General features: G+C 66.7%; 58 protein-coding genes and 3 pseudogenes (1 of these 61 cut by a window edge). 41 read left to right on the top strand and 20 right to left on the bottom strand.

Annotated features, from left to right (window positions below; all coding sequences use genetic code 11):
- Positions 1–1384, bottom strand: the 5' portion of a protein-coding gene (locus KO481_RS40115; RefSeq protein ID WP_215923796.1) for an MFS transporter. Its footprint begins 77 nt before the window's first position; 1384 of the gene's 1461 nt are visible here — the first part of the coding sequence; the start codon lies at positions 1382–1384; its stop codon lies beyond the left edge, outside the window.
- A 409-nt stretch (positions 1385–1793) separates the two neighbouring features.
- On the bottom strand, positions 1794–2204 hold the full coding sequence (locus KO481_RS40110) for a nuclear transport factor 2 family protein (protein WP_215923795.1): 411 nt from the start codon (positions 2202–2204) through the stop codon (positions 1794–1796).
- Positions 2205–2341: 137 nt separating this feature from the next.
- On the opposite strand from KO481_RS40110, the gene KO481_RS40105 reads away from it, so the two are divergent.
- A complete protein-coding gene (locus KO481_RS40105; protein WP_215923794.1) occupies positions 2342–2479 on the top strand; it encodes a hypothetical protein in 138 nt (45 codons plus the stop codon).
- A 108-nt stretch (positions 2480–2587) separates the two neighbouring features.
- On the top strand, positions 2588–3430 hold the full coding sequence (locus KO481_RS40100; protein WP_308166964.1) for a DUF5995 family protein: 843 nt from the start codon (positions 2588–2590) through the stop codon (positions 3428–3430).
- Positions 3431–3701: 271 nt separating this feature from the next.
- Here KO481_RS40100 and KO481_RS40095 read toward each other — a convergent pair whose 3' ends face one another.
- A complete protein-coding gene (locus KO481_RS40095; RefSeq protein ID WP_215923793.1) occupies positions 3702–3938 on the bottom strand; it encodes a hypothetical protein in 237 nt (78 codons plus the stop codon).
- 1200 nt (positions 3939–5138) lie between these two features.
- The gene (locus KO481_RS40090) at positions 5139–5603 is read right to left on the bottom strand and encodes a DUF2269 family protein (protein WP_215923792.1); all 465 of its coding nucleotides are present in this window, start codon (positions 5601–5603) and stop codon (positions 5139–5141) included.
- A gap of 535 nt (positions 5604–6138) precedes the next feature.
- Here KO481_RS40090 and KO481_RS40085 point away from each other — a divergent pair.
- Positions 6139–6819 (top strand): helix-turn-helix domain-containing protein, encoded by a 681-nt coding sequence (locus KO481_RS40085; RefSeq protein ID WP_215923791.1) that lies wholly within the window; start codon positions 6139–6141, stop codon positions 6817–6819.
- 223 nt (positions 6820–7042) lie between these two features.
- Here KO481_RS40085 and KO481_RS40080 read toward each other — a convergent pair whose 3' ends face one another.
- Positions 7043–7399 carry a DoxX-related protein gene (locus KO481_RS40080; RefSeq protein WP_215923790.1) on the bottom strand — a complete coding sequence of 119 codons (357 nt, stop codon included), beginning with the start codon at positions 7397–7399 and terminating at the stop codon, positions 7043–7045.
- Between the two features lie 15 nt (positions 7400–7414).
- Here KO481_RS40080 and KO481_RS40075 point away from each other — a divergent pair, with 15 nt between their 5' ends.
- Together KO481_RS40075 and KO481_RS40070 are read left to right on the top strand one after the other, a co-directional pair.
- Complete coding sequence (locus tag KO481_RS40075; RefSeq protein ID WP_215923789.1) at positions 7415–8167, top strand: helix-turn-helix domain-containing protein; 753 nt, start codon at positions 7415–7417, stop codon at positions 8165–8167.
- Between the two features lie 218 nt (positions 8168–8385).
- Positions 8386–8889 (top strand): MarR family winged helix-turn-helix transcriptional regulator, encoded by a 504-nt coding sequence (locus tag KO481_RS40070; RefSeq protein ID WP_215923788.1) that lies wholly within the window; start codon positions 8386–8388, stop codon positions 8887–8889.
- Between the two features lie 69 nt (positions 8890–8958).
- Here the strand turns inward: KO481_RS40070 and KO481_RS40065 are convergent.
- The 3 genes and pseudogenes from KO481_RS40065 to KO481_RS40055 all read right to left on the bottom strand — a co-directional run.
- A pseudogene (locus KO481_RS40065) lies at positions 8959–9255 on the bottom strand (ISL3 family transposase); the annotation flags it as partial.
- 76 nt (positions 9256–9331) lie between these two features.
- Positions 9332–10384 (bottom strand): alcohol dehydrogenase catalytic domain-containing protein, encoded by a 1053-nt coding sequence (locus tag KO481_RS40060; protein WP_215923787.1) that lies wholly within the window; start codon positions 10382–10384, stop codon positions 9332–9334.
- Positions 10385–10565: 181 nt separating this feature from the next.
- The gene (locus KO481_RS40055) at positions 10566–11360 is read right to left on the bottom strand and encodes an SDR family NAD(P)-dependent oxidoreductase (protein ID WP_215923786.1); all 795 of its coding nucleotides are present in this window, start codon (positions 11358–11360) and stop codon (positions 10566–10568) included.
- 117 nt (positions 11361–11477) lie between these two features.
- Here KO481_RS40055 and KO481_RS40050 point away from each other — a divergent pair, with 117 nt between their 5' ends.
- The 8 genes from KO481_RS40050 (at position 11478) to KO481_RS40015 (ending at position 19829) form a co-directional block, all read left to right on the top strand.
- A complete protein-coding gene (locus KO481_RS40050) occupies positions 11478–12275 on the top strand; it encodes a FadR/GntR family transcriptional regulator (RefSeq protein ID WP_215923785.1) in 798 nt (265 codons plus the stop codon).
- Positions 12276–12314: 39 nt separating this feature from the next.
- A complete protein-coding gene (locus tag KO481_RS40045; protein ID WP_215923784.1) occupies positions 12315–13130 on the top strand; it encodes an ATP-binding cassette domain-containing protein in 816 nt (271 codons plus the stop codon).
- On the top strand, positions 13127–14137 hold the full coding sequence (locus KO481_RS40040) for an ABC transporter permease (RefSeq protein ID WP_215923783.1): 1011 nt from the start codon (positions 13127–13129) through the stop codon (positions 14135–14137). The genes KO481_RS40045 and KO481_RS40040 overlap by 4 nt, the downstream gene beginning before the upstream one ends.
- A gap of 94 nt (positions 14138–14231) precedes the next feature.
- Positions 14232–15278 carry a substrate-binding domain-containing protein gene (locus KO481_RS40035; protein WP_215923782.1) on the top strand — a complete coding sequence of 349 codons (1047 nt, stop codon included), beginning with the start codon at positions 14232–14234 and terminating at the stop codon, positions 15276–15278.
- 87 nt (positions 15279–15365) lie between these two features.
- Complete coding sequence (locus KO481_RS40030) at positions 15366–16565, top strand: mandelate racemase/muconate lactonizing enzyme family protein (protein WP_215923781.1); 1200 nt, start codon at positions 15366–15368, stop codon at positions 16563–16565.
- Between the two features lie 14 nt (positions 16566–16579).
- Positions 16580–17455: a fumarylacetoacetate hydrolase family protein gene (locus KO481_RS40025; protein WP_215923780.1), complete on the top strand. Its 876-nt coding sequence runs from the start codon at positions 16580–16582 to the stop codon at positions 17453–17455.
- Positions 17452–18981 (top strand): aldehyde dehydrogenase (NADP(+)), encoded by a 1530-nt coding sequence (locus KO481_RS40020; protein ID WP_215923779.1) that lies wholly within the window; start codon positions 17452–17454, stop codon positions 18979–18981. The genes KO481_RS40025 and KO481_RS40020 overlap by 4 nt, the downstream gene beginning before the upstream one ends.
- Entirely contained in the window at positions 18978–19829 is an 852-nt protein-coding gene (locus tag KO481_RS40015; protein ID WP_215923778.1) for an SMP-30/gluconolactonase/LRE family protein, read from the top strand. Before KO481_RS40020 ends, KO481_RS40015 begins: the two co-directional genes overlap by 4 nt.
- Before the next feature lie 281 nt (positions 19830–20110).
- On the opposite strand, the gene KO481_RS40010 is transcribed toward KO481_RS40015, so the two are convergent.
- Together KO481_RS40010 and KO481_RS40005 are read right to left on the bottom strand one after the other, a co-directional pair.
- Positions 20111–20332 (bottom strand): hypothetical protein, encoded by a 222-nt coding sequence (locus KO481_RS40010; protein WP_215923777.1) that lies wholly within the window; start codon positions 20330–20332, stop codon positions 20111–20113.
- Between the two features lie 386 nt (positions 20333–20718).
- Positions 20719–21759 carry an epoxide hydrolase family protein gene (locus KO481_RS40005; RefSeq protein WP_215923776.1) on the bottom strand — a complete coding sequence of 347 codons (1041 nt, stop codon included), beginning with the start codon at positions 21757–21759 and terminating at the stop codon, positions 20719–20721.
- A 38-nt stretch (positions 21760–21797) separates the two neighbouring features.
- On the opposite strand from KO481_RS40005, the gene KO481_RS40000 reads away from it, so the two are divergent.
- The gene (locus KO481_RS40000) at positions 21798–22358 is read left to right on the top strand and encodes a TetR/AcrR family transcriptional regulator (protein WP_215923775.1); all 561 of its coding nucleotides are present in this window, start codon (positions 21798–21800) and stop codon (positions 22356–22358) included.
- A 369-nt stretch (positions 22359–22727) separates the two neighbouring features.
- Here KO481_RS40000 and KO481_RS39995 read toward each other — a convergent pair whose 3' ends face one another.
- The 4 genes from KO481_RS39995 to KO481_RS39980 all read right to left on the bottom strand — a co-directional run bounded on the left by KO481_RS39995 (position 22728) and on the right by KO481_RS39980 (position 26240).
- The gene (locus KO481_RS39995) at positions 22728–24383 is read right to left on the bottom strand and encodes an alpha-L-fucosidase (RefSeq protein ID WP_215923774.1); all 1656 of its coding nucleotides are present in this window, start codon (positions 24381–24383) and stop codon (positions 22728–22730) included.
- A 585-nt stretch (positions 24384–24968) separates the two neighbouring features.
- On the bottom strand, positions 24969–25184 hold the full coding sequence (locus KO481_RS39990) for a hypothetical protein (protein WP_215923773.1): 216 nt from the start codon (positions 25182–25184) through the stop codon (positions 24969–24971).
- Positions 25147–25890 carry a DUF2071 domain-containing protein gene (locus KO481_RS39985; RefSeq protein WP_245402201.1) on the bottom strand — a complete coding sequence of 248 codons (744 nt, stop codon included), beginning with the start codon at positions 25888–25890 and terminating at the stop codon, positions 25147–25149. Before KO481_RS39985 ends, KO481_RS39990 begins: the two co-directional genes overlap by 38 nt.
- Before the next feature lie 11 nt (positions 25891–25901).
- Positions 25902–26240, bottom strand: coding sequence for a metalloregulator ArsR/SmtB family transcription factor (locus tag KO481_RS39980; protein ID WP_215923772.1), 339 nt, complete (start codon positions 26238–26240; stop codon positions 25902–25904).
- 426 nt (positions 26241–26666) lie between these two features.
- Here KO481_RS39980 and KO481_RS39975 point away from each other — a divergent pair, with 426 nt between their 5' ends.
- From KO481_RS39975 to KO481_RS39910, 14 genes are all read left to right on the top strand, one after another.
- Positions 26667–27806 (top strand): acyl-CoA dehydrogenase family protein, encoded by a 1140-nt coding sequence (locus KO481_RS39975; RefSeq protein ID WP_215923771.1) that lies wholly within the window; start codon positions 26667–26669, stop codon positions 27804–27806.
- A 116-nt stretch (positions 27807–27922) separates the two neighbouring features.
- Positions 27923–28711, top strand: coding sequence for an enoyl-CoA hydratase/isomerase family protein (locus KO481_RS39970; protein ID WP_215923770.1), 789 nt, complete (start codon positions 27923–27925; stop codon positions 28709–28711).
- A 47-nt stretch (positions 28712–28758) separates the two neighbouring features.
- Positions 28759–29136 carry a Zn-ribbon domain-containing OB-fold protein gene (locus KO481_RS39965; protein ID WP_215923769.1) on the top strand — a complete coding sequence of 126 codons (378 nt, stop codon included), beginning with the start codon at positions 28759–28761 and terminating at the stop codon, positions 29134–29136.
- Positions 29133–30284 carry a thiolase family protein gene (locus KO481_RS39960; RefSeq protein ID WP_215923768.1) on the top strand — a complete coding sequence of 384 codons (1152 nt, stop codon included), beginning with the start codon at positions 29133–29135 and terminating at the stop codon, positions 30282–30284. Before KO481_RS39965 ends, KO481_RS39960 begins: the two co-directional genes overlap by 4 nt.
- A 43-nt stretch (positions 30285–30327) precedes the next feature.
- Entirely contained in the window at positions 30328–31521 is a 1194-nt protein-coding gene (locus tag KO481_RS39955) for an acyl-CoA dehydrogenase family protein (RefSeq protein WP_215923813.1), read from the top strand.
- A complete protein-coding gene (locus KO481_RS39950) occupies positions 31518–32468 on the top strand; it encodes a phosphotransferase family protein (RefSeq protein WP_215923767.1) in 951 nt (316 codons plus the stop codon). The genes KO481_RS39955 and KO481_RS39950 overlap by 4 nt, the downstream gene beginning before the upstream one ends.
- 29 nt (positions 32469–32497) lie before the next feature.
- Complete coding sequence (locus KO481_RS39945; RefSeq protein WP_215923766.1) at positions 32498–33700, top strand: acyl-CoA dehydrogenase family protein; 1203 nt, start codon at positions 32498–32500, stop codon at positions 33698–33700.
- Positions 33697–34455 carry an SDR family NAD(P)-dependent oxidoreductase gene (locus KO481_RS39940; protein ID WP_215923765.1) on the top strand — a complete coding sequence of 253 codons (759 nt, stop codon included), beginning with the start codon at positions 33697–33699 and terminating at the stop codon, positions 34453–34455. Before KO481_RS39945 ends, KO481_RS39940 begins: the two co-directional genes overlap by 4 nt.
- A 13-nt stretch (positions 34456–34468) precedes the next feature.
- A complete protein-coding gene (locus tag KO481_RS39935; protein WP_215923764.1) occupies positions 34469–35260 on the top strand; it encodes an SDR family NAD(P)-dependent oxidoreductase in 792 nt (263 codons plus the stop codon).
- Positions 35260–36312 carry an NAD(P)-dependent alcohol dehydrogenase gene (locus tag KO481_RS39930; RefSeq protein ID WP_215923763.1) on the top strand — a complete coding sequence of 351 codons (1053 nt, stop codon included), beginning with the start codon at positions 35260–35262 and terminating at the stop codon, positions 36310–36312. The genes KO481_RS39935 and KO481_RS39930 overlap by 1 nt, the downstream gene beginning before the upstream one ends.
- 50 nt (positions 36313–36362) lie before the next feature.
- Positions 36363–37874 carry a class I adenylate-forming enzyme family protein gene (locus KO481_RS39925; RefSeq protein WP_215923762.1) on the top strand — a complete coding sequence of 504 codons (1512 nt, stop codon included), beginning with the start codon at positions 36363–36365 and terminating at the stop codon, positions 37872–37874.
- Positions 37875–37919: 45 nt separating this feature from the next.
- The gene (locus KO481_RS39920) at positions 37920–38543 is read left to right on the top strand and encodes a TetR/AcrR family transcriptional regulator (protein ID WP_215923761.1); all 624 of its coding nucleotides are present in this window, start codon (positions 37920–37922) and stop codon (positions 38541–38543) included.
- Between the two features lie 68 nt (positions 38544–38611).
- A complete protein-coding gene (locus KO481_RS39915) occupies positions 38612–38947 on the top strand; it encodes an EthD domain-containing protein (protein WP_215923760.1) in 336 nt (111 codons plus the stop codon).
- Positions 38948–39012: 65 nt separating this feature from the next.
- On the top strand, positions 39013–39963 hold the full coding sequence (locus KO481_RS39910) for an MBL fold metallo-hydrolase (RefSeq protein WP_215923759.1): 951 nt from the start codon (positions 39013–39015) through the stop codon (positions 39961–39963).
- Between the two features lie 31 nt (positions 39964–39994).
- Here the strand turns inward: KO481_RS39910 and KO481_RS39905 are convergent, their stop codons facing one another.
- The 5 genes from KO481_RS39905 to KO481_RS39885 are packed head-to-tail and all read right to left on the bottom strand — an operon-like array spanning position 39995 to position 45531.
- Positions 39995–40759, bottom strand: a complete 765-nt coding sequence (locus KO481_RS39905; protein WP_215923758.1) for an SDR family NAD(P)-dependent oxidoreductase — start codon at positions 40757–40759, stop codon at positions 39995–39997.
- A gap of 40 nt (positions 40760–40799) precedes the next feature.
- Positions 40800–42497, bottom strand: coding sequence for an ABC transporter permease (locus KO481_RS39900; RefSeq protein WP_215923757.1), 1698 nt, complete (start codon positions 42495–42497; stop codon positions 40800–40802).
- Complete coding sequence (locus tag KO481_RS39895) at positions 42497–43657, bottom strand: ABC transporter ATP-binding protein (RefSeq protein WP_215923756.1); 1161 nt, start codon at positions 43655–43657, stop codon at positions 42497–42499. The genes KO481_RS39900 and KO481_RS39895 overlap by 1 nt, the downstream gene beginning before the upstream one ends.
- A 4-nt stretch (positions 43658–43661) precedes the next feature.
- The gene (locus tag KO481_RS39890) at positions 43662–44444 is read right to left on the bottom strand and encodes an SDR family NAD(P)-dependent oxidoreductase (protein WP_215923755.1); all 783 of its coding nucleotides are present in this window, start codon (positions 44442–44444) and stop codon (positions 43662–43664) included.
- Positions 44445–44490: 46 nt separating this feature from the next.
- On the bottom strand, positions 44491–45531 hold the full coding sequence (locus KO481_RS39885; RefSeq protein ID WP_215923812.1) for an ABC transporter substrate-binding protein: 1041 nt from the start codon (positions 45529–45531) through the stop codon (positions 44491–44493).
- 136 nt (positions 45532–45667) lie between these two features.
- On the opposite strand from KO481_RS39885, the gene KO481_RS39880 reads away from it, so the two are divergent.
- The 13 genes and pseudogenes from KO481_RS39880 (at position 45668) to KO481_RS39830 (ending at position 56090) form a co-directional block, all read left to right on the top strand.
- Positions 45668–47611 (top strand): oxidoreductase, encoded by a 1944-nt coding sequence (locus KO481_RS39880; RefSeq protein WP_215923754.1) that lies wholly within the window; start codon positions 45668–45670, stop codon positions 47609–47611.
- Positions 47612–47901: 290 nt separating this feature from the next.
- Positions 47902–48600 (top strand): DUF8020 domain-containing protein, encoded by a 699-nt coding sequence (locus KO481_RS39875; protein ID WP_215923753.1) that lies wholly within the window; start codon positions 47902–47904, stop codon positions 48598–48600.
- Positions 48601–48883: 283 nt separating this feature from the next.
- Positions 48884–49138, top strand: coding sequence for a hypothetical protein (locus KO481_RS39870; protein WP_215923752.1), 255 nt, complete (start codon positions 48884–48886; stop codon positions 49136–49138).
- Between the two features lie 182 nt (positions 49139–49320).
- Positions 49321–49491, top strand: coding sequence for a hypothetical protein (locus KO481_RS39865; protein ID WP_215923751.1), 171 nt, complete (start codon positions 49321–49323; stop codon positions 49489–49491).
- Between the two features lie 38 nt (positions 49492–49529).
- A complete protein-coding gene (locus KO481_RS39860) occupies positions 49530–50318 on the top strand; it encodes an SDR family NAD(P)-dependent oxidoreductase (RefSeq protein WP_215923750.1) in 789 nt (262 codons plus the stop codon).
- 93 nt (positions 50319–50411) lie between these two features.
- Positions 50412–51758: an FAD-dependent oxidoreductase gene (locus tag KO481_RS39855; protein WP_215923749.1), complete on the top strand. Its 1347-nt coding sequence runs from the start codon at positions 50412–50414 to the stop codon at positions 51756–51758.
- A gap of 213 nt (positions 51759–51971) precedes the next feature.
- The gene (locus KO481_RS39850; RefSeq protein ID WP_215923748.1) at positions 51972–52355 is read left to right on the top strand and encodes a nuclear transport factor 2 family protein; all 384 of its coding nucleotides are present in this window, start codon (positions 51972–51974) and stop codon (positions 52353–52355) included.
- Entirely contained in the window at positions 52352–52723 is a 372-nt protein-coding gene (locus KO481_RS39845; RefSeq protein ID WP_215923747.1) for a hypothetical protein, read from the top strand. The genes KO481_RS39850 and KO481_RS39845 overlap by 4 nt, the downstream gene beginning before the upstream one ends.
- A pseudogene (locus KO481_RS44570) lies at positions 52671–52859 on the top strand (hypothetical protein); the annotation flags it as partial. The gene KO481_RS39845 and the pseudogene KO481_RS44570, both read left to right, overlap by 53 nt.
- Positions 52860–53103: 244 nt before the next feature.
- Positions 53104–53388 (top strand): hypothetical protein, encoded by a 285-nt coding sequence (locus KO481_RS44565; RefSeq protein WP_308166962.1) that lies wholly within the window; start codon positions 53104–53106, stop codon positions 53386–53388.
- A gap of 333 nt (positions 53389–53721) precedes the next feature.
- Positions 53722–53853, top strand: a complete 132-nt coding sequence (locus KO481_RS44180; protein ID WP_281066291.1) for a hypothetical protein — start codon at positions 53722–53724, stop codon at positions 53851–53853.
- Positions 53854–54241: 388 nt separating this feature from the next.
- A complete protein-coding gene (locus tag KO481_RS39835; protein WP_215923746.1) occupies positions 54242–54679 on the top strand; it encodes a DUF4267 domain-containing protein in 438 nt (145 codons plus the stop codon).
- A 334-nt stretch (positions 54680–55013) separates the two neighbouring features.
- Complete coding sequence (locus KO481_RS39830; protein WP_215923745.1) at positions 55014–56090, top strand: lytic polysaccharide monooxygenase auxiliary activity family 9 protein; 1077 nt, start codon at positions 55014–55016, stop codon at positions 56088–56090.
- A gap of 103 nt (positions 56091–56193) precedes the next feature.
- Here the strand turns inward: KO481_RS39830 and KO481_RS39825 are convergent.
- Positions 56194–56401 (bottom strand): annotated as a pseudogene (locus tag KO481_RS39825) (hypothetical protein); the annotation flags it as partial.

Below are 56401 nucleotides of genomic sequence, written 5' to 3'. Positions count from 1 at the left end.
CGTCCTGCTCTTCGTCAGGGTTGAGTGCGGCTCGGGTCGGATCCCACGTGATCACGCAGCACACGATGCACGAGAGCAGCGGAACCACGGACAGGATCAGGAACGTCGGGCCGAGCCCCAAACGCGATTGCAGGATCGGGAAGATCAGCAGTCCGAGTGCGGCGCTGGCGCTTCCGATCGCACCGATCACTCCGTTGGCTCCGGCGCGCAGCTCACTGCGGAACGAGAGCGAGGACAGCGTCTTGCCGTTGGCGCCGGGGCCTGCTGAGTGGAACAGGATGAACAACGACGGGATGAGGAAGCCGAGCGCCAGCGGCAGATGCGCATGCCAGATACCCAAGATCACCAGCATGACGAATACCGCGCCGAACCCGAGCGCGGATGCTCGGCGCAACCCGAGCCGCGCACCGATCTTCGGGGACAGGAAACCGCCGACAATTCCGAACACATTGAAGACGAGCGCACCGAGGGTCGCCACGGTAAAGCTGTGCCCGAAAAGTGCAAGGCCGATGATCGGCAGGTACCACCCGACGGCGAAGTACTGAATGGACTGACCCATCTGCACGGTGCTCGCCAAGAGCGTGCGGCGCAGATAGATCCCCCGGAATATCAGGGCCACGTTCGCCAAGCCCCCATCGGCCCGGTTGCGAATCGGGGTCCGATCACCCGCCGGCGCCGCCGTGAATTCCTCGCCGTAGATCTTGGTCATCGACTCGGCCGCCTGCTCCAGGCGTCCCTTGCGGGCAGCCCACATGGGGCTCTCGACCATGTATCGCGCCTGCGCGACCAGCAGCGCCAGCGCCACCACACCCGTCGAGCCGACCGCGTACCGCCAGATCGCCTGACCGACACCGAGATCGTAGAACCCGATCGCCAGAATCAGGTTGCTGGAGACCGCGGTGTACCAGACGCCCTGCCACGTGTTCAGCCGGCTCTTGAAGCGTGCCGGGGTGAATTCGGCCAGCAGCGCCATCGCAATAGCGAAGTCGATCCCGTAGGCGGCGCCGACGAAGAACCGCCCTAAGAGCACAACCTCGAAGCCCGGCGCAAAGGCGCAGCAGGCAGCGCCGATGACCGACAGGAACTTCGCCAGGATCAGCGGCCGCACTCGGCCTGACCGATCGGCCATCCAGCCACCGAGAGGATTGAAGACGACGGCGACCCACGATGCGAGTGAGGTCAGAATCGCTACCTGGGTGGCGTCGAGGTGCATGTCTTTCGTCATGGGGCCGAGTCCCGCGCTCAGCGCCGAGTTGCCGAACGCGTCGAGGAACAGCCCGCCTAGGGCCAGCCACCAGATGACGCTTGCGCGGCCCGCAATCCGAGGTTGTTCGTCGATATAGGACACGACGTCGTGAACGCCACGAAGTACTTTGCTGGACACGATGCCCGGCCTCTCTGCCGGGAGACCGTCCTGTCGCAGGCTATACCGCAAAAAGGGCAGAATGAAGCCTCCAACAGGAGATCTCCATTCTTACCCTGGTTGCTGAGATGCTAATCACACGAGGGTAGAGATTGCAAGGGCTTGCCCAGACTCGCCGGGCGGGCTTCCGGGGCGTGCCACACACCAGCGCCGCACGCACAGTGCCGACGGGTCGCGATCGCCGACGGCTACCACGAATCGACCGAATCCTGGGCCGATCTGCTGCGGCCGTCACGCTGGGTTCACTTCCGGCGTCACGTCGTGGCTCTAGCCGCAGACACCGGTCCTGTCGGTCATGGTGTCGATCTCCCTGCCGGAGTGCCGTCGGTTCGGTGTTGGGTCTCCCGGACAAGATTCGACTAGGATTCGATCACTCGGTCAGTGCGGCCAGCACCGCAGAGGTGTCGTGGTAGTACGGGCGAAACTCGGTGATCAAGCCGTCTCGGAAGCTGATCCATTGCAGTAGTGACGTTTTCACTGTTCGGCCGGTACATCGTGCGCGCAGCCGGCCGCGGCTGTAGACCACGACCCGATTCTGGTCGCTGAGGAACTGCTGTTCGTCGAACCATAGGCCGTCCCAGCTTTCGCCCATGGTGGCAATGAACTTCCGGAAGCCCTCGTGCCCACGCCATTCGCCGCCGTAGGGCAGGCTGGACGCCTGATACATGACGACGTCCGAGGCCAAGTGCGCGGCCATCTGCTCGAACTCGGCGCCCTCGGTGAGGTACGCGGCCTCGGCCGCATAGAAGGCCCGCAGAGTGGTCATCACATCGACTGTCATTCTCCCGATCCTCACAGCGACTGGTTCTCCACACTGGCGGGATTCCGACTTCGCGATTCGAGACCGGGTGTCGGTATCCGGATTCACGCTCATCGGCATGTGCCGGAGGCCATGTAGGCGGCAAGGATGTAGTTGGGGTGGCGGTCGAGGTTGGTGCGGGCGCGGTCGTAGCGCATGGTGGTGCGGGCGTCGGTGAAATGGAAGGCGCTGCCGCCCCATTCGCGGAAGATCTGGCACGTGTCGGCGCAGTCGTCGATCAGGACGATGAGATCTAATTACTGCAACTGCGGTGAGGCCTGCAATCGCAACGACTGCAAGGAGGAATCCGGATGCGCCGGGTCGGGGTTGTGAGGCGGGTACTGGTTGGGTCGGCTTGTGCCGCTGTGGCGCTCGGAGTCGCACCGGCGGCAGCCGGGGCGTCGTCCGCCGCGACGGCGGGTTGTGGCAGCACGTTGTCCGAGCGCGAGGTGAATTCGATTGCCGCACTGTCCGATACCAGCACCTTGACCGGTTCGCCGATGCGGCGGTTGGAGGATGCTATCGAGCGGCATCACCGGATCACCGACATTCTGATGCGGCATCGGGATCGGCGGGGATTGTTCCTGATCGGGCTCGATCTGTCCGAACAGCGGGCCGTGATGCCGCTGCAGCGTGACCCTGCGGCGTTCGCCCATCCGGACTATGCGCACGCGGTGAGTCTAGAACTCGCGCGGCGGATTCTGGTCAACTTCCATGGTGAGTTCGCGAGCGGTGCGGTGGAACCGCATTGGGCGCAGTATTTTTCGCTGGCGGCGGACTGTGGCGTCTCCGGTGCGCGGGTGGCAATGGCCGGGTACAACGCGCATCTCACGGTCGATCTGACGTATTCGGTCGCGGCAGTGGGCGCACGGCCGGAGGATGCGGGCGATCACTTCAAGATCGTGGACGGGATCGCCCGGGTCGGATTGCCGATCATCGATCGGACCAAGGCGGCATACGGCGTCGACATCGGGCCGCTGTGGCGGTTCTACTTCCTCGGCGAAGGATTGGATCGCCTTGTCGGACAGGGCGTTGCGACCGGCCCCATGCTGGAGGCCGCCGATGACGGCTACAACGTGACCGTCTTCGGAAACGGACTCGCGCTACAGAACCCCACGGTCCACGACGCCACAGTGGCCGAGATACGGACTCTGTACCAATCCAACGAAACTGCATTCGATGTGCTCGCGCGGCTCGGCGGTTTGTGAGTTATCCTCCGCCCCGGAGGGAATCCCAGGAATAAGCGGTCACGCCCGTGCTGCCAGGGCCTGGTGTGCTACCCGCTCGGCATCGTAGGTCCGCAGTTTCAATCGGTCGTAGATGGCGACGATCCGGTCGGCCTGCTGCGCCGCGTTGCGCTGGCTGAGAAATTTCGGTTATGTGGATTCCGGAACCTCGCGCCTCGATGGCTTGCCGGTACCGGTCTACTGGCTCACCGATGTCGGCAAGCAACTAAACCAGCGAATCTACGGGGTCAATTCATAAGGTACTGAAGAAGTGCCGTGCGATGATGGCGTGCAACGTTGTGGCGAACGTTTTGATCGCTCCAAGCCTAGTTCCGTTCGTGCCGAGCACGATACGTTCGGCATTCGACCTAGCGGTTTCTCGATCGGCGCTCCTCGGGTGTTTTTTGCGTTGCAGTACTACTTCCAGCATCCCGAGGCGCGCCACGAGCTCGGCGACGCCGCAAGCCTGCAGAGGATCATCGAAGGTCACGCCGACGACCATACGGCGAGCTGAGCAACCTGCCGGAGGCTGACGCGAATCCCGCGCCGCGATGGATCCTCTGTCTGCGCTGGCGGTTTCACGCGGGCACAGGTTGTTCTCGACTTCCGACCGGCGGCAGGTTTCTAGGCGGCGATGTCCCATTCCCGAAGGCCGTTGTCCTCGGTGGTGTCGTGCCAGGCCGGGTATCGGGTGGTGGGTCGAGTCTGGTTGGGGTAGAGGCGGTTCTGGATCTGGGGGTCGTGATGGTCGAAGGCTGCCTCGTTGTAGGGCAGTTCGGTGCTGGTGTGATGGGCGATTCGTGGGCCGCGTTCGGGGAGATCGGCCAGTCGTACTCAGTGGGTGACCGCGTCGCCGTGCTCGGCTGTCCACGGGGCCCAGACCGGTCCTGCCGGGCCGTCGCGGTGGGGGCCAGGTCGCGGCTGGTGGTCGCGATCATCAGGCCGGGGGTGTAGCTGCCGAACGTGCTTTCGCTCGCATCGCCGCCGGTCACGGGTCGGTGGAGGTCTTGCTGTCGAGCTGTCCGGCTGGCCTGTTTCGGGTCGGTGATGGCGAGGGTAGGGCTGGGATGCTGTTTTTCGGGGTCGGTGATGTGCCGGGCTGATTGGGGTCCGCGTCCGGAGGTGGGTGCTCGAGTCCCGGCGTGGTCGCAGGCGCCCGGTAATGCGAACCGCGAAATCCTGGTCGCCGGGCCATCCCAGTCGCTGCATGTCAATCGTGCGTTCCATCTCGGCCTGATGCGTGTCGCGGGTCTCCGAGCGCCTTCCCGCGCATCACCGAGTGATAGTGGCGACGCCAAGTTGGTGTGTGCAAGAGGGGACTTGTATCCCTCGATGCGGCAGATTTACCTAACCCGTGTGTTCGATGACATCTAACGTATGCGGACTCCCCGCTGATTTCAACACTGCCGCCGTAGAATCTGAAGGTAATGTGTTGTAACTGAGGGCCTTTGAAAAGGAGCGAGAGTAGCCCCTACGCCAGGAATTAAAGCCAGAACGACGATTGCACCTCGCTTCAGCGGATCGCGCACGACGCTGCCGATTGCAGCCAAATACCCGCATCCGTGGATTGGGCCGGTCAAGGATGCAACGGACGCATTATGCACCGTGGTGAGATTTATCAGGAGAATTGCCAGGGAGGTGAGTTCGACCAGGGCCGCAATCTTTAGAGGGGTGCGGTTGCTGTCCATGTTCACACTCCCGTGGTGGAGCCGGGACGGACGACCATCAATACGGTGACTGCTGCCCACAGCAAGTTGAAAAAGCCGGTATACATGGCTAGTTGAGCAGTGTGTGATCGCTCGATGGTGCCGTTGGTGGTGATGTGCGCAAGGAGCTTGTCCTGGCTGGGCAGTACGAGGACGAGGAGGATGCCAGCCGCCGCTGCGGTCAAGATGATCGATGCGATCAGCCATGCACTCCCGAGAATGCCCATGTACGAGGCAGTGGCGAACCCCAGTACCGGGACTGCCAGACCGATGCCGGCGTAGACCCGGCAGATTCGGTGGAGGAGTTGGATCGTAGCCGCCGTGGAAGTGTCCGACTCGCTTGCCTCGGCACGGCGGGCAGCCGGCGGGAACATGCTGGCCGCAACGGAAACGGGGCCGATCGCGATGATGGCAGCCAGGACATGGAGAGAAAGAAGGATCTTGGTCATGATTCAGTGCGCTTCGCCGATCGTGAATTACGCATGAAGAACATTGCCGTTCCTATTGCTCAGGCACCCGAAATCGAGCGCGATGTGAAAGACGTTTCGGCTGGCAGACTTGTGACTGCCGCTGCGATTACTTCCTCGCCTACATCGGCATGACTCCGTTCCTTGGCTGGTCCGGCGAGCGACGACATGGTGGCCACCACGAGCATGCCGAGTCCGAGCAGCGCGAAAGCCAGGGTCCCGGTCACCGACCAGCGCTGCCCGGACCTCACCCGTCGGACCACTCCTGCGGCGTACAGTCCGCCGAGTACGACCATGGCGGCCCGAGCCATCGGGTCGAGCGTCCGGGACGAGAACCCCCGGGCAGCGTCGAGTTCCGGCAGCACGCCGCACCTTCCTTCCCGTCATCCCGCAATGCATCCGCGTCCACCTGCAGGCAGACTGCAGGTTACGCCAATCTGCCGGAAAGGGGAACTCGGCACCAGGGGCACCGCGCTGGCGCGGGCGGCGTGCGAGAGCGCATTGGGACGCAGCGGAGATGCTGGCGCTGCGCCATCCGGACATCCTGGTGGAGCCCAATGTTCTGTTCGTCGATGAGGGTTCGGTCCTCACATCAGCCGGTGCCGCGGCGGGCATCGACCTGTGCCTTCACATCGTCCGGCGCGACCTCGGCGTGAGCGTCGCGAACGACATCGCCCGCCGTTTGGTGACGGCGTCCTATCGGAGCGGCAGCCAGGCTCAGTACCTTCCCCGAAGCAGCCCGGCATCGCATTGCGATACGCTCGCGGCGACCCGAGAATGGGCGCTGACGCGCCTTCACGAACCACTCGGAGTCACCGATCTCGCGACGCACGCGCGGATGTCGCTGCGCACCTTCATGCGCCGCTTCGAGGAGACCGGCGACACGCCGCTGCAGTGGGTCCTCCGCGCTCGAGTCGACGCTGCCCGAGCGCTCCTGGAAACCATGAAGCTCCCGGTCGACCAGATCGCCGAGCGCGTCGGACTGGGAACCAGATCCAACCTCCGCCTGCATTTTCGGAGAATCCTCGACGTGTCGCCCTCCAAGTATCGGGCCGCGTTCTCCGGCCGGACGATTCCGACTCCTCGAGCGGGAACTACTGGCGCTCCGTGGCTCCCTGCTGAACCGCCTGTAAGTGTTGGTGGTGGCCGGCCTGGGGCTGGCTGGCAGGGTGGTGCTGGTTCTTCAGACCGGGTGTGACTCGTGAATCGCCTGGCCCCGTATGGGTGTTTGACGCTTCCCGCGCCGGTGCCGCGGATCCGCCAGTGTGGCCAGTCGCTGCGGCAGTCCCGGCAGTGCGCGGTGCTGACGCAAGGGCGCCTTGATCAGGCAGACACTGGCAGACTGACGGCACATCGAAGCTCCGGTTCGGCCGGGCGACTCGAGTGGCTGTTCTGCGAGTGTTCGGCCAGGCCTTGGTGGCTCACACCGTCGTCGCAACAGCGACGGCCCAACCGATGTAGGCAAAGTTGAGAAGCACCTTGACGGTCGTGCTCGCCAACCCGCGAGCACGGCGCGGCCGCTCAGCCACTACCCGGGCCAGCTCATCGAGATGCGCGACGATGAAGACCGAGATCATCGCCGCGGCAATCCACCCGCCCGCCGCTCGGCTCCGCGGCGCGAGGAGGAGAACACTGTCGGTGATCAGCGCAACCCCGCCCGCAGCGACGAGCAGTCGTGCGCGACCCAGCCAGGAAGGGACCAACCGGCGGACGTAGTCCGGGCGCACGAAGTGCGCGACGCCGTTGACCATCAGGAAGGCCGCCAAGGCGACGGCCACAATACAATTCATGCCATGACAGTGCCGCCGACCCGGGCGTGGACGCTTGAACGAAACGATCGCCGCCTCCACTTCGCGTCCGGCCCGGCGGTGACGATGTTCGCCGAGTCCGGCGCCTTTCGGGTACGTCCCCACCGGCACCCAGCGTGGAAGATCGTGCTCGCGCTCGGCGGCGGTGTCGAGGTCGGCTACGGCGGTAACCGCACCGTCACCGCGGTCGGCGTGATCGTGCCGCCGCAGCTGGCACACACCTGCGCCGTCTCGGCGGCCTACGTCGCCCTCTTTCTGGACCCATGGGAGCTGGCGCTCGGCACCGGCCCAACCCGCCTGAACGAGACCGCGACCCAACGTGTACTCGCGGCCCTCGACCATCCCGGCCCCGGCGCCGACCTGGACGCGGCCCGTGCCGAGCTCGCGACCCTCGCCGGAGCGGGCGCCCCGCTCGATTCCAGGGTCGCCCACGCGGTGCGGGAGATCACCCGCCCCGGGTCCACCGCCACGATCGGCGCGGTCGCCGCCCAGGTCGGGCTCTCCCAGCCGCGGTTGCGCACCCTCGTCCGCGACTGGGTGGGTATCCCGCTCCCGCGGCTACGCCTATGGGCCATGCTGCGCACCGCCATGACCGAACTACCGGCCGAGTCCGCGGCCGCCGCGGCTGCTTTCGCGGGCTTCGCCGACCAGGCACACCTCACTCGCACGGCGCGAACCCTCGCCGGCCGCACCCCGTCGGAGATCCTCCGCCCGGGAGCGTCCGGCGCCCCGGCGTAGACCCGTCAACCCTGGCATTCATGGCCCCGGCGGGTCCCCTCTCGGTGGCTGGGGGTGCGCCTCGGGGCGAGGGCGAGCATAACCGCCTCCCAGTCGATGGCATCCTCGCCCAGCGCGTGCAACAGGAGGAGTGGCGGAGCATTCGCAGGCCATACGGTCGACCTGTTTATTCCGATACGGTGGGAGTGCTCCGACATGGCCACGGAAGGAAGGCGTGAATGGCAGACGCAGGGGACGCCGGCTCGGCACTGGGGCCAACAATGATCATGATCCTCCAGGGGCGTTTTCTGGAAGGACGATTAGAGGACTCACTGAAGGGCATCGGCCTGTCCCTGCGACGCCTGGGCCTCTTGGGGCACCTGCGACATGATCCAGGCATATCGTTCAGCGCACTGGCGCGGCGAGCGGGGATCAAAGTGCAGAGCCTGCATCCGATCATCGACGCGCTGATCTCTGAGGGATACATCGCTACCGTCGGGAGCGGGGGGCAGGGCCGCGCAGCGGTGATCGAGCTGACGGACCGTGGCGTGAAGGTGCTCGAGCGGGCAACCCAGTTGATCGCGGACTACGACCATGAGGTGTTCGCTGAGGACGAGTGGAAGGATCTAGGTACAGCGCTTACTCGTTTGGGGGAGGCGTTGTGGCGCGAGCGTATGGCCTCATCCGGTGGAGTGACCGCTCCGGCGGCGCCCCCCGTTGCCGGGCGTCGTTCCGGAGGCTGACGTCTTCTCTGGGGCCGTGGGAGCTTCCTTTGCTTGGGAGTGGTTGTTCAGCCCAGCGCAGGCCACGTCGCGTCGAGAGAGCTTGGTCCTTGGTTCGGCCGCGCGGCTGGTGTCTTGGCGCCACACGTAGCCGCAGCCGTTGCACCGGTATCGGCGGACCGTCACGTGCAGCGTGGTGGGCCGCCACCCGAATGGTTCGTGCGCCGACCAGCGCAGGATGGTGTCGCAAGGCACGCCCTCGCAGCCGCAGCGTCGACACCACTGGTCCGGTTCGACGAGACGGCATGCGAGGACCGCGCGGTCGGGATCGAGCCGCTGGCCGGTGACTTCGAGCCCGAGCTCGTCCAGTCGACAGAAGGTGGTCAGGTCGGCGCTGGAGAGACCGGGAACTGCTGTCGTGGCGCCGGGCGCCGGTCGCGGTGTGGGTGCCTCGGTTGTGCGGTCAGCGGCAGTCGATGGCGATCTTGAGGACCTCGGGATCTGGTTGTGAGAGCAGGGGGAGTGCGACGGTCACCAGGTCGGGTAGCGGGATCTGGTGTGTGACAAGGTCGGCGGCGTTGAGGCGCCCGTCGGCCAGCATCCGCACTGCGTGGGCGACGTCGGTGTCCCATAGGTGGGCTGCGGAGCCGATGAGCTGGCGCTCGCCGAGGACGAGGGCTGGGAGTGGGATGGGCTGTGTCTGGGAGCCCAGTCCTACGGCCACGACGGTGCCGCCCGGCCGTGCCAGGTCGATCGACCGCGTCAGTTGTCCAGCGGCGCCGCTGCATTCGAACACGACGTCGACGCCTGGCGCGCCCAGGTCTGCCACGACGTCGGGGAGGCCGTCGGGTGGGCAGGCGCGGACCGGGGAGTGGGCTTCGGCGAACCGGCGCCGGTAGTCGGACGGGTCGACCAGACAGCAGGCCGCGGCGCCTGCGGCCAGCACGGCCTGTGCGGTGAGTTGGCCGATCGTTCCGCCGCCGATGACCATGGCGGTGGCGCCGAAGATCTCGGATACCTTGCGGACGGCGCGGACCGCCACGGCGGCGGGTTCGGCGAGGACGGCGGTTTGCATCGACAGTCCGGCCGGGACCGGAACGCAGGTCCGGGCCTTGGCGACCATGTATTCGGCCATTCCTCCGTCGTCTTGTTGGCCCGGCACGCAGACGCTCGGGCACAGGCCCTCTTGGTGGCGCAGGCACCACCAGCACTGTCCGCAGCCGTTGACCACGTCCGGGACGACGTAGGTCCCCACGGCGGGGCCGGTTCCGTCCGGGGCAGCCCGGACGATTTCGCCGACGATCTCGTGTCCGAGGGTGAGCGGGGCCATCCGTCCGCTCAGCGGGTGTGGCTGGCCGGTGGGGATGATGAGGGGTCCGGCGCGGTACTCCTCCAGGTCGGTGCCGCAGATGCCGCACCAGTGGACCTTGACCAGCACTTCGTCGTTGCGGGGTTCTCGCGGTGTGACATCCTCGATGCGGATGTCCTCACGGTCGTGCCATCGGGCGGCGAGCATCGCTTGAAGCCTTTCGATAGGGAGTCGGCCATCACGGGGCCAGCGGTGAGGCAGGCCGACGGTGTCGCATGTGCGGGTGTGGGGCGACCGGGCTCGGTCTCGGCACCGGAGTTCGGGGGTGCCGAGGGCGAATTCTCGGAAGTCGAGACACCGCACCGGCTGAACGGGTAGATCAGATGCCTCATTCGTCCATCGGGTACAGGCTCGCCCCGCCGTCGACCAGTAGGGTGGCGCCGGTCATGTACGCGGACATCGGCGAGGCCAGGAAGAGCACCGCATCGGCCACCGACTCCGGCGTCTGGAGTCGGCCGAGGGGGATGGCGCGCTGCGCGCGGGACCGATACGCGGGATCGGAGTCCCATTGGCGTTTGGCCATGCCGACGCCGACGATTCCGGGCGCCACGGCGTTGCTGCGGATGCCTTGCGGGGCGAGTTCGCGGGCGAAGGTGCGCATCAGCGATCGGACGGCGGCCTTGCTGGCCGAGTAAGGGCCGATCTCCGGCCAGGGCACATCCTGTACCCAGCTCGTGGTGAAGATCAGAATCCCTGGCGCCTCGTCAGCAAGCCAGCGCCGCGCGGCCTCTGAGGCGACGAGGAACGAGCCGCGCAGGTTCACCGCCATCAGGTCGTCGAAGGCTTCGACAGGGTAGTTGACGATGGGATGCGAACCGACGACCCCGGCGTGCACGCACACGATGTCCGCCGGTCCGCCGAACACCTGCGCTGCCCGGTCGAACAGCGCTGTGACATCGTCCGTCGAGGTGGTGTCGCAGGCCGCGTACGCACTCTGGGCGAGGCCCGAAGCGGTCACAGCCTCGGCGGCTGCGCTCGCGTCGGGCAGGTCGGTCAACAGAACGCGTGCGCCCGTTCTCTGAAACGCCGCGGCGATGACCTGCCCGATCCCGCCGAGGGCGCCGGTGAGAATCACCCGGCGTCCGGCCAGGCCCCAGGGGCCCGAGTCCGAAGCCGCTTCCATATCAACCTCCTGATCGTCCTGAACCCAGGTCGTGCTCGAAGCCGCGGTGCCGGCCGATGAGAGCGCCTGTTGGCGGACTCTTGACGCTGCCGGACGGAGGCGAGTATACCTGTCGGCATGACCGGTAATACCAGTTTGTCCGACACCCCGCCCTCGGGTGCGGATGTCGCAGCCGCGATGGAAACGCGGCTGCTCTCGGGAGAATGGGCGGTCGGAACGCGGCTGCCGTCCGAGCGAGTGCTGGCCTTGGCGTACCAGGTGAGCCGCCCTGTCATCCGGGAGGCGCTGCGCGCGCTCCAGGAAAGAGGTCTGATCACCGTCGCGGCGGGCCGGGGAAGTTTCGTCCGGGCGCACCGCCCGAGCAGTCACGGCGGGGACGCGACGCTGCTGGCGCGCCGTGGCGAGGTGACGGCCCGGGACCTGGTCGTGGCCCGCGTCATGCTGGAAGGCCAGACCGCGGCGCTTGCTGCGCAGAACCGCACCGAGGCCGATCTCACCGATATGCGCCGGATCCTTGCGGCGTTCGACCGGGAGAAGTCGCTGGCCGCAACGGCCGACCTGGACGTCGCCTTCCACGAGTCGATCGCCGTGGCCTCGCGGAACCCGGTCATCCAGTTGATGTTCGGGTCGATCCGGCCGCTGACCCACGGCGTCGTGCTCCGCAGCCTGACCGACCGCGCCGTGCGCGGGGTCGCGGCCCCGCTACACGATGTGATCCTCGAGGCGATCGCCGACCAGGACCCCGACGCGGCCCGCGCCGCGATGACCGAGCACATCGAGACGGCCCAGCACTTTTACGGGCCGGACCTGGACGCCGCGCTCACCGACGTCCTCATCCAGCGCGCCGCCAGCAGCCCCGACCTCGCGGAGGTGCTGAGCGGGTACATCGCAAACCTCCCCGACCAGAGCGACTGAACGGTCGCTCTAGAACCCGACCGAGAGGAATCGAGGCATATGCCTGTTCTCGAAGTAGCGGACATCCGCAAGAGATTCGGCGGCGTCGAAGCACTGCGTGGCGTCAGCCTGACCATCGCCGAGGGGGAGGTCATCGGCCTCATGGGGGACAACGGCGCCGGCAAGTCGACTCTGATGAAGGTGCTCTGCGGAGCGGTACGTCCCGACTCGGGCACCATCACCATGGACGGTAAACCGCTGTCGATGCGTGGCCCGCGGGACGCGGCAACGCACGGGATCTCCGTTGTCTACCAGGATCTGGCCCTGGTGAACCAGCGGGACGTGGCGACGAACGTGTTCCTCGGCCTGGAGCCCCGGCGCGGATTGGTCGTGGACCGCCGTCGTATGCGCCGCGAGGCGCGTGCGGTCCTTGATGAGCTCAGCATCCGGATACCCTCGGTGCGCCTGCCGGTCGGTGGCCTGTCCGGCGGGCAGCGTCAGTGCATCGCCATCGCCCGCGCCGTTCACCAGGGCGGCAAGGTCGTTCTGCTCGACGAACCGACCGCCGCGTTGGGCCCCGAGCAGCAGGCGAACGTCCTGAAGCTGATCACCGATCTCAAGCAGCGCGGAACCACGGTCGTGGTGGTCAGCCACAACGTCGACCATGTGCTGGCCGTAGCCGACCGGGTGGTGGTGATGCGCGCCGGACAGGTGCAGGGCATCCGCGATGTGCACTCCACGAGCGCGACCGATGTCGTCGGGTTGATCCTCGGAGATACCGCCGCCGACGCCGTTTCCCGCATCCTCGGCACGTCCGGGGAGTCGGCACAGACCGCATCCGCACCGACCGCCACCGCCCGCAGGAGCGCCCAATGACCGACATCATCCATGCCGTGGACAGCCGGGACCGCGACGCCGGAGCGGGGAGCATGCGCCGGGTGTTCGGCGCGCACGAGTTCGGCGTGCTGGTCGCCACCGTCGTGATCTTCCTTTACTGCGCACTGTTCGTGAACAACTTCCTGACGAGCGAGAACCTGCTCTCGGTGGCCCAGCAGATCGCGTTCATCGGCATCATCGGCACCGGCATGACGCTGGTCGTCGTCGCCGGCGAGATCGACCTGTCGGTCGGCTCGCAGTACGGACTGCTGTCGGTCGTGATGGCCTACGCGCTGACCGAGTGGTCGATGCCGGCCTATGAGGCAGCCGCGCTCGTCATCGTCCTGGGTGCCGGCATCGGACTGGTCCAGGGCCTGGTAACGACGGTGTTCAAAGTCCCATCGTTCGTGGTCACCCTGGCCGGCATGGCGATCCTGCGCGGCTTCGCCCTGCTACTCACCTCCGGTCAGCCGGTCATGGCCACCGCCAGCAAGCAGTACCACAGCCTCGCCGGAGGTAACGCCATCGGATCGCTGGCGGCGCAGACGGTCTGGATGGGCGGCGTCATGCTGGCCTTCGGCTGGATGCTGAGCCGCACCAAGTTCGGCTATGACATCTATGCCACCGGCGGCAACATGAAGGCCGCCGTCGATGCCGGCATCCGTGCGAACCGGGTCAAGGTTTTGTGCTTCTGCCTGACCGGCGCACTGTGCGGCCTGGCGGCTTTCCTGCTGGTGGGCTGGCTCGGCAGCGCCAACCCGCTGACCGGGAACGGTTTCGAACTGAGCGTCATCGCAGCGGTCGTCGTCGGCGGGGCGAGCCTGAGCGGCGGCGTGGGCAGCGTGACCGGGTCGCTGTTCGGCGCGCTGGTCGCCGGCCTCATCGTCAACGCCCTGGTGCTGCTCGGAGTCGACGGCAACTGGCAGCAGGTGGCCACCGGCGGGCTGATCCTCGCCGCGGTCCTGGTCAACCGGCTGGTCGCGACCCGTCAGGCGGCGATGCGCTGACAGCGCCACGGCCCCAGCGCCACACCCAACGGCGCTATCCACCCCTCGCACCGTTTCTGTCCCCTCGCAGGGACAACCCTCCCGAAGAAGTGAGATGAATCAGATGTCCGATCCCGCCCAGACCGGCCCGTCCGGCATTTTCAGTCGCAGAGGCATCCTCGGCGTCAGCGCTACCGCCCTCGCCGCAAGCGCGCTGGCGGCGTGCACCCCGGCTCACGCCGGGGCCGGCGGCGGGGGGGTGCAGAAGGGCAAGAAGGTCATCTTCGTCGTCCATGAGAAGAACAGCTTCTTCGGGCCGGTCCAGAAGGGGTTTGAGACCTTCGGTGAGGCCGTGGGGTGGCAGGCCCAGTTCATCGGCCCGGCCACCTTCGACCAGTCGACCGTCGTCAACATGATGCAGAACGCGGTCAACTCCAAGCCCGACGGCCTCATCCTTACCCGCATCGACAACACCTCCTACGACGGCGTCATCAAGGCGGCCCAGGCCGCGGGCATCCAGGTCATCCTGTCCAACGTCGCCAGCGACGACTACCAGAAACTCGGCGTCGCCTTTGTGGGGCAGAACTTCGTGCCCGCCGGGGTCACCGCCGGAAAGCAGATCCTCGCGCACGTCGCCAAGTACACCGGCCGCCAGGACGGCGCGATCATCATCGGCAAGATCCAGGCCGGCAATTCGGCCCTGGAGCAGCGCGGAGAGGGCATCAGGCAGGCAGTGTCGGACTACAACCACGCGCACGGGACGCAGTTCACCACCGAGGAGCTTATCGTCGGCACCGATGAGGCCGGAGCGGTCTCGAAGATCGACGGCCGCTACAGCCGCGACCCGCACTCTGTTGTCGGGTGGGCTGGTACCGCCTTCGAGTGCCAGTTCGTCGCCACCTGGGCCAAGAGCAAGAACCTCGTCGGGAAGTTCGCCAACGGCGGATTCGATCTGACGGCCCCGGTACTGGCCGGGGTCCAGGACGGCAGCATCGATTACACCATCGGCCAGAATCCCTGGGCCCAGGGCTGGGTCGCCGCGGCGCTGCTGGCCCAGCAGATGGACCCGGGCTACCCGTCCTTCACCTACGACACCGGCGCGGAAGTGGTCGACTCCGCCAATATCGCCGCGGTCAGCAAACGTGAGGCGAAGGTCGCCTGACCACGAGAGGCATGGCCCGTCGGCGGCCCACCTGGGCCCTGACATCGAATCGAAGAAAGGCATGTGACGCGAGTGCGAGTCGTAGCTTTGGAAACTCTGCGACCCAAGTTCCAGAACAACCTGTGTGTCGTCGTGCTGCATACCGACGACGGCGAGGTCGGCCTCGGCGACGCCTTCTTCCAGTCGGCCGCGGTCGAGGCCTATCTGCACGGCCATGTCGCCCCGCTACTCCTCGGCCAAGAGGATCCGAGCCCCGAGGCGACGGTAGCGTTGCTCGCCCCCTACGTGGGATACCAGGGCGGCGGCGTGGAGGTACGCGGGAATGGCGCGGTCGACATGGCGCTATGGGATCTGCTGGGCAAACGAACCGGCAGACCGGTCGCCCAGCTGCTCGGCGGCCCGGTCCGCGACACCATCGACGTCTACAACACCTGCGCCGGCCCCGATTACATCCAGCAAACCTCGCGGCAGACCTCTTCCAACTGGGGAGACGCAGCCGGTGAATACGAGGACCTGCACGCCTTCCTCACCAGACCCGCCGCCTTGGCCAAAGAGCTCTACCAAGAAGGTCTGCGCGGCATGAAGATCTGGCCCTTCGACCGGGCCGCGGAAGCCTCAGCGGGCACCCGTATCCGCCCGAGGGATCTGAGCGCGGCCTTGGGCATCGTCGGCGAGATCCGCGAGGCCGTGGGCATGGATATGGACCTGATGATCGAGCTGCACGGCCTGTGGTCGCGCCAGGCCGCGATCGAGATCTGCCACGCCCTCGAGCCGTTCAAGCCCTTCTGGGTCGAAGACCCGATCCGGCCGGACGCTATCGACGCGATCGGCGCCCTGTGCGATGAAGTCGGCGTACCCATCGCACTCGGCGAGACGGCAATGGGCCGACGAGGCTTTCTGCCCCTGCTCCAGCAGGGCAAGATCTCCTACGCGACGCTGGACGTGCAGTGGACCGGCGGGATCACCGAGGCCCGCAAGGTCGCCAGCACCGCCGACACCTTCGCGATACCCATCGCCCCGCACGACTGCACCGGCCCGATCACCCTGGCCGCGTGCTTCCACCTGTCGATGTCGCAGCCCAACGCCCTATTCCAGGAGACCGTTCGCGCCTACCTGCGGACGTGGTACCCCCAGGTCGTTACGGGATTGCCGCAGATCCGCGAAGGGAAAGCGACCCTGTCCGACGAACCCGGCCTCGGCCTGCAACTCGTGCCGGGCCTACGCGAGGACGATGCGGCCCGACGGCGGATCAGCCGACTCGACACCGCCCGAACGTCCCGCCCGTGAGACAAGGAGCAATGATGGAACTCGTTCGTTGGCGCAGGCCGGACGGGACAACAAAGGTCGGCCTCCACGACGGTGAGCACCTGCGCGAATTACCGTTCCCCACGATGGCCGAGGTTCTTCAGCACAGGGTCGCCGACATCCGGCAGGCCATCGACGACGCCGCATCGAGCGAGCACCGCCTCGACCCCGGCGAGGTCGAGCTTCTCGTGCCGATCGATGGCCGGACCGAGGTATGGGGCGCCGGAGTCACCTACCAGCACTCACGCACGGCCCGTGCCGAAGAATCCGGCTTCGAGAAGGTCTACCTCGAGGTCTACGACGCCGACCGGCCGGAGTTGTTCTTCAAATCCGCCGCCTGGCGGGTGCTCACCGACGGCGATCCCGGCGGCCTGCGCCCGGACTGCACCGACTCGGTATGCGAACCAGAACTGGCACTGGTCCTGAACCGGCACGCGGAAATCGTGGGCGCGCTCGTGTGCAACGACCTCACCGCGCGAAGCATCGAGGCGGTGAACCCGATCTACCTGCCGCAGGCCAAAGTGTTCCCGGGCAGCTGTCTGCTGTCCACCTCGATCGTGCCGTGGTGGACGATCAGGAACCCCGAGGATCTGCTTATCACCATGACCGTGTATCGGGGTCGCGAGGCTGTGTTCTCCGGCGAGGCCACAACCTCCTGCATGAGACGCGGCTATGACGAACTGGTCCACTGGCTGTTCCAGGGGGAGCAATTTCCTGACGGCGTCGTCCTGAGCACCGGAACCGGCATCGTGCCCCCGCTCGGGCAGGGACTACGGCCAGGTGACCGCGCCACTATCACCATCGACCAGGTCGGGGCCCTGTCGAACGTCATGACCGACGACCGGGGCATGTTAGAAGGGCTGCTCACATGAGTTTGACCAGCGTCAACCCCAGGAACGACGCGGTTCTCGCGACGATCGAGGAGAGCACCGCGCAAGAGCTCGAAGACGCCCTGGCCGCCGCCTGGGCGGCAGCGCCCCTCCTGCGCGCCATGAGCGCCGCGGAACGCGGCCGATGGATCAGGGCCGTCGCCGACGCGCTCGACCGCCGCTCCGACGAACTGGTGCAACTGGCCGGCAGCGAGACCGGGCTGCCCCACGCCCGGCTGACCGGCGAGGTCGTCCGCACGACGACGCAGCTGCGATTCCTGGCCGCGCACGCAGAAACAGGACAGCCGTTCGAGCCGACCATCGACCGTAGTGACCCGTCCTGGCTCCCCGCACCCCGCCTGGACCTGCGTTCCATCCGCGCCGGAATCGGGGTCGTGCTGGTCTTCGCCGCCAGCAACTTCCCGTTCGCCTTCAGCGTGGCCGGCGGCGACACCGCCAGCGCCTGGGCGGCCGGCTGCCCGGTCATCGTCAAAACCCATCCCGGACACCCGCTGCTGTCCGAAGCAGTCGCCGAAACCATCAGGGGAACGCTGGCCGCACAGTGTGTGCCGCCGGGAGCCTTCGCCGTCATCCGAGGCTTCGACGTCGGCCGCACCGCACTCACCGACCGGCGCGTATCGGCGGGCGCGTTCACCGGCTCCCTCGCCGGTGGCCGTGCGTTGGTCGACATCGCCTCCCGACGCCACAACCCGATCCCCTTCTTCGCGGAGATGGGGAGCATCAACCCGGTTGTCGTGACGGCACATGCCAGTAGGGAACGCCCCGAACAGATCGCGGCGGGCCTAGCCGACTCCTTCCTTCTCGGCAGCGGACAGCTCTGCACCAAGCCCGGCCTGATCCTGATCCCCTCCGGCAGCGGCATCGCCGAGCGGATCACCGCGCTCACCGCCGAGAGTCCCGCAGGCGTCATGCTCAACCGCGCCATCCGCGACCGCCACCGCTCCGCCCTGCGAGAGTTCCTCTCCCACAGCGAGATCGGCCTCGTCGCGGTCGGACAACAGGCTCCCGACGACCACGGCGCCTTCGAGGCGCCGACCGTCACCTCGACTACCGCCAAAGCACTGATCGCCGATCCCGACACCATCACCGAGGAACATTTCGGACCGAGCACCGTACTGGTCACCTACGAGTCCGAGACCGAACTCCAAGCAGCGATCCAGACACTCCCCGGTACGCTCACCGGAACTGTGCATTGCGGCTCCGGCGAGGATGTCACCGGGTTGGTGGCGATGCTTGCCGAGCGCGCCGGGCGGGTGCTGGTGAACGACTGGCCGACCGGAGTCGCCGTCACCTGGGCACAGTTCCACGGCGGCCCATACCCCTCGACCAGCGACGCACGCCACACGTCGGTCGGCGCCGGTGCCATCGGCCGCTTCCTCCGAACCGTCGCATACCAGAACGTCCCTGACAGCGCCCTGCCCCCGTGGCTCCGCAACGCCAACCCGGACCGGATCCTACGGCGAATGGACGGTGTGCTCACCGACGAGCCGATCAGCGAGGGACCATGAAACGCATCCAGGCCCAGCAGTTCACAGAGAGCGTGACCCATCACGGCGAAGGACCGGTCTGGCTCGGCCGCCACGGACTCGCGGTGCTGGACATGCTGGCCGGCGATGTGGTCCTGATCGACGAGCGCGGGGCGCAGACGCGTCGCGAGCACCTCGGTGAGGTGGTCGCCGCGCTTCGGCCTCGCCGTGTCGGTGGATTCGTGGCGGGCCTCGAACGCGGCTTCTGCCTTCTGAACGAGCACTTCGCCGTGACCGAAGCGGTGACCTGCTGGACCGACCCGAGCGTGCGCATGAACGACGGAGCCTGCGATCCTATGGGCCGGTTCTGGTGTGGCTCGATGGCCTACGACCTCACTCCAGGCGCCGGAGCGCTGTGGCGCTTCGAACCATCTGGAGACGCCGTCGAGGTGATCACGGGCATCGGCTGCTCGAACGGGCTGGCCTGGAACCGGGACGGAACACGGGCCTACTACGTTGACAGCCTGACCGGCAGGATCGACGTCCTCGAACTCGGCCCGGACGGCCAGATAGCTGACCGCCGGCCCTATACCGATACCGTCGGCGACGGATTCCCCGACGGCATCGCCGTGGACCTAGCCGACGGAGTCTGGCTCGCCTCGTTCGGCTCAGGACTGCTCCGGCACTTCGACCACAAAGGGCGACACGACGCCGATATAACGGTTCCGGTCAGGCAAGTCACCGCCTGCACGTTCGCAGGCCCCGACTACTCCGAGCTCTACATCACCACCTCCCGCTTCGGACTGCAGGACCCGGAAGCCGCCGCGGGCGCCGTGTTCAGGGCGAAACCTGACACGGGGGGCTTCGCACCCTACACGTTCGGCGGATAGCGTCGTCAACTTCTCTTCAGTCACGCCGTGAACGTGGACCGGCGCCACGACATACCCGGGAGAGTCAGCCCAACCAACGGGCGACAGGCGATTCAGGAGTCAGGCCGCCGGTCCGCTACGGGTAGCTATCCCGACCACGAACCGCCTCCACACATCACAACTAGGGATCAGACGAGGATTGCCGCCCGCTTATCCGGAGAGCGTGATGTTCCCCCGGTTTCGTGGAGTCGGAACGAAATCACCTGGCTCTATTCCCGGGTGGTCTCGTCATCGGGGACCGCTCAGTCAGAGATGCTGATCCCTTGCCAAAAGTTCACACGCACCCCTCGCGCGGTCGGTGTCGTGTCTACTGGATAGTGAGCGACCACGTTGCCGTTGACGTCCTCTACCTCGATGACGCTCGGGATAACGGACCCGCCGGTGGCGACGAAGACCGGTTTGCCGTCGCGGTAGTGCACCGACAGCGTGGGCGCGGTCTCCGGTCCCGGTTCCTGCTCGGCCATCACATGCCTCCCGCGTAGATCGAACGACGATCAACAGGGTATCACGGGGCGAATTACCTTGTGCGGCAATGGATTAATTCGGGCGGATGTCCGGTGTTCGGCATAGAAATACGTTCTGCCCGCGAGGGTCTGGACGTGGGGAACGTCCTCCTGGTGCGCTTGTCGGGCTTGGTGTCCCATTCGCTGTAGGAGGACGTTCCATGGGTAACGGTAACGGCGTGTCCCGGGGTGATCGCAACCGCAACATTCGCTTGGCTCGGTTGCGGGCGCTGGTGCCGGTGACCAATGCGATCATCGCCATCGATTTGGCGGACCGCACGCAGATGGTGGTGGTCACCGACCATGATTCGAAGGTGCTGGCCCGTAAGGTATTCCGCTGCCTCCGTTCATCCGCCCAGCGTGACCGCACGATGTACGTCACCGGCGTAGGCCTCGGGCTGTTCCCAGGCTGCGAAGTGGCCGCCTGCACGGTGTTCCACATAATCGCAAACGTTCAGGAACGCCTCGGCGTAGCTTCGCGGCTCCGGCTTGATGTCGCGCGGGAACACGGAAAGCACTGTCGGCGTGTCGATCCGGGCAGGAAGGGCGGCTGGTTCGGTATAGGTGGCGAACGAGGTGCCGATCGTACCGGTGACCCAGTAGGCTGTGACCCAGGTGAGAAGCTCGTCCACAGTGAAGGCCGACTCGTCGGACCAGGACTCCAGCTTCTCGACGATCCACGCCGCGAGTCCGGCGGGTGAGTCGCCGAGGGCGACGGTGAGGGTGTTCGGCCGCGTCGACTGCTCCGCGATGTACCCGCCCTCGGTGCGGAACCATTGCGCCGCCCGGGCGAGGAAGGCCGCCGCGTCGGGCGCGAGCTTGGACGGGTCCGCGGTGAACGCATGCTGCGGGGCAATGTTCGTCAGATGCAGGGCGGCCACCCGATCCGGGTGTTCGGCCGCGAGGATTTCCGCAACGGTGCCACCCACGTCGCCGCCGGACACCGTGTACCGCGAGTAACCGAGTTCATCCAGAGCGTCCGCGATAATCCCGGCGATCCGGTTGACCGACATACCCGGCACGGTAAGTGGGGCCGCGAACGGGAAGCCCGGCAGCGCGGGAACCACCACGTGCATATCCGTGAGCAGGGGCAGGACGCGTTCGAATCGCAACACCGAGTCCGGCCAGCCGTGCAGCAGCACAACCACCGGAGCCTCGGGATCGGTGGATCGCCGATGGATCACGCGCAGCTCAGTGTCGCCCACCTGCACTGTCTGCCAAGGGAATTCGCCGATGCGGCGCTCGTGCACGCTCCAGTCGTATCCGTTCGCCCAGCGTTCGAGCAGTTCGTCGAGATGGGTGCCGGTAATGCCGCGGGTCCCATCACCACTCCATGGAGTCGTGACACGCCGCGTCAACTGAAGTCGCTCCCGCATCTCGTCGTTCATGTGTATCACTGTACACATAAATGTGTATGCTCGTATACATGACAGTGCGCGATGCAGCCGCCACCAAGCAACGAATCCTGGAACACGCACGATGCCAGTTCGCTCAGCACGGGTACACGGCGATCACCGTCAAAGGCGTCGCCGACGCGGCCGACGTGTCACCCAACCTCATCACGCGCTACTTCGGCGGCAAGGACGGCCTCTTCCTGGCGGCGGCCCAGGTGGAGATCGCGGTCTCGGACTCCATCGACGGCGACCGCTCCACGCTGGGTTCGCGCCTCGCGGCGAATATTGTCCAACGCTGGTTCGGTGCACCCGGGCAGGATCCGCTGCTCGTGCTGCAACGCGCGTCCGGCGAACGCCCGCAGGCAGCGGAGGCGCTGGCCGCCTTCCTCGACACGAACTCGCTGGAGCCGCTGCACCGCTACCTGCGCGACAGCGGCCTGGATGATGCGGATGCCCGCAGCCGAGCCTCAGCGATCGACGCTTTCGTGCTCGGCGTCTCGACCCGCCGCCGGGTCCTGCGTTCCGAACTCGGCAACCCCGCTGATCTCCAGGCCTGGCTGAGCGCCACCATCCAACGTCTCGCCGACGGGTGATGCACGACAGACGAATCCGCCATTTGCCGTCTCGATATGTTGCGGCACCTCAGGTCAACGCCAGTGGGGTGCCTCAACTTCGAAGAGACAGGACAACAGCACCGCACGACCCGACCAGCGCGAACCAAGCAGCCAGGTATTTCAACAATGCGAGGCACAAGCCCAAATCGCCTGCGGGAGCTCGGGAAACGAACCAATGCCGAACGCGGTGCTGGGGGAGGCGCTGGAGTACCTCGGCGGACAGTTCGGCATCGCTGACGCCTCGTGCGTGAGGCGGTACTGCGTTCTGGCCGGGGCGGGGGTGGGCCTCGGCCAGCCTGTCACATCAAGGATGTACTCGATCTTTCGTTTCGGGCATGTTCGCCTGGTTCAGTCGATGATGTAGCCGAGGGGACCTTCCAGGGAGTAGTGGCTCGGGTCTTCGCAGCCGGATTGACCGGTCACCAGGTGATCTCTGGTGCTGGAGTTGAAGCAGCGGTAGAGGGGAACGGTGCCCGCGACCTGGTTGCGGTAGACGTAGCCGAGGGGACCTTCGAAGGAGTAGTGGCTCGAGTCCTCGCAACCGGATTGACCGGTCACCAGGTGATCTCTGGTGCTGGAGTTGAAGCAGCGGTAGAGGGGAACGGTGCCCGCGACCTGGTTGCGGTAGACGTAGCCGAGCGGACCTTCCAGGGAGTAGTGGCTCGGGTCCTCGCAGCCGGATTGAGTGGTCACCAGGTGATCTTTGGTGCCGGGGTTGAAACAGCGGTAGAGGGCGACGGGACCGGAGCGGCTGGAGACGGTCAGTTTGATCGCGGTGTCGTTGGCGTCCCAGAACTCTGGGATGGTGAGCCTGACCCGGTTGATGTCCTGGGTGAGCAAGACTGGCATGCCGTCCTTGACCAGGGAGGCTGCTGAAAAGACTTTGCCGTCCTGGGGTAGGGGAAGGGTGAGGGTTTGCCCGGCAGGCGGTTTGAGCACGTGGAGGTACTCGGTGCGGTCGTCGGGTGATTTGGTCGCTACGCCCCAGGACAGGTCGGTGATGCGGGTTCCGGCCTTGGTGGGGTAGGAGGTGCTGGGCCGGGTGCCCTCGACGGAGGGTTTGATCTGGTCGATCCAGGTGCCGACCTGCTGTAGTGCGGGCATGACGCCGGGTTCCCAGCCGCCGCCGGCATAGGGGCCAGCGGCCCAGGCCATGCCGCCGCCCTCGCTGTCGGTGGCCGCCTGCAGGACGGTGTATCGGAACATGCTTTGTGGTGAGTATTTCACCGAGCCGCCGGTTTCCGATGCCCACCAGGAGGTTCCGGTTCCGCGCATGGTCGCGGCCACGGGCTCGGCGTAGCCGGGCCACAGGTCCCCGTTGGTCTGCGCGAACTCCTGCTGGCCGAAGTACTCCTTCATGCCCATGTCCAGGCCGTACAGGTTGCCGTAGTTGTTCTGGATCAGGACCGCGCGGGGGCTGACCGCTTTGATCGTGTTGCGCAGCCGGGGGTAGTCGATGACGTTCTGGCTGTCGCCCTGGGGGCTTCCCTCGTCCAGGTACAGGCCGTCGATCCGTGCCCCGTAGCGCTGCATCAACTCCTGGTAGATGTCGTTGATGAACGCGTTCCATCGGGGGCGGTTGAAGTCCGTTCCCGGGTTATAGGGCTGATCGGTCGGGTGAGGCTGTGTGCCCCAGCCGGTCTGCTGCTTGTCCGCGTCGGTGAATTCCATGCCGTCGCGGGGATGGGTGTAGAGGTAGACATGGATGCCTTTGGCCTTGACCGCGGTGATCATGTCCCCGATGAGGTCGCGGTCGACGCGGTGGTTGGGCAGGCCCCAGTCCAGCATCTTCTGGCTCGGATACAGGGCCACCATCTTGGAGTGCCAGGCGGTGAAGATGACGTACTGCACCTTCGCGGCGGCCAAATCGTTGGCGAACCCGTTCGCGTCGAAGCTGTTCGCCAGGGCGTTGGGGTCCTCGACGGCCACGCCGCTGGAGTTCACCGTGAGGCGGGGCAGGTAGTGGACGAACAGACCGTACTTGTGATCGAGAATGTTGGTCATTCCGTCGTCCGCAGAGGCCCGTTGCGTCTGGAAAGGCGCCACGAGCACGGCCATCAGCAAGACCAGCGGAACGAACAGTCGCGCCAGTTTCCGTCTGCCGGATAGGGGCATGAGCAGCCCGAGAACCTCACGGACACGGCCCGAATCCGCAGACGGATGCGGAAACACACCAGAATCACTCTCACATGACACAACCAGCTCCTGCCGACCATCGCGGGATCCACACCTGTTGACCCAGAGGGAGTTTGACACCAATTCACACGAAAAATACTGGTATCAAAGGATTTCGAGCCGCCGTCACAGCAGTCACGCCGGACAGTGCCGGATCGGACTCCGCCGAGGGGGTACGCTCAGCCGAACCGGCCGCGAAACACACTCCGCCGCAATGCGACAACGTACGAGCTGCCACATTGGATAGCGTCGATCGTGGCGGACTCCGATAAGGGTCCCTGCTTCGCTAGGGAGGTATCCAAGACCGCTTGCGCCAGATCGGACCCGCTGTTGCGGCCGGTCAGCGCGACACGGACCGGGAACCGTTGCACCGAGGGCTGGTGTCGCGCTGGTCGCGGAACGCCGCGGTGCCGATCAGTCGCGGTCGCTGTCGTGCCCGGCGAGTTGCCGCCCCAGCAGCCTGGCATTGAGTTCGATCTCGAACGCGGGTCCGCCGTACATGTAGGTGTCGTCGTTCTCGTAGTCGTTGTTGCGCTCGAGGGCGTGGAGGATGTAGAGCGTGTGCCGGAGTACTGGTGGAGGGGTGTTATTCCTAGCGTGCGCTATTCCCTGCAGTCGCAGAGCCGGCAACGATTCGCAGAGGCGGAAGGGGGCGCCAGCTCACAGGCACCTCGCGCATCAGCAAGGCGCAGTCGAGCACCGCGCTGCCTGGCGGGAACCGGTCCCGGTCGTCGAAGACCGTGGACCGAATCGAGCAGACCTCGACCGGCTCGACGTGCCACGAGTCCGTTCGGAGTTCGAGCCCATCGAGGCATTGACCGCCACGCGTGGCCGAGAATCCGGCCGAGCCACGCCGAAAGAAGTCCGATGCCTGCGCCAGATCGGCGAACAGTTCGCTTCCCTGGAACCGCTCGACGGTCCGGACGTCCACACTCACCGAGATCGTCTCGTCCTGACTGGCGAAAGCCACATGCAGGTCCTGCGCCGTCTCCCGCACGTCGAACCGCGCCAAACTATGATCACCCGGAAACAGCCGCCCACCGGCAAGGACATTGATCACCGAGCCGCTGTCGCGACGCGAGATATACACCCCGGTCGAGCGTCCCTGCGGACCATCCCACTCAACCGCGATGCGATGCGCCGCGTTCTCGCTGCGCAGCCCGCCCCAGCCAGGCAGCCAACTGGGTCGGAACTGTCCGAGGCGGATCAGGCAGATGCCGGCGACCGCCCAACCGTCAACCAGTTGGGGTCGCATAGGCGGCGGCACCAAGCTCGCGGCTGCCTCAGGGGCGACTCGGTAGTTCACAAGAAGGCGTCGCTCGACGAGGCTGGACATCCGCGGAGGTCTCATCCGGCACCCCTGTTCTTCGTGGTTCGCATTCTGCGCTGCTTGACGATGACCTGTTCCGGGCAGATCGCGCTCAGGAACCTGCCGACACACAACGCCAGTCGTTCCTCGACAAGCGAGTAGAAGATCCGATTGGCGACTCGTCGCTCTCGGACGAGCCCGGCTGCCTTCAGTACGCCCAGATGCCGGGAGATCGACGGACCACTGATCGGAAACCTCGCGGCGATATCACCCGCGGTCAACTCGCCCGAACGCAGATCCTCCAGGATCTGCCGGCGCGTCGAGTCGGCCAGCGCGCGGAACACACCAGCTTCCTCCTCAGGGCCGAGTTCGGTCATGTTTGCATTTTAGCACTATAGCTAAATAGCGAATAACCATAGGGTATTCCTGTCACGCACTGGTGGTGGCCGTTCCTGGCGGCGTCGTCCGGAGGGCGAATCGACCACTACGCCAACCTCCTACAGCAACGAAAGCTGCTCGTCATAGGCAAATAGTGGCGGGGCGAGGCTCCCAGTTCGGGTTGCCGCGGATTGTGCCCAGCGACGGGCCCTGCCGGGGCGGGACTGGTGCCGATCGGCTGGCATCGGCGTCCGCACTGGCGGCCGGGTGTGCGGGCTTGCTCGGGGGTTCACGTGTCAGCGAACGTGGTCAGCCCTCGAGTGGATGGATCATGAAATGAACTTAGTTCAGCCGAGGCCTTCTGGTCGAGGCATGTCCTCGCTACTCTCAGACTATCGAACTGAACTCAGCTCAACCGGAGGATCATGTCCACACCATTGGCGGCCGCAGGTGAAATCCGCTGGCCACGTTCGGAAACGGCCGGGTTCATACCCGGTCCGGAGCAGTTCGCCCTGCGTGAGTCTCTGCGGGCGCTGCTGGGTAAGCGCGGCGACATCACCCAGGTTCGCGAAGCCTCATCCACGGAACGCGGGTTCTCGGCATCGCTCTGGCAGGCTCTCGTCGACGACATGTCGGTTACCAGACTCGCCGTACCCGAGGATCGGGGCGGGCTGGGATACGGCGTGGCCGAACTGGCGACGATTCTCGAGGAGTGCGGGCGCGCACTGGTTTGCGAGCCGGTCTTCAGCTCCGCCGTGCTAGGGGTACAGGCCCTTCTGCTGACCCGCCCCGACGACGACCTCCTCGAGGGCGTGTTGGGCGGAGATCTGCTGGCCACTGTCAGCGCCCTGGATGCCACCACGGACGATCTGCGTGCGTCCCGGACGTCGGCCGGATGGGTCGTCGACGGTACCGTCACTCACCTCACCTGCGGCGGAGATGCCGATGTGGTCGTCGCATCCGCGGACTCTCAGGACGGACGCCGCCTGTTCGCCCTGCGTCCAGGCCGGGACTGCGTACGAACCGAGCGAACGGTTCTGGATCCCACCCGCCGACAGGCGGACGTGACGCTGCGGGGCGCTCGGGCCGTCGCACTCACGGAGCCGGGGGAGACCGCCGCCGCGGCCACACGCTTGCGCGACCTCGGCGCGCTTGCCCTCGCCAGCGAGAACACCGGGATTGTCGACATGCTGCTCGAGATGACCGTGGCCTACACGTCGACTCGGCGGCAGTTTGACCGGGCGATCGGCTCCTTCCAGGCCGTCAAGCATCGGCTTGCCGACCTATTGGTCCTGCTCGAGCGTGCGCGATCGGCCTCCCGATATGCGGCTGCGGCCTTCGCTCAGGACCCAGATGCGGCGAGGCTGGCGGTCGCGGTGGCCGGTGCGGTGTGTACCGACGCGGCTGTCCAGGCGGCAGCCGAGGCTGTCCAGTTGCATGGCGGAATCGGTTTCACCTGGGAGCATCCCGCCCACTCCTATTTCCGTCGGGCCATGGGAAATGAAGCGGCACAAGGTGGTTCCCGTACGCATCGCGCCACGATAGCCGCGCTCGTCGGGTTGTGAGCGTCGGCGCCGCCGCGCTGAACCTCGTCGGTGACGCGTATTGACGCCGGTGATTCCAGCCGGTAAAACTGAAGTGAATCCAGTTCAGGAAACTCTCCCCGATCGAAAGAGGCCACATGATCGACACCGACCACATCGTGCTCGAGAAGGACGGCGACATCGCCCGGGTCTGGCTCAACCGCCCGCACAAGAAGAACGCCGTCACCACCGAGCTGCTGCACCGGCTCGACGAGATCATCGTCGAGGTCGACAACGACCCCGAGCTGAAGCTGCTCGTCCTGCGTGGCCGCGGTAACACCTTCTGCTCGGGCTTCGACCTCGATGAACTGCGCGCGAACTATGTCGGCAAGACCACCTCCATGGACGTGGCAGTGCTCTCGGCGAAGGTCTGCGACCGCTTGTACTCGATGAACACCCCGTCGCTCGCGGTACTGGAAGGCTATGTCACCGCGGGTGGTTTCGAGCTCATGATCTCCTGCGACTTCGCCGTCGCAGCTGACGATGCCAAGATCGGCGACTTCCACATCCGGCGGGCGCTGTTCGGTGGCGCGGGACCGATCTACCGGCTGCCGCGCATGATCGGCATCCGCAAGACCAAGGAGCTGATGCTGACCGGGAAGTTGTTGAGCGGTCAGCAGGCCGCCGCGTTCGACCTGATCAACGCCTCGGCGCCGGCCGCCGAACTCGACCAGCTGGTCGCCGATTTCGCCGCGCCCATCGTCGACAAGAGCCCGTTCACGATGAAGCTCACGAAGATGACCATCGACCGTGGCCTGGATGCGGACATCCAGTCGCTGATGGTGATGGAGCACCTGGCCGTCGGCAACGCGCTGCAATCCGAGGACGCCGCCGAGGGCGTGAACGCCTTCCTGGAGAAGCGCCAGCCGAAGTGGGTCGGTCGCTGAACCACGAACCGGTTCAATCCTTTCCGCGTGCGTAAGAAGGAAAAGACATGGGCGTTCCGGAGGTCCTCGCACTCGAGGGCAGCAGGTGCACGACGTGCGGCACCGTCGCATTCCCGGCCGGCACGATGTGCGGGCGGTGCGCCACAGCGACCATGACGGCGATTCCCCTGAGCGACCATGGCGTGGTCTGGGCTTACACCGTGCAACGGTTCGCGCCCAAATCACCGCCCTATGTCGTTCCGGGCGAAGGCTTTTCGCCGTTCGCCGTCGGATATGTCGAACTTCCGGAAGGCATCAGGGTCGAGGCGGTCCTGGACTGCACCGACTTCGCCGAACTGGACGGGGCGCAGGTGCGGCTGGTCGCCGTCGCGCCGGTGCCCCGGTTCGCGACTCGTACGTTCATTCAGGAAGGTAAGGCGCAGTGACACAGCCGGTCTCGATCATCGGCACCGGGTTGTCCCGGTTCGGCAGACAGCCCGAGGTCACCGGCCGCCAGCTCGCGGTCGTGGCGATCAACACCGCCCTCGACGACGCCGGATTGACGTGGCCGGACATCCAGCTGGCCTGCGGTGGCAGCGACAGCTCCGGCCTGGCCGATACCCTCGTCGCCGAATTGGGCTTCACCGGAATACCGTTCACCAACGTCAAGAACGGCTGCGCGACCGGCGGCAGCGCGCTGCTCGGCGCGGTCAATGCCGTGCGCTCCGGTATCGCCGAGATCGCGCTGGCCGTCGGTTTCGACAAGCATCCGCGCGGTGCGTTCGACCCGATGCCGCAGGAATGGGGTCTGCCGCACGGCTACGGGGAGGCCGGGCTCATGGTCACCACGCAGTTCTTCGGCGCGAAGATCAACCGGTACATGCGGCTGCACGGCATCTCCACCATGACGCTGGCCAGGGTCGCGGAGAAGGCTTACCGCAACGGCAGTCTCAACCCCAATGCCTGGCGGACCGAACCGATGTCTGCGGCGGAGATCGCCGCGGCCCCCATGGTGAACGACCCGCTGACCAGGTTCATGTTCTGCTCACCCGGGACCGGTGGCGCCGCGGTGATCGTGGCGAGCGAGTCCGCGACCCGGCGCCTGGGCGCGCGTGGCATCCGCCTGCGCGCGATCAGTCACCGCACCCGCCGCTTCGGCTCTTTCGAGGTGTTCAGCCCGGCGATCCAGGGCAGCGGCGAACCGACCAGCGTGAGCTCCGACGCGGCGGCCGCGGCGTTCGAGGAGGCCGGCATCGGTCCCGGCGACGTCGACGTCGCACAACTGCAGGACACCGAGAGCGGTGCGGAGATCATGCACATGGCCGAATGCGGCTTCTGCGAACACGGCGAGCAGGAGGCGATGCTCGCCGCGGGCGACACCGAAATCGGTGGGCGCCTGCCGGTCAACACCGATGGCGGCTGCATCGCCAATGGTGAGCCGATCGGCGCGTCGGGGCTGCGTCAGGTCCACGAGATCGTCACCCAACTGCGCGGTGCGGCGGGCGCCCGGCAGGTTCGGGGGACGCCGCGGGTGGGGTTCACCCACGTCTACGGCGCGCCGGGGATCAGCGCTTGCACCGTGCTCTCGGTGTGAGCCGAGCACATCGATCGAGAGAAGAACAGTGACCGAACCTACGATTCCCGATTTGGACCGGTTCATCGAACTAGCGACGTCCTGGCTCGCCGGTGTGGCCGCACCCCGCACCGAAAGTCCCTGGGGCAGCGGGACCGATTCGGTCGCGGTCTTCGAAAACTGGACCGAAGCCCAGGAGCGTGCCGAGACCGAGCGTGTGCGCGCCTACGAACGCGCCAAGTTCGACGCGGGCTGGGGTGCGCTGAACTGGCCGGGCGGCTACGGCGGGCGCGAACTCCCGCTGTCGTACGTACTCGCGTTCCGGCGTGCCGAGGAAGCCTTCGACCTGCCGAAGCGCACCGAAATGTTCTCGGTGACACAGCAATTGGTGGCACCGACGATCGACCAGTGGGGCACCGAGGAGCAGCGGGAGCGGTATGTGCGCGCCATGCTGCGCACCGATGTCATTGCCTGCCAGCTCTTCTCCGAGACCGAGGCGGGGTCGGATCTGGCCGCGGTACGGACCAGGGCGGTCAGGACGGACGACGACGCCTGGATTCTCAACGGGCACAAGGTGTGGACCTCCGGCGCCCGGATCGCCGACATCGGCGTTGCGGTGTGCCGGACCGATCCGGCCGTCGCGAAACATGCGGGCCTGACCGTGTTCCTGGTTCCGATGGACACCCCTGGTGTCACCGTGCGCCCGATCCGGCAGATGACCGGGGGGAGTTCCTTCAACGAGGTCTATCTCGACGACGTTCGTCTCGACGACGGTTATCGGCTCGGTCCGGTTGGCAAGGGGTGGCAGGTCGCGCTGACCGTGCTGGCGGCCGAGCGCCTGGACGGCGCCAACCTGGGCCTGGCCAATGCCGATCGCGCGATCGCGCTGGCCGGGAATCTGGATCGTGTCCTCACCGAACTCGAACGTGACCGAGTGGCCGACCTGGTGACCCGCGGTTATGTGCAGCGCGTCGCCGCGATGCGGGTGGCCGCGGCCGTGGTGGCCGGGCGCGATCCGGGACCCGAGGCATCGATCGGGAAGCTGCTGGCCACCGACACGATGGCGCGGACCTCGGAGGTCGTGCGGCTGCTGCTCGGCCGCGATCTGGCCGCCGATTCCGGCGCGTGGGGCACCTTCGCGTGGACCGAACATGTGCTCGGGGCGCCCGGATACCGGATCGCGGGCGGCACGGACGAGATCCAGCACAACATCATCGCCGAGCGCGTGCTCGGCCTGCCCAAGGAGCCGCGCCCATGAGCCCGACACTGGAACAGCGGGTCGCAGCGCGACTGCGCGCTGATTTCGGCGTAAGCCTGACGTCCTTCGAACGGCTGCCCGGTGGCCATTCCGGCCTGACCTTCCGGGCGGAAACCAGCGGCGAATCATATGTCGTCAAGGCGGTGCCGGAAGGTAGCAAACCGATCGGCCGCCACGACATGTTGCGTCAGGCTCGCATCATGCAGGTGTTGGCGCAGACTCCCGTGCCGGTGCCGCGCATCGCGATGGTGGACAGCGACGAACCCGCTTGGTTCGCCATGGAACTCGTCGTCGGTGAGTCGCTGGAGCCGGTTCTCGACGATCCCGCGGTCGCCGCGGACCTGGCCGCGGCCCGGATGCGCCACGCCGCGCAGCTGCTGCCCGCGCTGCACGCGGTGGATTCGGCCGACATGTCCGTGTCCGCGCTGACGCCCGCCGAGGAACTCGCCCGCTGGGCACGCACTCTCGGCGCCGTGCCACCCGAATTGGTTTCCGGCGGTGATCGGTTGCTCGCACTGCTCGAACGCCGGATCCCCGAGCCGATGACGCCGGGGCTCGTGCACGGCGACTATCGCCTGGGCAACATCATCTCCGCCGGCCCGGAACCGGTCGCCCTGATCGACTGGGAGATCTGGAGCATGGGCGATCCGCGCGTGGAACTCGGATGGTTCCACGTCTTCGCGGACGGCAGCAATTTCCCCGGTGTCGGCCGGGAGGTGCCCGGTCTGCCCAGCGCGGCGGAACTGCTGGACATCTACTGCGCCGGCGGGCCCACGCTCGCCGAGCAAACCTGGTTCGACGCGCTCGGGCGGCTCAAGATGGCCGCCATCATGGGCCATAACCTCCGCAGGCATCGCGAAGGCCGGCATCACGATCCGGACCAGGAGAAACTGCCCGCGACCATCACTCGCCTCATCGAGACCGGAACCGCGCTACTCGCCGGTTGACCCTCGCCCTGCCGCTCAGGAGCCGCACTGTGGACTTTTCCTACTCCGCCCGCACCCGGGATCTGCTCGTCGAACTCGAAGACTTCATGAACAGCCACGTATTTCCGGCCGAACCGGTGTACGACGCGCAGATCGCCGCGAATGCCAACCCGCACGAACAGCCGCAGATCATGCGCGATCTGCAAACTGAGGCCAGGCGGCGGGGTCTGTGGAACCTGTTCATGACACACGACGGCCTTGGCGTGGGGCTCACCAACCTCGAATACGCGCCGCTTGCCGAGGTGGTCGGCCGCTCGGTGATCGGCAACGAAGCGATCAACTGTTCGGCGCCGGACACGGGCAACATGGAGATCCTGGCCATGTACGGCACCGAGCAGCAGCAGCAACAGTGGTTGAAACCGTTGCTGGACTGCGGGATTCGCTCCGCGTTCGCGATGACCGAGCCCGCGGTGGCCAGCTCGGACGCCACCAACATCACCTCGACGATTCGCCGCGACGGTGACGAGTACGTCCTGAACGGGCGCAAGTGGTACACCTCGGGAGTTCTCGATCCGGACTGCAAGCTGATCATCTTCATGGGCAAGTCCGATCCGGCGGCGAAGACCTACCGCCAGCAGAGCATGATCCTGGTACCCGCCGACGCCCCCGGCATCGAGGTGCTGCGCGATCTGCCGATGTTCGGCTTCCACGATCGTCTCGGCCACGGCGAGGTCCAATTCACCGACGTCCGGGTGCCCGCGGAGAACATGCTGGGCTCCGAGGGCGACGGTTTCGCCATCGCTCAGGGCCGGCTCGGGCCGGGCCGCATGCATTACGCGATGCGCGCCATCGGCATGGCCGAACGAGCCATGGAGCTGATGTGCCGCCGGGCGCTGGAACGCACCGCATTCGGTGGCCCGCTCGCGGATCGGGGCGTGGTCCGCGAGTGGATCGCGCGCAGCCGCATCGAGATCGATCAGATCCGGTTGCTGGTGCTTCAGTCGTCCTGGCTGATGGACACCCAGGGCAACGCCGCGGTGCGCTCGCAGGTCGCGGCGATCAAGGTCGCGGCGATGGAGGTGGCACACACCGTCGTCGATCGCGCCGTGCAGACCTTCGGCGCCGCCGGGGTGAGCAACGACACCGTCCTTGCCCGGATGCACGCCATCACCCGCGCACTGCAGATCGCCGACGGCCCCAACGAGGTGCATCTGCGCACGATCGCTCGTCTCGAAGTGGAGAAATACCGATGAACACATCCGATCTGAGCGGCAAGGTCGCCCTGGTCACCGGTGCCAGCCGGGGCCTGGGACTGGCCATTGCGCGTGGACTGCGCGACGCGGGCGCCGCGGTGATCGTGTCGAGCCGGAAACTGGCGGCCTGCCAGGAGGCGGTGGCACGGTTGGGCGATTCCCCGGTGGGCAGCGCCCATCCGCTGGAACTGCACGTCGGCAAGTGGGACACCATCGAGCCGGCGCTCGACCGGATCATCGCGGAGTTCGGGCGGCTGGACATCGTCGTGAACAATGCGGGCATCGCACCGGTGGCCGAGGATCTCGCGTCAGTGACGGAATCGTTGTGGGACAAAACCATCGAGGTCAACCTGAAGGGACCGTTCCGGCTGATGGCCGCGGCCGGCGCCCGGATGGCCGCGGCCGACGGCGGATCGATCATCAACATCTCCAGCATCGGCGCCCTGCGGCCGAGCCCGCCGGAAACGATGTACGCGGCCGCCAAGAGCGGGCTCAACGCCCTGACCCTGGCTTTCGCCCAGGCGTACGCGCCGACGGTTCGGGTGAACTGTGTCCTGCCGGGCGGGTTCGCGACGGATATGGCCGAGCACTGGGATGACGAGTTCATCGCGAAGATCGTCGATCGGCTACCAGCGGGACGGCTGGGCAGACCGGAGGAAATCGCCGGACTCGTCACCCATCTGGCCGGTGATGCGGCCAGCTACACCACCGGCGCGATCATTCCGGTCGACGGTGGCCGGACCGCGGTGTACTGAGGTGGATGCTGCAATGACCGACACCCGGACTACCGCCGACGTCGATACCCTCACCCGCCTGTTCGGCTTGCCCGGCCGGACAGCCGTGGTCACCGGCGCCTCTGCGGGCCTCGGGCTCGGCTTCGCCAAGGCGCTCGCCGATGCCGGGGCCACGGTGTTCGCCGCGGCCCGCCGCACCGACCGCCTGGCCGCCCTGGCCGACAGCGATCCGCGCATCGTGCCGGTTCGTTGCGATGTCACCGTCGACGACGATCGCCGGGCGCTGGTGGATCGCTGCTACGAACAGACCGGCCGCCTGGACGTGCTGGTCAACAACGCGGGCATGCCCGGACCCCCACGGGCGGAGCAGGAATCGGCCGAGGGTTTCGCGGCCCTGCTCGAGGTGAATCTGCTCGCCGGATTCCATCTCGCCCTCGCCGCGGCCACCGCCCTGCCGGAGGGACGAGGCGCGTCGATCGTCAACATCTCGTCGATCATCGGACTGGCCTCGACCGCGCCGATCGGCGGGGCGAGTTACGCCGCATCCAAGGCGGGAGTTCTGGGACTGACCCGCGAACTGGCCGGTCAGTGGGGTCATCGTGGGATCCGCGTCAACGCGGTCGTGCCGGGATGGTTCGATACCGAGATGACCGACGGGCTGTTCAGCAACGACAAGTCCGCCGGTTGGGTGCGACGCAACACCATGCTCGGCCGTGGCGGTGCGGCCGGGGAGGTCGACGGCGCGGTGCTGTTCCTCGCCTCGGATGCATCGTCGTACATGACCGGCCAGACCGTGGTGGTCGACGGCGGATGGACGGCACGCTGATGTTGGCCATACAGCTGACCGAATGGGGGCGGCCACCGGAACTGCGGGAAGTGCCGGTACCGCAGCCCGTCGGCGAGGAACTTCTGCTGCAGGTCACCGCGGCCGGACTGTGCCGATCCGATCTGCACGTCATGGACGCGGCGGCGGCGAGTTTCGACTGCCCGCTGCCGCTCACCCTCGGCCACGAGGTCGCCGGAACCGTCCTGGCTGCCGGACCGGACGCCGATCCGACATGGCTCGGCGAAACCGTTGTGGTGCACGGGATCTGGAGTTGTGGGCACTGCCGCAACTGCGCGCGTGGCCGGGAGAACTACTGCCTGCGGCTGCGGCCGCGCACCACCGGCGCCCCGGCGCCGATCGGCAACGGACTCGGATATCACGGCGGGCTGGCCCAGGCGATGCTGGTCCCGTCGGCCCGGCATCTGGTCCGCACCGATGGTCTGGACCCGGCCGTGGCCGCGCCGCTGACCGACGCGGGGCTGACCGCCTATCACGCGGTGCGCGAACACGCCGACCTGATCGATGCGCACGCGACCTGCGTGGTGATCGGCGTCGGTGGCCTCGGCCACCTTGGTGTGCAGATCCTGCGCGATATGGGCGCCGGTCGAATTCTCGCCGTCGACAACCGCGCGGACGCGCGCGAGATGGCCCTGCGGCTGGGCGCCGAGACAGCATTCCCCGACGTGGACTCTCTGCGAACGGCCCTGACCGACGGTGCCGATGTGATCATCGACTTCGCCGGCGCACCGGACACCGCGCAGCCTGCGATCCGGCTCCTTGCACCGGGCGGGCGCCTGACGGTGGTCGGCAGCGCCGGCGCCCGGATGGAGGTCGGCAAGCAGGTGGGCCTGGCCGCGGGCTGGCGGGTCACGGCACCGTTCTGGGGTCCGCACGCGGATCTGGTCGCAGTGATCGACATGGCGAGGCGCGGGGCCCTGCACGTGGAAGCCACCTCCTACCCACTGGCCGACGGCGTGGAGATCTACCGGCACCTGCGCGCCGGTGACATCACCGGACGCGCCGTGCTGATTCCGCCGCCATTGGCCCGCTGACCGGCAAGCACGCAGCGAAGAACCGACAGTCCACACGAGGAAAACAGACGATGAAGATACTCGCGAAAGAACTGCTCGAGCGGGCACAGCACAGCTCGGATCGGATCGCGGTCGTCGACGAGCTCGGCGAACATACCCTCGGTGAGATCGTCGCAGCGGCAACGACTCTGGCCGCCCGCATCGAAGCGATCGATCCGGGCGCCCCGACGGTACTGGTGCAGGCGGACAACACCTGGCACACCGTGGCCGCCGCGCTCGCGGTCGGGATGCGGGGCGGGGTCGTCGCGGTGCTGAGCCCACACGCGGCCGACTCCGAGTTCCGGCTCGCCGTGGCCGATATCGCGCCGGATCTGGTCTTCGCCGAGCCCGAGCCGCTGGATCGGTGGGACGTGCCCGCCGACTTCTCCCTCCGGGAGAACGCCTTCGCCGGTCGCGTGGTGTGCGCCCGGCCGGGGCCGTTCGGACCGGTGGAACGCTGGCGCGGCGGGACGGCCATCGCGATGACCTCGGGATCCACCGGCCGTCCCAAATGCGTCGTGCAGTCCGAGGAAGCCATCCGCTACGCCTGCGCACGCACGATCGAGGTCGTGGGCGTGCGGCCCGGCGACGCCATCGGAGCGTTCGTTCCGCTGTCGTCGGTGGCCGCGTTCTGCTTCGGCATGTATCTGCCCGCTTACCTGGGCGGGAGCATGGTGACGATTGAGAAGTGGTCCCCGGCCGCCGCGTTGCGCGCGATGGCGACCCATCGCGTCGCCTGGACGATGTTGGTTCCGACCATGGCCCTGCAGCTGTCGCTGGTCGAGAAATCCCCTGGCACGTTGGCGCTGCGAGCGATGACCGTGGGCGGCGGACCGATGAACGAGAGCGCCATGGCCGCGGCGGAGAACCGCCTCGGCACCACCTTCCTGCGGGTGTTCGGCATGTCCGAATGCCTCGGCCACACCACGCCGCGGATCGACGACCCGCCCGCGATCCGCCTCGGCCGCGATGGCCGTCCGTTCGAGGGCACCGTGGTCCGAGCCGTCGACGGCGCGGGGAACATCCTCGGCCCGGGCGAGGTCGGCGATGCCCAGGTGAAGGGACCGTCGTTGTTCGTGGGCTACGCCAGGGAGGGTGTTCCGGTACCGCCGGAACTCACCCCCGACGGATTTCTGCCCACCGGCGATCTGGTCGAGGTGGCCGGCGACGGCTCGATCCGCGTGCTGGGCCGGCAGAAGCAGATCATCATCCGCGGTGGCCGCAACATCGATATCAACGAGATGGAGTCGGCGATAGCGGGCCTGCCCGCGGTCGTCCAGATCTGTGTTGTCGCGGTGCCCGACGATCTGCTCGGTGAGCGGGCGGCCGCGCTGGTCGTCACCGATGGACCGCCGCTGACGCTGGACAGCGTCACCATGCAGCTCGCGGCCGCGGACGTGCCCAAGTTCAAATGGCCGGAATATCTGTTCACCGTGCCGGATCTGCCGCAGAACCGGGTCGGCAAACTGGACCGGCCCGAGGCGGTTCGCCTGGCGACCCGCTTGACAACCTCGACTGACTCGAGTTCAGCTCAGGTGAGGTAATGTCGATCCGGCCATATATACGAGACGCATGGGGGTATTTCACTAATGGTCGCTGATACCGAAGCTCGCCGCGAGAGCGCCCGTTCCAAGCGCAGCCATATCCTCAGCACGGCCATCGAGAAATTCGGGCAGGTCGGATACGAGCAGACCAAGTGGGCAACGGTCGCGGGCGAGGTCGGTATCGGCCAGACCGCGCTGTATCACTACTTCGAGTCCAAGGCGCATTGCCTGCTGACGATCATGCGCCTCGAACTGGCCGATTCCGTCGACCGCTTCGTCGCCGCCACCGAGAATCAGGACGAGCCCGAGCAGGCTCTGCGCGCAGCGGTCGCCGGAGCCCTGGCGGGGACACCGACCGATGCCCTGCAACGGCGGATCCTGCAGAGCCATATGGATCTGCTCACCGCACCGCGCCAGTCCGAGAAGGAGGAGGCCGAACGGCTGCGCTCCCGGGAGCTGGTACATCAGATCGAACAGAACTGGGCCGGGTTGGTGTCGCGCGGTATGGACGCCGGCGTGTTCATCGAGGGCGACCCGCGTCTGCTCGGGCAGTTGATCCTCGGCATGATCGTCAGCATCTGGCGCTGGTACCGGCCCCAGGGCAATCTGAGCCTGGCCGAGATCACCGAGACGATCAGCACCTCGGCCGTCCGGATGCTGGTCAAGTAGATCCGAGGCGCATCCGGGCAGGTTTCGGCACGCCTGCAGAAACCAAACAGAATTCAATTAGGAGAATCGTGTACAACCTCATCGTTCTGGCATCCCGCCCCAGCGATTGGTCGCATGAGCAGTTCGTCGAGTGGTGGCGCGGCGAACACGCCGAGGTCACCTACCCCCTGCCCGGACTGCTGCGCTGGCAGCACACCGAACTGCTCGAGTCGATCGACGAGAAGTCCGCGGGGTGGGACGGCCTGTCGATCCTGAGCTTCGAGTCTCGCGAGGCGCTCGACGTCGCGCTGGCGAGTCCGGAATGGCAGGCCGCGGTGCGGCACGTCGGCGCCATGCGGGGGCGTCGCATGATCTGGTTCGGCGACGAGCGCACGATGGTGCCGCTCACCGAAACTGCCGCGTGAGTACGCACTGGGCGGAACCCGGGTGTTACCCGGTAGCCGAAGGCATCCATCGCATTCCGCTGCAAATGCCACAGGACGGACTGCGTGCGATCAACGTGTACGTGCTGGAAACCGCTGCCGGCCTGGCATTGATCGACGGGGGCTGGCACCGGCCGGACACCTACCGTGAACTCGCCACCGGGCTCGCTCGAATCGGCCGTTCCCCCGATGAGATCCACGATGTGTTCGTCACACACGTGCATCGCGATCATTACACTTTTGCCGTCGAACTGCGTCGCAGGCACGGGTGCCGGGTCCATCTGGGCGCCGAGGAATCCTCGGGCCTCGAGGCCATCCACCGGCTCGGCACCAACGAGCCCGAGAATGCCCTGCACGAGCTACGCCGTGCGGGCGCAAGCGATCTCGCCTCCCGCGCCCGAGTCGACAGCTTGGCCGAGCCTTTCGATCCACAGGACTGGGAGCCACCCGACCACTGGTTGCGGCCGGGCACCGTCGAACTGTCCGGGTACCGTCTGTACGCCCAGGCAACTCCCGGTCATACCAAGGGCCACATGGTTTTTCGGGACCTCGATCGAAATCTGATGTTCACCGGCGACCACGTGCTGCCGACGATCACTCCCTCGATCGGGTTCGAACTCGGCCCATGGGAAATGCCGTTGGACAACTTCCTGTGCTCGCTGACGTTGCTGAGCGACGACGACGCACCGGTGATGCTGCCCGCCCACGGCCTTCCCGGCGGGAGCGTCGGCCGGCGAGCGCGCGCACTGCTCGCTCACCACGAACATCGGTTCGCTCAGATCCTCACCGTCGTCGGCGATTCGGCGTCCTCCACGGGATCGGCCGTGGCCCAGGCACTGACCTGGACGCGGCACGACCGCCGGTTCGACACCCTGGGCACCTTCGACCAGATGTTCGCCACCTGTGAGACGCTCGCGCATCTCGATGTGCTGGTCGCTCGAAATGTGTTGACCGCCAAGGACAACGACGGTGTGGACGTCTTCGGCATTGCTCGCTGAGGACGTCCACACCGTCGTTTCCGGACCCGCTCTACACGCAGGTCCACCCACCGTCGACGTAGAGTTCGGTGCCGGTGATGAAGGTCGAATCGTCGCTGGCCAGGAATGCGACCGCCGCAGCGACTTCCTCGGCTCGGCCGAGCCGGCCCATCGGGGTGTGCTCGAGCATCGCGCGGTGCCGGTCACTGCCCTCGTATCGGTCGAGTAGCTGGCGCGTCTGGATGAATGCCGGGTGGACCGAATTGACCCGCACACCCTTGGTCGCCCAGTGCAGGGCCGCATTCTTGGTCATCGTCCGGACCGCGCCCTTGGCCGCCGCATACGCCAGACTGTTGCCCAGTCCGCCCACGGTGCCCAGGACCGAGCAGAGGTTGACGATCGACCCCCCGCCGGTGCGTTCGATGAGCGCACCGGCGTGCTTCATACCCAGCCAGGTGCCGGTCTGGCTGATCGCGATCACCTTGTTGTACCGCTCGAGATCTTCGTCCACCACCGTGGCCAGGCTGCCGATGGCACCGTTGGCGACGAGCGCATCCAGGCCCGAGAAGCGCTCGGCGATCACCTCGACCGCATTGCGCCACTGCTGCTCGTCGCTGATATCCAGCTCGAGCACCTGGTGTAGGTCTGGATTCGGGATCTCTGCTGCCACCCGCGCACACGCCTCGGCATCCAGATCGGTCAGCACGAGCACGGCGCCCTCGTCTGCCAGCCGCCGCGCGATCTCCACGCCGATGCCACCGGAGGATCCCGTCAGCAGGACCACCTTGTCGCGCAATCTCGCACTACCGGCCGTCATATCCATCTCTCCACTTCCGGCTTTCGCCGCCTGGTCCGAATCACAGATTGCTCAACACGTTCCGGCCGCCCACGAGCATCGCGGCCGCCACGCCTACGGTCGTGACCGCGGTCATCAGCAGCGCCATCGCGGCGACGAGTGGATAGGAGCCGTTCTCCCACAGATCGAACAACAGGGTGCCCATCACCTGGGTGGTGGATGCGCGCACCAGCAGTGAGGCGGCGAACTCGTGCGTGAGCAGGATGAACATCAGCGCGACCGCACTCAGGATGGTCGGGCGCATCAGCGGGAGCATTACCCGGATGTTCGTGACCATCGGTGATGCTCCGCTGGTCGCCGACGCCTCACTGTAGGTGTTGCCCAGCGAGAGCAGCGCGGTCATCTGCATCCGGATCGCGTAGGGCAGCATCAGGACGATGTAGACCAGGATGATGACGGCGCGCGTCCCGTACAGGATCAGCGGCGGTTCCGTATAGGTCAGCAGGAATCCCACACCGAAGATCACCGCCGGAATACCCATCGGCAACACGGCGATGAGGTCGGCGATCAGTGCCAGGATCCGGAATCGCCTGCCGCGCACCAGCAATGTGGCCACCGCGTAACCGATGGGAATGCATATCGCCACGGCGACCAGCGAGGTGACGACGCTGGTGACCACCGAGTCCACGATCGCCTGGTTCGAGGCGAGACTGCGGAAGTTCGCGAGGGTCAGGATGTGCGGGGACAGCGAGCCCGACCAGTACGGGGTCAACGAGACGACGACCAGCCCGAGCAGCGGGATGACCAAGGCCAGCAGGGCGTAGATCGCCATGGTGACCGAGGCCCAGGCCGAGCGTCCCGGCGGCGCCGAGAATGCCTTGCCGCCGTGGGTGACGAACCGAGTCTGGTTGCCCAGCAACCCTTTCTGAACCAATACCACCGCGAGCCCGAACAGCACCAGGGGCGAACCCGCGGCCGCGGCCGCGGCGAAATCCGACGGTGACTCCGATACCCGGCTGTACATTTCGGTGGTCAGCACCTTCACGCCCTTGTTCTGCCCGAGCAGCAGCGGCCCGGTGAACTGGCCCAGGCCCAGCAGCAGGGCGATGCCGCCGCCGTAGACCAGCGACGGGCGCAGCAGGGGAAGCACGACCCGGAAGAACACGCCGACGGTCGAGGACCCGCTGATCTGAGCCGCCTCGAGATGTTCGGCATTGATGCTCTGCATGCCGGCACTGACGAACAGGTAGACGAACGAGGTCAGACCGAAACCGGTGAGAATGACGATCCAGGGCACTGTGTACACGTCGACCGGTCCGGTGTCCGAGCCACTCCACCAGGGCAGGTGGCGCAGCAGCACATTGAGATAACCCGGGCCGGGGGACAGCAGGAACGTCCAGCCGACGATATTGGCGACCGCGGGCATCACGATCGGCAGGATCGGCACGATGCGCAGGAACGACAGGCGCGCCGGCAGCCGGCTCGCGGCGAAGGCGAGCAGGGTCCCGAGGACCATCGCGATCACCAGCGATCCGACGGCCAGCACGATCGTGGTCCGGATCGTGTCGCCGATGTCGTATCGGCCGTACTGACTCCGGTAGCCGTGCGCTCCGTCCTGGAATGCCAGCGCCTGCAACCGGATCATCGGCACGACGACCAGATAGGCGAGAACCGCGAGCAGAGCGAGGTATCCGATCCGGGACCGCCACTGCGCCGGAATCGCGAAAGGTCTTGCGGCGGTGATGCTCAGCGAGGTCATCAGGGGTGTCCTTGCGCGCTCACGGGTACCGCGATGGGTACCGCTGGGTCGAGATCGCCTGCCGGAGGGAAGATCCGGAGGCTCGCGGGGGAGAAACTGACCACCACTGGAGCGCCGGGGCGGCTGTTGCGCAGCGCCGGACCGTGTGTCGCGGCATCCGCTCGCAGCAGGAGTTGCTCGCTGCCTGTCGCCACCGTCACGTCGAAGTAGCGGCCGCCGTATTCGTAGGTGACCAGTTCCGCGCTCAGGACGACGTTGCCCAGCGGCACGTCCTGGGCCGAGGCATGTAGCAGCACGTCGTCGGGACGCAGTCGCGCGACCGCCGCCGAGCCTCGATCGGCCGAGTCCCGGACCAGCGCATGAGTGAGGTCGATGGCATCTCCCGCCGACGTGCGCCAGCCGTCGTGATCGCGGTGCAGTTCGAGACGGTTGGCCATGCCGATGAAGGCTGCGACGTACTCCGACACCGGATTCTCGAAGACCCGTTCGGGTGCGTCGTATTGTTCGATCCTGCCGGACTTCATGATCGCGAGCCGATCGCCGAGCGCGAACGCCTCGGCCTGGTCGTGGGTCACGAATACCGCGGTGAAGCCCAATTTCTGGTGCAGCTGATGGATCTGGGTGCGCACCTGGTCGCGCAGCCTGGCGTCGAGATTGCTCAGGGGTTCGTCGAACAGCACCAGATCCGGTTGTGCGACCAGACCGCGCGCGACGGCCACCCGCTGCTGCTGCCCGCCACTGAGCTGGGAGGGGTAGCGATCGAGCAGGGCGCCGCAGTCCACCATCTGCGCGGCGGCCTCGACCGCGCCCTCGGCGATCGCATGTTTGCGCCCCCGCACCTTCAGCGGATAGCGGATGTTGTTCCGGACCGTCATGTGCGGCCACAGCGCGTACGACTGGAACACCATCCCGATATTGCGTTTGTGCGGGGGCACGTTCGTGCGGGCCCGTCCGTCGAAGACGAGGTGGTCCTTGAACGTGATCGATCCGCCCTGCGGGGTTTCCAATCCCGCCAGGCAGCGCAGCGTCGTCGTCTTTCCGCATCCGCTGGGACCGAGCAGGACCAGGAACTCTCCCTCCTCGATCTCGAGGTCGAGTTGATCGACCACGACGTTGGATCCGTAGGTCTTGCTGAGCCCGGCGACGGTGAATTGCGACATCGGCTCATACCTCCTGCGGCTGTCGCTTGGGGGTGTAGACGCCCGCGGCGGTACCGCCGTCGATGAGCAGGTCCACGCCGGTGATGTAGGCGCTGTCGACGCCGGTCAGGAACGCGATCACCTTGGCCACCTCCTCGGCCGAACCCCGGCGCTGCATCGGGATGCTGCGCACATAGGCCTGCACGTCGTCGGATTCGAAGCCCGGACCCGCGGTGATCTCGGTTTCGATGCTGCCTGGGCACACCGAGTTGACCCGGATACCACGGCTAGCCAGCTCCAGGGCCGCGACCTTCGTCAGCGCACGGACGCCGAACTTGGCGGCGCCGTAGGCGCCCAGCTCGGCGGTGGCCAGCACGCCGCGCAGCGACGAGATGGTGACCACCGCGCCGCCGTCGCGCATGGCCGACGCGGCGGTCCGCAAGGCCAGGAAGGTGCCGACCAGATGCTGATCGAGGATCGTGCGGAACTGCTGCAGCGTGGTGTGCTCGAGCGGGGCCTTCAGCGCCGAACCGGCGCAGTTGACCAGCACCTGGAGCGGGTGGTCCGCCCATTCCATCTCGGAAACGACTGCCTGCCAATCGGATTCGGCGGTGACATCGAGTCTGCGATAGTGCGCGCCCGGCCCGAGCCGGCGGGCCCGTTCACGTCCCGCGGCATCGTCGACGTCGGTGAGGTAGACCGTCGCGCCACGCCCGGCGAACAGTTCCGCGGTCGCGCCGCCGATCCCACCGGATGCCCCGGTCACCAGCACATTGACGCCGCGTAGCGGCTCGGCTGTCTCGTCCATCTGCTGTCCTTCGTCAAGGGGGGAGTGGTTGGGGTTGCGCCGGCGATCAGCCCTGGAAGCGCTTCGACCACGCCTGGGAATACTGCGAAACTTTGTCCGGCGTCAGGTTCGCCGTATTCGGCGTCGGAAGGTCCTGGGCTCGGGCGACGGCACCGGGAATGTCCGGCAGGACCGCGGCGTACCCGGAATTGAGCGCGACCTGTCCGTCACGGGTGACCATGAAATCGGCCAGTACCTGCGCGGCGTTCGGATGCGGCGCCACCTTCGTGACATGGCTGTACCAAGGGGTTCCGAAAGGCGACTGCGGCAGAACCCAACTCACCGGCGCGCCCGCGGCCACCTCGGTGGTCAGCGGTTGCACGGAAGGAGTGACGGAGATTTCACCGGACGTGAGTGCCTGCGCGATGCCGAGGGCGCTCGGATACACCCGCGGCGCGAGCTCGGCGAGCCGCTTCCAGTAGTCCGCACCGTAGGTCTTCTCGTAGTACTGGTACATATCGACGTACGCGGCGATACCGGTGGGGTTGGTGATGCCGATCTTGCCCCGGTACTTCGGATCGAGAATGTCGCGCGGATCCCTGAGCCCGCCCGGGACGGCCGCGGTGTTCCAGCCGAGTGAGAAGACCGCGGCGCTGGTGAGCGCGAAGCGGTTGTGCAACACGCTGGCTTCCGGCCGGTACTCGGCGGCGTGCAGGTCGGGACCTACGAGATCGGACGAATAGGTGCCGGACTGCGCGGCGGCCTGCACCCAGCCCATGTCGGTCAACATATGCACATCTGCTATGCCTTTGCCGGTCTTGTTCTCGGTCTCCACCCGCGGATTGATATCGGCATCGGTCCCGCGCACGTACTCCATGTGGATCTGCGGATACTTCGCCTCGAATGCCCGTTTCAGGGCGTCCAGATTGGCCGGTTTCTGGCTGGAATAGAGCACCACTTTGCCCTCGTGCTCCGCGGCAGTGACTACGTCCGACCAGCTCCCTGATACCGGCTTCGTCGTCCCGGAAGCCCCACCGCAGGCGCTCAGGCCCGCGACGGTGGCGAAGACCGCGCCGATGGCGACGGCCTTCGACAGGGCCCTAATGATGCGATGCGTTTGCTGAAAGGTCACCGAATCCACCTAACTGAACTGATGTCAGTTTGAGAAACTAGGCCAGAGGGCCTTGTGGTGTCAATCACTCTGTGGCAATAATGTGAATTGAATCCAGTTCAAGGAGGATCTCATGGCCACACTGTCGGCTCCGCTACGGATCGGCGCATTGCGCCTGGCCAACCGCCTGGTGGCCACCGCGCACGGGTCCGGCGCCGTCGCAGGTGGTCTGGCGCAGCCGGGAGACGACGAGTACTGGCGGCGCTGCGCGGCCGGCGGCGCGGCGATGGTGATCGCGGGCGGAACGGTGGTGAGCCCGGAATCGACCAACCGGATCGGCAACACCACCGAGGCGTGGCGACCTGAAGCAGTCCCTGGGCTGAGCAAACGCGCGGCAGCGATCGCCCAGGAGGGTTCGATACCGGTTTGCCAGCTGGTGCATCTCGGGCGCGAGACGCTGGGAGCGGAGATCTGGGGGCATCCGATCGGGCCGTCGGCCATCCGGTCCCCACGCGAACCGGTGCGTGCCCGCACGATGACCGAGGCCGATATCGACAGGGTCGTGGACGATTTCGTGGTGAGCGCACGGCACGCCGCCGAAGCGGGCTTCGCCGCGGTGGAACTGCATGCCGCGCACGGCTATCTGCTCGCGCAGTTCCTGTCCGCGGCCTCCAACCAGCGCGCCGATGCTGACACGATCGCCGGCCGGGTCCGCATACTGCACCGGCTGCACGCGGCGATCACCGATGCTTGCGCGGATCTCGTTCTCGGCGTGCGGGTTTCGATCGACGGCGCCGAAGAGGCCGGCTTGGACATCGATGGGTTGTGCGAACTGCTGCCGCTGCTGGAGATGTTCGACTACCTCAATGTGACGGCGGGCGTTCGCACCACCTATGTCCGCGACATGGCCACCGACGTGCCGCCGCTGCTGACACACGGAGCCCGCCTGCGAGCCGCGACGACGCGACCGCTGTTGGTCTCGCAGGCGTTCCGGTCCCGCAGCGACATCGAATCGGCGTTGGATGCCGGCGCCGATCTCGTGGGCATGGCGCGTCCGTTCATCGCCGATCCGCAGATCGCCGAGAAGCTGCTCCGCGGTGACGATGCCGCGATCCGCCCGTGCGTCTCCTGCAACGAGGACTGCCGCACTTTCACCCCGGCGCTGCTGTGCTCGGTCAATCCCGACCTGGGCCCCGGCGGCTCGGGCGACCGTCCGGCGACGCCGCTGCGGCTCGGCCGACGACCCGGGCCCGGCAATCGCGTGGCGATCATCGGTGCCGGACCCGCCGGGCTGGAGGCCACTCTGCGATTGGCGCCCACGCACGATGTAACGCTGTTCGAGGCCGGTGCCTACATCGGCGGGCAGCTGCGGACCGCCGCGCAGGCGCCCCATCGCGACGGATGGGCCCGATTGCTCCGGTTCTATCAGGCCAACATCGGCGCTGCGACGCTGAAGCTCGAGCACTCCGCGCGCCCGGCGGATCTGGACGGCTTCAGCGAGATCATCATCGCCACGGGCGCGACGGAGATGTCGACGGAGGGTGCGTTCTGCGCCACCGAGGTCATCCTGGAGCGGGACAGGATCGGGCCGGGATGCCGGGTGGTCGTCGCCGACGACGGCTTCGGGTACTGGGCGGGTGTCGGCGCGGTCGAGTCGGCGCTGGCGGCCGGCGCGGCCGAGGTCACGGTGCTGGTTCCCGGGCCCGCATTCGCGGCGTCGATTCCCGTGGAGAGCCGGGTCCAGCTGCGCAAGCGGCTGGCGGGCCACCCGGTGACCTTCGTTGTCGAGGCTGCGCTCGTCGAGGTGACCCCCGCGCCGGAAGCCACCGCGCAGACAATAGTGACCTACCGAAGCATTCTGTCCGGCAGCACTTCTCAGCTGAGCTGCGACCGATTTATCGCAGTCGGCGAGCGGGTCGCCCGAGACTGGCAGTCGTTGATGCAGGAGTTGCCGCACGCCCGCATTCAGGTGATCGGCGATGCGGCCGTGCCGCGTCGCGTCGCACACGCCATCACCGAGGGATACGCCGCCGCTGAAACGATCACCTCGAGCCCACACGCGATCACCGCGGCATGACGTGAAAGCCCCTGGACGCGATGGGCTTCCGTCGAGCGCTCGACCGGTGCCACATCACCTCCCAGGTCGCGCACGCGCAGTGGAGGCAGCTGTCCGGCGGTAGCAGCCCCGTCGCAACTCCCGAACCCGGCCGGCCCGACTCGAAGTCGGCGCGACCGGGCCGGCGAGCCAACCCCTATTTCCCCTGAACAGGTCCGGTCGGTCCGCCGACCGTCGACATCCCCGGCGCCCCGCGCCGGACCACACCTCCCCGGCGGCGAAGCCGAGGAGTCCGATGAGAGGAAACACCGATGAGGAAAATCGCTGCCACGTGCGCGCTGGTCGCCGGAGCCGTCAGCATCGCGGGTACGGCGCAGGCCGCCCCGGCGCCGAACACGATCCACTACAAGACGACCACCATACCGACGGGCACCGTCATCACCACCGACGCGGGAACCCTCAACGCGGACAACGGCGTATTCACGATCAAGAGCCCCAGCGGAACGGTGCTCGCCGGATCCCACCTGTCGTTCCGGGTGGACGATTTCATCTTCCCGATCGCCGCGAAGATCAGCGGCCACACCGCCACGCTCACACCCCAGTTCGACCTCGCGCACGCCAGCTACCGGCCCGTCGCCCTGCCGTACGAGGACTCGGCGCCCTGGAAGAACCCGTACGACCGCGAACAGGCTGCGTGGAACCGGATGGCCAGCACGATCACCACCGGCGCGACCGTCGGAACCATGGTGGGTGGCCTGAGCGGTGCGGCCGTCGGTTGCGTGCTCGGCGGCATCGCCGGTGCGACGGTCGCCGCCGCGACCATCATCGGCATGTTCGGCCCGTTCATCCCGGCCGCCGCGGTCGGCTGTCTCGGTGGCATCGTGGCCGTCGGAGCGCTGGGCACCGCCGTCGGTCAGCTCCTGGTGACCGCACCGCTCACGATCATGGCCATAGCGCAGTACTTCACGACTATCAACGAACCCGCGCCCGCCCCGGCACCGGCCAAGTAACCCCGTAAACGGCCCGGAGCGTTCGGGTCTCGAGTGTCTTCACGACCAGATGCCGGGCGCTCTGCGGTCGGGCCGCGGGCGGTGCAGCGATGCCACGTCGTGCACGCCACCACCGGGGGATGCGCCGTCGCTCGGACGACTACCTCGAGTTGGTGCTCGAACACCGCCGCATGAAGCGAAAGAACAAGATGCACAAGATATTCCGAACTGCCGTCGTAGTGGTGGCAGCCGCGCTCGCCCTGGCGGGCTGCGGAAATCCGCCTACCCCGACATCGAACTGACGGTGGTGCGCGGAATCGACTCCGAACTGCTGCCCCGGATCGGTGCGGAGCAGAAGACCCACCGCGGTATCGGAGATGTCGCGGTGACCACGGACGAGGCATGGATCCACGCGAACGAGAACTCCGATACAGCGGTCGCGGTGCACGGCCCGAGCTTCGACGACCCGGCATATCGTCGGCGGGAGGCCATCATCGGCGGCAAGTTCTTCACCGAGAGCGCCATCCTGTTCGGTTTCGGCTGGAACACCAACCGCTGAGCCAGGCCATGGCCTCGGGTGAGATCACCGCCGCGCTGATGTGCAATCCGATGCTGCCCGAGCGTGCGGCCGGCGCCCCGGTCGGCTGGAATGCGGGCAAGTACACCTGAGGTGCGAAGTGGTACGGACTCGCCCTGGGCACCGCGCCGCACCCGAACGCGGCCCAAGTCCTGGCCGATTTCATGGTCACCAAGGCCGGACAGCAGGCGACCTCGCCGGGCTACGGGTCCGCGATGCCCGGCATCGACGGCGCACTGGCCGTCGCCCAGGATGTGCCCGCACAGAATCTCGAGGTCACCGTCGGCGCCGGCGCCGAGAAGTTCCGCAACGACTGGGAGTCCATCTTCCGCTGAACGCCCCGGCCAACAGCACCAACGAGGAAAGAGCGACGATGACCGCAGATCAGTTCGAGGGAAAAATCGCCGTGGTGACCGGCGCGGGATCGGGGATCGGCGAGGCGACCGCGCGTCTGCTCGCCCAGCGTGGCGCCGCGGCGGTGTACCTGTGCGATATCAATGTCGATGCCGCCGTACGGAATGCGGCCGCGATCGGCGTCGGCCATCCGGTCGGGTTCGACGTCTCCGACTCGGCCCGGGTACGCGAGATGTTCGATACGGCCGTCGCCGAGCAGGGCCGGGTGGATGTGGTGGTGCATGCGGCCGGCGTCGACGATCCGAAGAGCAAGCAGTGGATATACGAGGCCGCCGAGCGCAACGAGCCCGTGGACGTGCTGACCCGGTTGGACGATGCCGACTGGCGCCGGGTGATGGCGATCAATCTCGACGGCACCTTCTTCATGCTGCGTGAGGCGGTCCGGGTCATGCGGGGAACCGGTGGCGGGGCGATCGTCACCGTGGGATCTTCCTCGGCGTTCGACACCCTGATCGGCTATCCGCACTATTCCGCGTCGAAGGCCGGTGTACACGCGCTGAGTCAGGCGGTCGCGAAAGAGGTGGCGCCCCTGGGAATTCGGGTCAACACCGTAGCACCCGGACCGGTCGACACCGGGATGGCCGCGCGCACACCGGCGCATCTGCGGGCATCGATGAACGACGGTCCCACCCGCGGCTACGCGACCGCCGAGGAACTGGCCGACAACATCTTGTACCTCGCCTCTGCAGGTGCGGTGAACGTCGTCGGTGCGGTGCTGCTGAGCAATGGCGGGCGGTTCACCGTCTGACTCTCGATTCCGAGCCGCCGGACCACGGCCCACATCAGATTTGTCATACCGCGAGCTGCGTTGCGCGGCAGCGGTTTCGATCAGGGAGCAAGAATGCAGGTAATTCGGACCGACGTACTCGTCATCGGCGCCGGCATGGCCGGGCTCACGGCAGCGGCCCGGTCACTGGACCGGGGCAGCTCGGTCGTGGTGGTCGAGAGGGCAGCGGCCGTCGGCGGGTCGGCGCGGTACGCCGGATACGCGTGGACGGCGCCGACGCACGAGGTGATGGACGAGGTCAACCCCGACGGTGACCCGGCTCTGCGCCGGGCGCTCGTGGACGGGTTCGCAGACGCGATCGCCTGGATTCGCTCGCTCGGTGTCGAATGCGCCGACGCCGTGCCGATCCTGCGTTACGGCACCGGCCACCAGTTCGACACCAACCAGTACATCGACGAATGCCGACGGCGAGTCAGCGCCGACGGCGAACTGTTCACCGAGACCGAAACCCTGGCACTGCTCGGCCACAACGGAGTCGTCACCGGTGCGCACGTGCGCCTGCCGGACGGAACCGAGCTCGAAATCGAATCGAGCACAACGATTCTCGCCACCGGCGGGTTCCAGGCCGATCCCGGACTGGCCTGCGAGCACATCCATCCGAACGCGGGCGTGATGCAGCTGCGTTCGAATCCGGCCAGCTGCGGGGCCGGCTTGCGACTGGCCGAAGTCGTCGGCGCCGCAACCGGTGAACCCCGGTCCGGGTTCTACGGCCACCTCGTTCCGGCCGACGTTCCGTTCCGCGACTCCGGCGATTTCGTTGCACTGTCGCTGTACTACAGCGAGCACGCCCTGCTGTTCAACCTCGACAATCGCCGATTCACCGATGAGACCATGGGCGATCACCTCACCGCGATGCGACTGCTCGACCAGCCGGAGTCACGCGGATTACTCGTCGCCGACGAACGTGTGTATCGCGATTGGGTTCTCGGCAGCTACGTCGAGGGCGCCATCGCGGTCGACAAGTTCGACCTCGCCCAGCGCCGCGGCGGCCGGTGTGGAATGGCCGAGAGCCTGGAGGATTTCGTCTACCTGCCACCGGAGTGGGGTTACGACGGTGCGGCGATCGCGGCCGAGATCCGCGCCGTGAACGCGGCCGGCCCGGCGGTGCAACCTGCACGCGTGCACGACTCGGCACCGCTGGACCGGGGACCTTATTACGTGATCGAAACCCGTCCGGCGCTGACCTTTCCGTTCCACGGGATCCGCATCGACGAGCACGGCCGGGTGCTCGCCGCAGCCGGCGGCATCGTGGACGGCTTGTATGCGGCGGGATCCGATATCGGCGGTCTCTACGACCATGCCTACGCCGGCGGTATCGCACCCGCACTGGTCTTCGGTCTGGCTGCTGCCGACGCCGCGGCCACTCACCGGCACCCGACACCGACTCCGCAGCCCGCGTAGCGCCGCTGCCCGGTCCCGGCGATCGGAGCCGATACGCCAGCCGCGCCCAGGCTGTCACCGATCGCCCTTCGATGAGCGCGGGCCGTACTCCTGCGCGTTGTCCGAGTACGGCCCAATGCCGGACGGCGATGTGTCCGTGTGTGATCCAGAGTCGGTCAAGCCTGACGCCCTGACCTCTCGACAAGATGCGATTCTTTGAACTAAATTCAATTCATGAGCTACGTAATCGAGAAGTACTACGCGACGGTCGACAGCGGCAGGTTGCGGGACGCGACTGCTCTGCTGGCCGAGGACGTCGAGTTCGCCATGGTCCTGCCCGCGGGCGTGAACCGCGACCGCGGCCGGGCGGCGATGTTCGCCTATCTGAGCGGCAGGTCGGCGGTGGACCGCAAGCACGTGCTGCTGCGCGTCGCCGCCGAGGGCGATATGCAATTCGCGTACGGCGCGGTTACCGAGAACGGGTCCGTAACCACCGGTTGGTTCGTCGCCGCAATGCATGTCGACGCCGACGATCGTATCGACCGCTATCAGGTCTCGTTCAGCGCGGATTTCCCGCTGCTACCAGTTCAGCCCTCGCGTGAGGAGGCGCGGCGATGACGGCGACGGTTCCGGTTCTCACTCGCTGGTTCACCTATATGGATTCCGACGACCCGGATCGCGTGCTCGGCATGATCGCCGAAGATTTCGCGATGTCCGTGCAGTTCTCCAAGGGCGCTGGGCAGAGCGCCGAATTCGTCGGCGATCGCGACGGCTTGATCGCCTACCTGGCACAGCGGGAGAAGAGCACGCTGACCCACCACATCGATGTCGGTGCGGTGAACGGCGAGTACGAGCTGGTTGTCGGTCGCACCACCCGAGCCGGTGCGTTCGAAGCATCGTTCAATGCGACCGCACAGCTGAACGCCGCGGGCGCTGTTCGCCGCTTGCTCATCGCGCGGACGCCCGAGGTCGCTTTCACACAGTGATCCGCACGCTTTCGATCCGTCCATCAGGATTCGGCTCGCCGACACCACACCGAACGGGTATCTGCCGCCGCTACAGCCCGGCGATGAGCTCTCCGGACTCGCCCTCGGCACCGTCGTCGCGTCCCGGTCACCGGAATTCGCCATCGGCGATCTGGTCTCCCATACCCTCGGCTATCGGGAATACGCGATCGTCGGAACCCGGGCGCAGACCATCGGCGGTTACGGTGCCCCGGCCCGGATCGATGCTGGGCAACTGCCGATCCAATGGTTCCTCGGCCCGCTGGGCAGTGCCGGGCTCACCGCGTACGTGGGACTGTTCGAGACACTCGAGTTGACCACGACGGACGTTCTGTGGGTGTCATCGGCCGCAGGGGCGGTGGGTGCGTTGGCCGCGCGCGATCGCCGGCTACGACGACAGCGCAGTGCCCGGCCCGCCGAATCTGTTCACCATGGTGTCGAAAGGGCTGCGAATGCGGGGGTTCCGGGTCGGCTCGTTCACCCATCTCGAAGACTCGATGCGCCGAGAGGTGTCCGGTTACCTCGCTGACGGCCGGTTGATCCACCGCGAATCCATCTTCGACGGTATCGAATCCGCGATCGCCGCGCTGCTGGGGATGCTGTCCGGGGCCACTGTGGGAAAAGCCCTCTGTCGGCTCGATCCGTGAGGAGACACTGGACGACGGACCTCTTGTTCGTCTTCGACGGCGAAACGTGGGCTGGATATCGATCTCACGCTTCGAGTGAAGGCCAGGTGCAGAAACGACGAAAGCCGTTGCTACGCAACGGCTTTCGTTTCGTTCTGTGTCCGGAGGGGGTATCGACCAGTACGCCGACCTCCTGCAACACCGAAAACTGCTTGGCGGGCTGAGTTCACCGTGTTTCCCGGCGTGCGCGGCGCCGTCGCTGCAGGCCGGGGTGTACTCCGGGAGGGAGGCCCGCGTGTGCGGCGATGCGGTGGAGTAGGGGAAGCAGCAGGGTTCGCTCGGTCTCGTCGAGTGGTGCGAGGATCCAACCATCGCGTTGCGGTGTACTCGCAGCAGATCCGCGAGTTCCTGCTGACTGCGGCCATCCGCGGCCGCCAGGTGGCCCAGGACAGCGAAGTGGGCCGGATCCAGATCCAACCGCGCTAGCTGCTCGGTCAACCGGTACGCCACGTGATGACCGATCTGCGACAACAGGAATACCCCACGCGAGTCCAGCGGCCGGTTCACCATGACCCCACACTAGCAACCCAACATGACTGCCACATAACATGATTGACATCTAAATCGACTGTCACTTACTGTGACAATATGACAGAGAACGATCTCGACCTCACCGCACGACCGCTGATCTTCCATCTCACCCTCGAGTTGGGACCCGGCGACGTGCTGTCCCAGTGACCGCCGATCGGTAACTCGAAGATTCAGCGCCCGGCCGGCTCGCACGAGAGCGCAGCCAGCCGGGCAGTACCCCTCGGCAGGGCCGGATGCCTTGCCGGGCAACAGCTCACCGTCCGAACGTCACAGGAGAACAACCATGTCGCGCAAGAACCTCAACACCGTCCTGGCCGCCGCCACCGTGCTGTTCACCCTCTACCTCGGGATCTCTTTCGTCCTGGCCCCCGCGACAGCCGCCCCGGGCTTCGGCCTGCCGAGCTGGCCCTCCGGCGACGGCAGCGGCTTCCTCATCGTGAAAGGCTGCCGCGAACTCGCGATGGGCCTGGGCACGGGCATCCTGCTGGTGACCGGCCAGCGCCGTGCCCTGGGCTGGATCCTGCTGATGACGGCCGTCGCCCCACTCGGCGACATGATCAACGTCTTGGCCCACCACGGCTCCACGGCCACCGCGTTCGGCGTCCACGGCCTGACCTCGGCGTTGATCGCGGCCACCGGCCTGCTGATCCTCCGCGAAACCAGCAAGGCGCACAAGGCCCAGCAGACCGCCGCCCCAGCGCACGCCGCGCAGCCCGCCTGACGTCTGCACCCCCCGAATGACCGCACCTGCCGGCTTTCCGCCCCGGGCCTTCTCGTGACGTCGTCGACGGCACCGTTCAGTCGCGGATTTGAAGTCCCGAACGCGAACGGCCAGCCGTGGTCGCGGCGTTACTCCTGCTGCTGCGGTTGCCGGAGATGGCAATCATGCAGCAACGCTCGATTCGACGAGAATTTCCTTTCATCTTCTGTCGTCAATGACCCCATTCCGTGTCATCCTGAGTAGCGCCGATCGCAGATAGCTACTGTTCGGCAACATGTCGCCCTCGGTGTGGGGCGGCCTGCAAGGGTGGATTCCATTCAACAGAGGAGGCACTATGCGCGGCTCCCATGGCACTACCCCGTCCGATCTTCGCGGCGAAGGCGCGTACCGCGATGACGGTAAGCACACGATGTACGGTCTGAGCCTGCTATGGCGGATCGGTCAGAACATGCCTGACCAGGGGGCGTGGCCGCCCCCGGAGGACTGGAACAACGGCGACGCACCCTATCCGCACCTCTACGAGGTGTGGATCAACGGTGAGGTGCGCCAAACGGTCTTCCTTTACTGGCCCGCCTGGGACTGGACTCCGTCCAACAGTCACTGGGTAGATCTGGGCGAGGAACCGGACGCCGAATACCGCGTCAAGATCCGTGCCAAGGTCGACGGCCAGTTCACCGCGTTCTCCAACGAGGTGACTGTCGGCCTGGAGCGCGCCCGTCAATGGTCGGTTTCCGCGCGGCCCGAAACGCGCTCCGGTGGTCTGGACGCATCGCCGCGCCACGGTACGGTCAACCACCCGCGCAGCCGTGCGGCCGTTGCCATCCGGGACTCGGACCCTTCGCCGATCTGTGTCGAGGCACGCCGCCTGAACACCAGCACGGTCTGGCAGGAGGTGGTGCCGGGAGCCGAACGGATGCTGGCCGATTACCCGTGGAACAACACGGGAAAGTATCTGGAATACCGCAAGTTCTTCGAGAATGGCACAGTGCCGTCGACGGGTAATCCGGCCTTCCGCGGGCTGGATCTGGCCCCGGACGCCACACTGGGGGACTGGCCCCTGACAGAGCTCGACACCTCCGCCGCCACTCAGGCCTTCAGCTATGACTACACGGCGTATCACACGAACGAGTCCTGGTCCCATCGGTGGTTCGTCACTCGTCCGGGCTGGGATCCCGCCGACGGCTTGAGCTGGCAGGACCTCGAGCCGATCCCCTTCCTGGTCGAGGTCCAGGGCTCGCACCGGGAAGAGGACTCCAGCAAGTGGGAGTTCGCGTCCTTCCCGCGTCGGACCGGGCGGGCGGCGATCGTGCAGATCTGGGGCGGCCATGGCGGACCGGACACTCCAGACGGCGGAAACGGCGGCAAGACGGGCGAGTTCTTCGCGTCCACATGTGACGTGATGCTGCGGTAACCGAGCCTCTTCCATCCGATTACTGCGTCCACAAGGGTCAGCGTGCTGAAGACCGCACGAGCTGGTGTCCGGGGCCTCACGCGGCGGCTCCGGGCACCAGCGGTCATTGCAGTGGTTCGTGTTCCTGCTCTGCGACGATGGCCGCAATGAAAGCCATTCTGGCCGTGCCTAGTTCGGTCTCGGCGCCGAGCGGCAAGGCGACCACCGCTCCCACCGCCAGCCCCGCCGCCGCCAATCCGGACACCGCGCTCGGCCCGGCGTGCAACACCCGGATCGCGATCAGCGGGAACGCGTCGAACGCGAGACAGGTG

Source organism: Nocardia albiluteola, assembly GCF_018860155.1.
Taxonomy (GTDB): domain Bacteria; phylum Actinomycetota; class Actinomycetes; order Mycobacteriales; family Mycobacteriaceae; genus Nocardia; species Nocardia albiluteola.
The sequence above is the reverse complement of the archived record's forward strand: the minus strand, read 5'-3'. Positions and strand labels throughout refer to the sequence as shown.

Bases quoted from the DNA above. Each gene is read 5' to 3' on its own strand.
- KO481_RS40110 (WP_215923795.1), bottom strand. From the start codon at position 2,204: ATGACAGTCGATGTGATGACCACTCTGCGGGCCTTCTATGCGGCCGAG.
- KO481_RS40090 (WP_215923792.1), bottom strand. From the start codon at position 5,603: ATGACCAAGATCCTTCTTTCTCTCCATGTCCTGGCTGCCATCATCGCG.
- KO481_RS40085 (WP_215923791.1), top strand. From the start codon at position 6,139: ATGCTGGCGCTGCGCCATCCGGACATCCTGGTGGAGCCCAATGTTCTG.
- KO481_RS40075 (WP_215923789.1), top strand. From the start codon at position 7,415: ATGACAGTGCCGCCGACCCGGGCGTGGACGCTTGAACGAAACGATCGC.
- KO481_RS40070 (WP_215923788.1), top strand. From the start codon at position 8,386: ATGGCAGACGCAGGGGACGCCGGCTCGGCACTGGGGCCAACAATGATC.
- KO481_RS40060 (WP_215923787.1), bottom strand. From the start codon at position 10,384: ATGCTCGCCGCCCGATGGCACGACCGTGAGGACATCCGCATCGAGGAT.
- KO481_RS40055 (WP_215923786.1), bottom strand. From the start codon at position 11,360: ATGGAAGCGGCTTCGGACTCGGGCCCCTGGGGCCTGGCCGGACGCCGG.
- KO481_RS40050 (WP_215923785.1), top strand. From the start codon at position 11,478: ATGACCGGTAATACCAGTTTGTCCGACACCCCGCCCTCGGGTGCGGAT.
- KO481_RS40045 (WP_215923784.1), top strand. From the start codon at position 12,315: ATGCCTGTTCTCGAAGTAGCGGACATCCGCAAGAGATTCGGCGGCGTC.
- KO481_RS40040 (WP_215923783.1), top strand. From the start codon at position 13,127: ATGACCGACATCATCCATGCCGTGGACAGCCGGGACCGCGACGCCGGA.
- KO481_RS40035 (WP_215923782.1), top strand. From the start codon at position 14,232: ATGAATCAGATGTCCGATCCCGCCCAGACCGGCCCGTCCGGCATTTTC.
- KO481_RS40025 (WP_215923780.1), top strand. From the start codon at position 16,580: ATGGAACTCGTTCGTTGGCGCAGGCCGGACGGGACAACAAAGGTCGGC.
- KO481_RS40020 (WP_215923779.1), top strand. From the start codon at position 17,452: ATGAGTTTGACCAGCGTCAACCCCAGGAACGACGCGGTTCTCGCGACG.
- KO481_RS40015 (WP_215923778.1), top strand. From the start codon at position 18,978: ATGAAACGCATCCAGGCCCAGCAGTTCACAGAGAGCGTGACCCATCAC.
- KO481_RS40010 (WP_215923777.1), bottom strand. From the start codon at position 20,332: ATGGCCGAGCAGGAACCGGGACCGGAGACCGCGCCCACGCTGTCGGTG.
- KO481_RS40005 (WP_215923776.1), bottom strand. From the start codon at position 21,759: ATGAACGACGAGATGCGGGAGCGACTTCAGTTGACGCGGCGTGTCACG.
- KO481_RS40000 (WP_215923775.1), top strand. From the start codon at position 21,798: ATGACAGTGCGCGATGCAGCCGCCACCAAGCAACGAATCCTGGAACAC.
- KO481_RS39995 (WP_215923774.1), bottom strand. From the start codon at position 24,383: ATGACCAACATTCTCGATCACAAGTACGGTCTGTTCGTCCACTACCTG.
- KO481_RS39985 (WP_245402201.1), bottom strand. From the start codon at position 25,890: ATGTCCAGCCTCGTCGAGCGACGCCTTCTTGTGAACTACCGAGTCGCC.
- KO481_RS39980 (WP_215923772.1), bottom strand. From the start codon at position 26,240: ATGACCGAACTCGGCCCTGAGGAGGAAGCTGGTGTGTTCCGCGCGCTG.
- KO481_RS39975 (WP_215923771.1), top strand. From the start codon at position 26,667: ATGTCCACACCATTGGCGGCCGCAGGTGAAATCCGCTGGCCACGTTCG.
- KO481_RS39970 (WP_215923770.1), top strand. From the start codon at position 27,923: ATGATCGACACCGACCACATCGTGCTCGAGAAGGACGGCGACATCGCC.
- KO481_RS39965 (WP_215923769.1), top strand. From the start codon at position 28,759: ATGGGCGTTCCGGAGGTCCTCGCACTCGAGGGCAGCAGGTGCACGACG.
- KO481_RS39950 (WP_215923767.1), top strand. From the start codon at position 31,518: ATGAGCCCGACACTGGAACAGCGGGTCGCAGCGCGACTGCGCGCTGAT.
- KO481_RS39940 (WP_215923765.1), top strand. From the start codon at position 33,697: ATGAACACATCCGATCTGAGCGGCAAGGTCGCCCTGGTCACCGGTGCC.
- KO481_RS39935 (WP_215923764.1), top strand. From the start codon at position 34,469: ATGACCGACACCCGGACTACCGCCGACGTCGATACCCTCACCCGCCTG.
- KO481_RS39930 (WP_215923763.1), top strand. From the start codon at position 35,260: ATGTTGGCCATACAGCTGACCGAATGGGGGCGGCCACCGGAACTGCGG.
- KO481_RS39925 (WP_215923762.1), top strand. From the start codon at position 36,363: ATGAAGATACTCGCGAAAGAACTGCTCGAGCGGGCACAGCACAGCTCG.
- KO481_RS39920 (WP_215923761.1), top strand. From the start codon at position 37,920: ATGGTCGCTGATACCGAAGCTCGCCGCGAGAGCGCCCGTTCCAAGCGC.
- KO481_RS39910 (WP_215923759.1), top strand. From the start codon at position 39,013: ATGCCACAGGACGGACTGCGTGCGATCAACGTGTACGTGCTGGAAACC.
- KO481_RS39905 (WP_215923758.1), bottom strand. From the start codon at position 40,759: ATGACGGCCGGTAGTGCGAGATTGCGCGACAAGGTGGTCCTGCTGACG.
- KO481_RS39900 (WP_215923757.1), bottom strand. From the start codon at position 42,497: ATGACCTCGCTGAGCATCACCGCCGCAAGACCTTTCGCGATTCCGGCG.
- KO481_RS39895 (WP_215923756.1), bottom strand. From the start codon at position 43,657: ATGTCGCAATTCACCGTCGCCGGGCTCAGCAAGACCTACGGATCCAAC.
- KO481_RS39890 (WP_215923755.1), bottom strand. From the start codon at position 44,444: ATGGACGAGACAGCCGAGCCGCTACGCGGCGTCAATGTGCTGGTGACC.
- KO481_RS39880 (WP_215923754.1), top strand. From the start codon at position 45,668: ATGGCCACACTGTCGGCTCCGCTACGGATCGGCGCATTGCGCCTGGCC.
- KO481_RS39875 (WP_215923753.1), top strand. From the start codon at position 47,902: ATGAGGAAAATCGCTGCCACGTGCGCGCTGGTCGCCGGAGCCGTCAGC.
- KO481_RS39865 (WP_215923751.1), top strand. From the start codon at position 49,321: ATGGTCACCAAGGCCGGACAGCAGGCGACCTCGCCGGGCTACGGGTCC.
- KO481_RS39860 (WP_215923750.1), top strand. From the start codon at position 49,530: ATGACCGCAGATCAGTTCGAGGGAAAAATCGCCGTGGTGACCGGCGCG.
- KO481_RS39855 (WP_215923749.1), top strand. From the start codon at position 50,412: ATGCAGGTAATTCGGACCGACGTACTCGTCATCGGCGCCGGCATGGCC.
- KO481_RS39850 (WP_215923748.1), top strand. From the start codon at position 51,972: ATGAGCTACGTAATCGAGAAGTACTACGCGACGGTCGACAGCGGCAGG.
- KO481_RS39845 (WP_215923747.1), top strand. From the start codon at position 52,352: ATGACGGCGACGGTTCCGGTTCTCACTCGCTGGTTCACCTATATGGAT.
- KO481_RS39835 (WP_215923746.1), top strand. From the start codon at position 54,242: ATGTCGCGCAAGAACCTCAACACCGTCCTGGCCGCCGCCACCGTGCTG.
- KO481_RS39830 (WP_215923745.1), top strand. From the start codon at position 55,014: ATGCGCGGCTCCCATGGCACTACCCCGTCCGATCTTCGCGGCGAAGGC.